Below are 56,240 nucleotides of genomic sequence, written 5' to 3' on the forward strand. Positions count from 1 at the left end.
CCCGCCTGACAAGTATCGTCTGACTGCCTTGAGTTTGAATTGCTCATCGTACTTCGTCATGAAAAACACCCCAAAGATTGGATTGATGTCCAACTTTTGGGGTGCAGTTCACGGGCGGCCTTTTTTTGCATACGTGGCGTCTTGCGTCGTGATGCTGGTCGCTGCGCGCTTGCGGCGAGGCGTGGGCGGTGTTACCTGAAGCGCGCAGCGGATGGCTTGGGCCAGGAGGGCCGCCCGGCCGTCCGAAGGCCGGGCAGCCCCCTTGGGAGGCAGCTAGCTCATGCAGTGAGCGCGGCGTGGGGGCGTTTGTACGCTACACAATCAATTTCTACTTTCGCATCCACCATCAGCGGCGACTGCACGCAGGCGCGGGCGGGGGGATTGTTGCCGAAGTATTCCTTGAAGACCTTGTTGAACGAGGGGAAGTCGCGGGCGTCGTCGAGCCAGACGCCGCAGCGCACGACGTGTTCGGGGCCGTAGCCGGCTTCCTTGAGGATGGCGAGGACCTGCTGGATGGCCTTGTGGGACTGGGCGACGGTGCCGCCTTCGATGACTTCGCCGTTTTCCATCGGGACCTGGCCCGAGACGTAGAGCCAGCCGTCGGCGGCGACGGCGCGGGCGAAGGGCATGTGGGAGCCGCCTTGGCCGGTGCCACCGGCGACGCCGTAGCGGGTGATGCCGTTGTTGTCGGGAGTGGGGGTGGTGCTGCTCATGTCAGGGCTCCTGGAGGGCGGGGGTGGAGGCGGCGAAGCTGGCGCGCAGGTCGCCGTTGCGGGGCAGCCAGCGGCCGGCGCGGTCGCCGGTGGGTTGGCCGTGGCGGTAGGACAGGACGCCGTTGACCCAGACGGCCTCGATGCCGGCGGCGGTCTGGACGGGGGCGGCGAAGGTGGCGCGGTCGATGACGGTGGCGGGGTCGAACAGCACCAGGTCGGCGTGAAAGCCTTCGCGCACCAGGCCGCGTTCGGCCAGGCCGAAGCGGGCGGCGGACAGGCCGGTCATCTTGTGAACGGCTTCGGGCAGCGGGAACAGGCCGACGTCGCGGCTGTAGTGGCCCAGCACGCGCGGGAAGGCGCCCCACAGGCGCGGATGCGGCATGGGGTCGTTGGGCAGGCCGTCGGAGCCGACCATGGTGAGCCGGTTCGACAGCACGCGGCGCACGTCGTCCTCGTGCATGTTGTGGTAGACGGCGCCAGCCGGTTGCAGGCGTTTCGCCGCTTCCAGCAGCGTCACGTTCCAGTCGGCGGCGATGGCGGACAGTTTGCGGCGGGCCTGTTCCGGGTGCGGCACGGACCAGGTGATGTCGATGTCGAATTCGTCGGTGACCTGCTTGAGGTCGAGCGTGGACGAGCTGGCCGAGTACGGATAGCAGTCGCAGCCCACGTGCTGCATGCGGCCGGCGTTCTCCAGTTTGAACAGCACTTCCTTGGTGCGGCCCCAGTTGCCGGCGCCGGCGCATTTCAGGTGCGACACCACCACCGGCACGCGGGCGTGCAGGGCGATGTCGAAGGCTTCCTGCATGGCTTCCAGGATGGCGGCGAATTCCGAGCGCAGGTGGGTGGTGTAGAGCGCGCCGAATTCGTCCAGGACTTCGGCCAGCAGCTTGACCTCGGCGGTGTCGGCCTCGATCGCCGAGCCGTAGGCCAGGCCGGTGCTCAGGCCGATGGCGCCGTGGGCCAGGGCTTCGCGCAACTGCTCGCGCATGGCCATCACTTCGTCGCGCGTGGCGCTGCGGTCGAGGCGGTCCATGTGGTTGTTGCGCAGGGCGGTGTGGCCGACCAGCGCGGCGACGTTCACGGCGGGCTGCGCGGCCTCGATGGCGCGGGTGTAGTCGGCGAAGGTCGGGTAGGCGAAGTCGTCGCGTTGGCCCAGCAGGTTCATCGGGTCGGGCGGCTCGCCACGCAGCGAGACGGGCGAGGCGCTGATGCCGCAGTTGCCCACCACCACGGTGGTCACACCCTGCGACAGCTTGGGCAGCATGCCGGGCGTGCGGATGACGTTGGTGTCGTCGTGGGTGTGGACGTCGATGAAGCCGGGCGCGAGCGCCAGGCCGGCGCCGTTGATGATCTGCCCCGCCGGCTGGCCGGACAGGTCGCCGATGGCCGCGATGCGGCCGCCGGAGATCGCGACGTCGGCGGTGTATTCGGCGCCGCCCGAGCCGTCGAGCACGCGGACATTGCCGATGAGGGTGTCGTACATCTTGGTTTCCAAATTCAATCGCCCAACGGCAGCCGGTTGGGGCCGCCGCGGTGCTCGTCCAGCGCCAGCTTGATGCGGCGCAGGCGTTCGCGGTTTTCTTCCTGGTTCAGCATGGCCAGCTCGGTCGACAGCAGGTCGATCGCCAGCATCATGGCGTAGCGCGAGGCCGAGGGCTTGTAGATGAAGTCGGTTTCGTCGGTGCGGATCGGCAGCACCACGTCGGCCAGCTTGGCCAGTTCCGAGGTGGCGTCGGTGACGGCGACGATGCGGGCGCGGTACTGCTTGACGATGCGCGCCGCACCGACGATTTCGGGCGTCAGGCCGGAGGCCGACAGGATCACCACGGCGTCGCGCTCGTCGAGCGTGGCGGCCACCATGCGCAGCAGCACGGCGTCGCTGTACACCGCGATCGGGTAGCCCAGTCGCACCAGGCGCGACTGCACTTCCTGCGCCAGCACGGCCGAGGCGCCGCCCATGCCGAACACGTAGACCATGCGGGCGCCGTCGACGATGGCGGCGGCGGCCTCGAACAGCGGCTCGGTGAAGGTCGGCAGGTGGGCGCGCAGGGTGCTTTCGATGTCGGCATAGATGCGCGCGTAGAACGTGCTTTCCTCGGCCGGCGTGCTCTGGTCCAGGAAGCGGCTGCCCACGGTGCTGGCCTGGGCCAGCTTCATCTTCAGGTCGCGCGTGTCGTCGCAGCCGACGGTGCGGGCGAAGCGCGAGATGGTGGCGATGCTGACGCCGGCCTTGGCCGCCAGCTGGTCCACGGTGGCGCTGGCGCTCCAGATGATGTTGTCCAGGATGGCGTCGGCGACCTTGCGCTCGGTCACGCTCAGGTCGTCCCGGCGGCTGCGGATCTGGAAGACGATGTCGCGGATGATGTTCATGTGGTGTTCCTGGGTCGGGGCGGGCGAGGCGCTACGCGGCCAGTTCGGCGTCGCCGAGGCGCGAACAGGCCGCGAAGTGGCCCGGTCCGACGTTGACGTCGCGCGCCTCGGTCGTGGCGCAGGCATCGATGGCGTGCGGGCAGCGGGTGCGGAAGACGCAACCCGATGGCGGGTTGACCGGGCTGGGAATGTCGCCCTTGAGCAGGATACGCGAACGCGGCGCGCGCGGATCCGGCACCGGCGCGGCCGACAGCAGCGCGCGGGTATAGGGATGGCGCGGCCGCGCGTAGACCTCGCTGGTCGGGCCGCGTTCCATGACGCGGCCCAGGTACATCACCACCACCTCGTCGCACAGGTAGTCGACCACGGCCAGGTCGTGCGCCACGAACAGCATGGTCAGGCCCAGGTCGCGCTGCAGGTCCTGCAGCAGGTTCAGCACCTGCGCCTGCACCGACACGTCCAGCGCCGAGACCGGTTCGTCGGCCACGATGAAGTCGGGCTCGACCGCCAGGGCGCGGGCGATGCCGATGCGCTGGCGCTGGCCGCCCGAGAACTCGTGCGGATAACGGCGGCTGTGATCGGCGTTCAGGCCGACGCGTTCGAGCAGTTCGCCGATGCGGGCCGCGCGGCGGTGCTGCGCGAGTCGATGGGTGTCGAGCGCTTCGCCCAGGATCTCGGCCACCGTCATGCGCGGGTTGAGGCTGGCGTAGGGGTCCTGGAACACGATCTGCATGCGGCGGCGCCACGGCAGCATTTCATTCTCGGACAGTTTGGTGATGTCCTGGCCGTCGAACAGCAGGCGGCCGGCGGTGGGCGCGAACAGGCGCAGCAGGGCGCGGCCGGTGGTGGTCTTGCCGGAACCGGACTCGCCCACCAGACCGACGATGGTGTTGCGCGGCACGTCGAAGCTGACGCCGTCCACCGCCCGCACCACCGGCGCGTTGCGCGCCTGCGAGGTGGGGAAGTGGACCTTCAGGTCCTCGATGCGCACCAGCGGTTCGGCGGCGCGCGCGGGTTGGGGGCTTGCGGTCATAGCGGGGTCACCTTGATGCAGCGGGCGCGGTGCTGGTCCTGCACCGCCACCAGTTCGGGCACGTCGCGACGGCAGTTGTCGTCGGCCAGCGCGCAGCGCGGCGCGAAGGTGCAGCCGGCCGGCAGCGACAGCACGCTCGGCACGTTGCCCGGGATGGCGCGCAGGCGCTCGCCCGAGGCCAGCAGCGCGGCGGTCGGCAGACAGGACAGCAGGCCTCGCGTGTATGGATGGGTGGGCTTTTCGAACAGGTCGTAGACGCCGGCGTCCTCGACCACGCGGCCGGCGTACATCACCGCCACGCGATGCGCGATCTCGGCCACCACGCCCAGGTTGTGGGTGATGAACAGGATGCTCATGTTCATCTCGGCCTGCAGTCGGCGCAGCAGGTCCAGGATCTGGGCCTGCACCGTCACGTCTAGCGCGGTGGTCGGCTCGTCGGCGATCAGCACGGCCGGGTTGCAGGCCAGCGCCAGGGCGATCATGACGCGCTGGCGCATGCCGCCGGACATCTGGTGCGGGTATTCGTTGACGCGCCGGTCGGCCGCCGGGATCTCGACGCGGTCGAGCATGTCGCGGGCGCGCTTCATGGCCGCCGCGCGCGATCCGCCTTCGTGCTGCAGCACGGCTTCGGCGATCTGGTCGCCCACCGTGTACAGCGGATTCAGGCTCGTCATCGGCTCCTGGAAGATCATGGCGATCTCGGCGCCGCGGATGCGGCGCAGCGTGGCCGGCGAGGCGTGGGCCAGGTCGTGCTCCTGCCCGCGGCGGTCGCGGAAGCGGATCTGGCCCGCCTCGATGCGGCCGGCCGGCTTGGGCAGCAGGCCCATGATGGACAGGCTGGTGACGGATTTGCCGGAGCCGGATTCGCCGACGATGGCCAGCGTTTCGCCGCGGGCCAGGTCGAAGGTGACGCCGTCCACCGATTTGGCGATGCCGTCGCGGCTGTGGAACCAGGTTTTCAGGCCTTCCACCGACAGCACGACGTCGCGGGTGCTTGCGGTCATGATTACAGCTCCTTGCGCAGGCGCGGGTCGAGCACGTCGCGCAGGCCGTCGCCGACCAGTTGCAGCGACAGCACCGACAGGACAATGGCGATGCCGGGGAAGATCATGATCCAGTCGGCCGAGCCCATGTACTGCTGGCCGGCGTTGATCATGGTGCCCCAGGTGGGAATGTCGGGCGAGACGCCCACGCCCAGGAACGACAGGCCGGCTTCGGCCAGGATCGCGTAGGCGAAGATGAAGGTGCCTTGCACCAGAATGGGCGACAGCAGGTTGCGCAGCACGTGCACCGTGACGATGCGCCAGGTCGACACGCCCAGCGCGCGGGCGGCCTCGACGAACGGCAGTTCGCGGATCACTAGCGTCGAGGCGCGCACGATGCGGGCCAGGCGCGGCGTGTAGACGATGCCCAGCGCGATCACCACGTTCACCAGCGACGGCCCCAGCGCGGCCACCAGCGAGATCGCCAGCAGGATGTCGGGAAACGCCATCATGGCGTCGATCAGGCGCGACACGAACTTGTCGGCCGAGCGGAAGAAGCCGGCGATCAGGCCCAGCGCGATGCCCAGCACGCTGGACAGAATCACCACCGAGAAGCCCACCATCAGCGACAGGCGGCCGCCGTAGATGACGCGGCTGAACACGTCGCGGCCAAAGTCGTCGGTGCCGAACCAGTGCGCGGCGCCAGGCGCCTTGAGGCGGTTCATGATGGACAGCTTGAACGGGTCGTAGGGGCTGACCCACGGCGCCAGCAGCGCCGCGGCCACCAGCACGATCAGCACGATCAGGCTGATCAGCACGGTCTTGCGCGCCACCAGCAGGCGCAACACCTGCCAGCGGTCCGTGCCGGCGTTAACGGTAGTCGGATTAGTCATTTCGGTCGTTTCGTTCGCAACACTTCCAAGCGGGGCCACCGCGGAGCCGGCTCTGCCGGGCCGCCCGTGGCGCGCCCTTGATGGGGAGGCGCCGAAGGCGCGTCGGGGATGGGTTCATCATCAGTAGCGGACGCGCGGATCGACCAGCAGGTACAGCAGATCGATGAACAGGTTGATGAGCACGTAGATGGCCGCGATGATCAGCAACGCGCCCTGGATGACGGGATAGTCGCGCCGCAGCACGGCCGACACCACCAGGCTGCCCACGCCGGGCAGGCCGAACACGGTCTCGGTGACCACGGCGCCGCTGATGAGCAGGGCGGTGGTCAGGCCCAGCACCGTCAGGATCGGGATCAGCGCATTGCGCACGGCGTGCTTGAGGATCACGCGGCTTTCCGGCAGGCCCTTGGCGCGCGCGGTGCGGACGTAGTCGTCGCGCAGCACGTCCAGCATGCTGGCGCGGATGAAGCGGGTGATCAGCGCCGAGTTCACCAGCCCCAGCACCACCGCCGGCAGCACCAGGTGCGACAGGCGCGTCGCGAACGAGGCGTCCGGGCCGCCGTAACCCGACACCGGCAGCCAGCCCAGCTTGACCGAGAACACCTGCATCAGCAGCAGGCCGAGCCAGAAGCTCGGCACGCTGGAGGTGAACATCGAAAACGACAGCACCGACTGGTCCAGCGCGGTGCCGCGCTTGACCGCCGACAGGATGCCGACCGGCAATGCGATCAGCGTGGCGATGCACAGCGACATCAGCGTCAGCAGCAGGGTCGGTTCGGCGCGGTCGGCCAAGGCCGCCAGCACCGGCTTGTTCATGAAGATGGATTGGCCCAGGTCGCCCTGGACCAGCTTGCCCAGCCACGACACATACTGCACCGCCAGCGGCTGGTCGAGCCCCAACTGGTGCTCCAGCGCGGCGATGTCGGCCTGGCTGGCCTGGGGGCCGAGCATCACGGCGGCCGGGTTGCCGGGCGTGACGCGGATGATGACGAACACGATGGTCGCGACGATGAACATCACGGCCACCAGCCCGACCAGCCGGTTCAAGAGATAACGCAACACAGTGGCATCCTAAAGATCGGCGCGCCGACGCGGGCGCTGTGGTTCAGGCGGGGCGGGCCCTGCGGCCCGGCCCCGCGGCGCGGCTTACTTCGGCGCCTTCCAGGCGTTCCAGAAGAACGGCCACGGCGCCGGCTTGACGCCTTGCAGCGACGGCGAACGGGCCGCCTGCGCATTGAAGTCGCCGACCTTCACGAACGGCACTTCGTCATACACGGCCTGCTGGACGTCGGCCCAGCGCTTGACGCGTTCTTCCTGGGTGCGGGCCTGGTTGAAGGCATCCATCACCTGCGCGCGGCGCGGCGTGTCCCACCAGCCCGGCGCGTCCTTGGACGGGAAGTCGATCAACGCGGGTTCGGGCAGGAACACGCTATGGGTGATGAAGATGTCCCACACGGCCGGGTCCTGGCGGCGCTGCGTCAGCGTGGCCCAGTCGACCACCTGCATGTCGACGGTGAAACCGGCGGCCTTGAGGTATTCCGCGGCCACCAGCGCCATCTTGTAGTGGAACTCGTACTGCTGGCTGGTCAGGATGCGGATCTTCTTGTCGGCCACGTTGGCGCTGTCCAGCAGCTTCTTGGCCGCGGCGGCGTCGCCCTTGTTGTAGACCTTGCCGCCCAGCGACGTGGCCCACGGGTAGCCTTCCGGATACAGGTCGCCGTTGAGCTTGTAGAAGTCCTTGTTGCCGAACGCGGCGAACAGCATGTCCTCTTCGTTCAGCGCCAATTGCACGGCCTGGCGCACCGCCAGATTGGACATGATGCCCTGCTTGGTGTTGAGCACCAGGCGCGGCCAGCCGAAGGGCTTGAGCATGATCGGGTCGGAGCGGCCGCCCTTGAGCTTGTCCAGCGCTTCCACCGGCAGCGAGTCGACGTAGTCGAACTGGCCCGCGGCGGCGGCTTCGGAACGGGTGTTGGCGTTGGCGACCGGCACGAAGCGGATCTCGTCCAGGTATTGCTTGCGGGCGCCGCCGTAGCCGTCGGGCTCGCCTTCGCGCTGCTTGTAGCCCTCGAAGCGGGTCAGCTGGATGTACTGGTCCGGCACGCGCGCCTTGAGCTGGTAGGGGCCGGTGCCGACGATCTCGGTCAGCACCGGGGCGATCTTGCCCTTGGGCATGATCACGGCGGCGGCGTTGTTCATGGCCAGCAGCGCGGTCAGCGGCGCATACGGCTGCTTGAGCGTGATGCGGATGGTGTTGGCGTCGGGCGCCTCGATGTTGGCGATGACCTTGGCGGCCATCTTGCCGCGCGTGGCGGTCTCGGTCCAGCGCTTGAGCGAGGCCAGCACGTCCGACGAATCCATCTTGGAGCCGTCATGGAAGGTGATGCCCTGGCGCAGCGCGATGGTGTAGACCAGGCCGTCCGGCGTCACCTCGGGCATCTTGTCGGCCAGCAGCGGCGTCAGGTTCCACTTGGCGTCGAAGGTGTACAGCGTTTCGAAGAAGTGCTGCGTCAGGATGCCGACCAGGTCGGCGGTGCTGCTCATCGGGTCGAGCGTGGGCGGCTCGCCGATGGTGGCGACGGAAATCGTGCCTCCCTTGACCGGCGTGGCACAGAGGGCGGGGGACGACAATGCGGTCAAGCCAATTGCGCCGGCCACGAGCAGGCTTTTCAGCCCACCGCCTTGCCGGGAGGTACGGAAGTTCATGATTCTCTCTCCAGAGGGTCAAAAACAGGTTGTCGCGTGATTCAGTGAAAGGCCGGTAAGGCGCCGGATGCCCGAGTTCGTTCTTGCCCCCCGGGCGCGGGGCTTGTCGGTAGCGCAACGGAGCGCGCGGCCGCGCCGCGCGCAAAGGCTCAGAAAAAGGTGTCCGCGACGTCGATGACGCGGTACTGCTCGTCCACCAGCAGCACCTGGCGCCACTTGTCGAACGTCAGGCAGGGGTGGGAGATGTCGAAGGCGATCATGTCGCCAACCCGGATGTCGTCGTTCTCGCCGATCTGCATGAACGCGTGCTGGTCCATCATGGCGGTGAGCTTCCATTGGGACGGCGCGGCGCCAGGCGCGCTTTGCCCGGGGCGGAAATGCAGCGAAGGCGTCGGCAGGCCGGCGTCGAAGGCGGCGTCGCGCTTGCCCATGGCCACGATGGCGCGGCCAGGCTCGGGCAGTGACTGTACGTAGGCCCAGACCTGCAGCGCGGGTTGCAGTCCCGGCTCCATCTTGTGGGCGACGGGATTGTTGGCATTGATGCGCTCGGCGGCCGAGCGGTAGACGCCGACGTCGTGCGACAGGTAGCAGCCGGGACGCAGCACGATCTCCAGCGGCGCGCCGATGTCCAGCTGCGAGAATTCCTCGGCCACCACGTCGAACCAGGCCGAGCCGGCGCCGGAGATCAGGGCGGGGCCGTGCTTGCGCAGGCGGCCAGCGGTCGCCAGGCCGCGCAGCGCGTCGGTGGCGCGGCGCAGGAAGGCGCGGATCGCGCTTTCCTCCTGCAGCACGCCTTCATAGACTTCGATGCCGGCCAGCGCCAGGCCGGGCCAGCGGCCGATTTCCTCGACCACGGCCTGCAATTGCGCGTCATCGCGCACGCCGGTGCGCCCGCCCGTCGGGCCCAGTTCGATCAGGACCGGCAGCACCAGGCTCTGCTCGCCGAAGTAGCGGCCCAGCTGGGCGGCGTTGGCGGCCGAGTCGACGATACAGAAATAGGTGAACGCCGGATCGCGCAGCAGCTTGGCGATCAGCGCCATGTTGGCGCGGCCGACCAACTGGTTGGCCATCAGCACCCGGCGGATGCCGTGGTTGTAGGCCGCCACCACCTGCGGCGCCGTGGCCAGGGTTATGCCCCAGGCGCCGTTGTCGATCTGGCGCTGGAACAGCGCCGGGCTCATGGTGGTCTTGCCGTGCGGCGCCAGCTTGACGCTGTAGGCTTCCATGAAGCGCTGCATCCATTGCAGGTTGTGGCGCACGCGGGCCTCGTACAGCACCGCCACCGGCAGGCTGACGTCCTCGGCCAGCAGGTTCCAGTGCAGCGCCGCCACGTCGGCGTTGGTACAGGAGGCGGGAAACGCGCCCAGGCCCTTGCCGTTGACGTCCAGGGGGGCTGCGGTGATCGAGGATTGGGGCATGGCGGGGCGCTCGTGGCTGGAAAATATTTACGTCAAATCCGTTTTTTTTCATTATCGTGAAAGAAATTTACAAGCGGGAGTTGGGAGTTACCCGTAGTCGGCGCCGGTCGTGGCGGCCGCCAGGCGATTCGGCAGGCGGCTGCCGTCTCGCGGCCATTGGCGCGACAATAGGACACCCGCGGCGCTGCCTGTTTGCCGCCCTCACACAAGGAAGATTCATGCTGAAAGTCGCTTTGGGCCAGTTCGCCGTCAGCCGCGTCTGGGAAGAAAACGCCCAGGTGTGCGTCGATCTCATGGCGCGCGCGCGGGATGGCGGGGCCGGCCTGCTGGTGCTGCCCGAGGGCATCCTGGCGCGTGACATCACCGATCCGCAAATCGTGCTGAAGGCCGCCCAGCCGCTGGACGGCCCCTTCATGACGCGGCTGCTCGAGGCCAGCCGCGGCTCCTCGCTGGCCACCATGATGTGCGTGCACGTGCCGACCGGCGACGGCCGGGTCTGGAACACCCTGGTGACGCTGCAGGACGGCCGCATCGTGTCGCAGTACCGCAAGCTGCATCTGTACGACGCCTTCACCATGAAGGAATCCACCAACGTCACGCCCGGCAACGACATTCCGCCGCTGCTGGAGATCGGTGGGCTGAAGGTCGGCCTCATGACCTGCTACGACGTGCGCTTCCCGGAACTGGCCCGGCGCCTGGCGCTGGACGGCGCCGACCTGCTGGCGCTGCCAGCGGCCTGGGTGCGCGGCCCGTTGAAGGAAAAGCACTGGGAAGTGCTGGTGACGGCGCGCGCGCTGGAAAACACCTGCTACGTCGCCGCCACCGGCGAGTGCGGCGAACGCAATATCGGCTGCAGCATGGTGGTGGATCCGCTGGGCGTGGTCACGGCGCAGGCCGGCGAGGCGCCGGCGCTGGTGTTCGCCGATATCGATCCCGAGCGCCTGGCGCACGCCCGCAAGGTGCTGCCGGTGCTGGCCAACCGCCGTTTCGGGACGCCGGAACTGGCCTGAAGCAGCGGTTTTGCGCGGGTCCGCCGGGCAGGGCGCCGCGCGCCGTTTCCCGGCCGGGCGGCCCGGGGCGCGGGGCGGCCGGACATGTTGTAATACTGGCTTGATTTCCTTGCCGTCTTCCCTCATCTGCTGCCAATGAGCAACGATCTCTTCGCGGCCGATCCCGCCCATCGGCCTTACGTGCCCCTGGCTGAACGCCTGCGCCCGCGCACGCTGGCCGACGTCGTCGGCCAGTCGCACCTGCTGGGGCCGGACAAGCCGCTGCGCGTGGCGTTCGAGTCGGGCCGTCCGCATTCCATGATCTTCTGGGGCCCGCCGGGCGTCGGCAAGACCACGCTGGCGCGGCTCATGGCCGACGGCTTCGACGCCCAGTTCATCGCCATTTCCGCCGTGCTGGGCGGAGTCAAGGACATCCGCGACGCTGTCACCGTGGCGCAGGTGGCGCAGGGCCAGGGCCGCCGCACCATTCTGTTCGTGGACGAGGTGCACCGTTTCAACAAGGCGCAGCAGGACGCGTTCCTGCCCTACGTTGAAAGCGGGTTGTTCACCTTCATCGGCGCGACCACCGAGAACCCCTCGTTCGAGGTCAACTCGGCGCTGCTGTCGCGCGCCCGCGTCTATGTGCTGCAGTCGCTCACGCCTGAAGAGTTGCAGCAACTGGTCGACCGCGCCATCACCGCGTTCAACGACGGCCACGACGAGGGCGCGCGCATCCACATCGATGCCGATGCGCGCGAACAGCTGGCGGCCTGGGCCGACGGCGACGCGCGCCGGCTGATCAGCGCGGTCGAGGTGGTGGCCGAATCGGCCCAGGCCGCCGGCCGCGACACGGTCGACGCGGCCTGGCTGGAGATCTCGCTGTCGCAGAACCTGCGGCGCTTCGACAAGGGCGGCGACGCCTTCTATGACCAGATCAGCGCGCTGCACAAATCGGTGCGCGGCTCCAACCCCGACGCCGCGCTGTACTGGTTCTGCCGCATGATCGACGGCGGCGCCGATCCCAAATACCTGTCGCGCCGGCTGGTGCGCATGGCGGTCGAGGACATCGGCCTGGCCGACCCGCGCGCCACCGACCTGGCGGTCAACGGCGCCGACATCTATGAACGGCTGGGTTCGCCCGAGGGCGAGCTGGCGCTGGCCCAGGCGGTGGTCTACATGGCCTGCGCGGCCAAGTCCAACGCCGTCTACAACGCCTACAACCAGGCGCGCAAGTTCGCCGCCGAGCACGGCAGCGCGCCGGTCCCGATCCACCTGCGCAACGCGCCCACCAAGCTGATGAAGCAGCTGGGGCACGGCAAGGCCTACCGCTACGCCCACGACGAGCCGCATGGCTACGCCGCGGACGAGCAATATTTCCCCGATGGGCTCAAGCCTTCCTTCTACCGGCCGACCGATCGCGGCCTGGAGGCTAAAATCCAGCAGAAGTTGGCATTCCTGCGCGAGCTGGACGCGCAGGAACGCGCCAAGAAACGGTAACGGGCGCCGCCCGTTGCTTCCCGCAATCTCACCGACATCACCATGCTAGACCCGATACTGCTGCGCAAAGACCTGCAAACCGTCGTAGACCGCCTCAAGAGCCGTGGCGTGTCCTTCGACACGGAACGGTTCAACGAGCTGGAGTCTCGCCGCAAGGCGGTCCAGACCGAAACCGAATCCCTGCAAGCCCGCCGCAACGCGCTGGCCAAGCAGATCGGTCAGCTCAAGGCCAAGGGCGAGGACGCCAGCGCTGTCATGGCCGAATCGCAGGCCGTGCCCGAGCGCCTGAAGCAGCTGGAAGAAGAGCTGGCCGCCCTGCAGCAGCCGCTCAACGAGTTGCTCATGTCGGTGCCGAACCTGCCCCACGCCAGCGTGCCGCTGGGCGAATCCGCCGACGACAACGTCGAAGTGCGCCGCTGGCTGCCGGCCGCCGCGGGCGCCGATGGCAACCCGCCCGCGCTGCCGTTCGAACCCCGCGACCACGTCGCGCTGGGCGAACCCCTGGGCCTGGATTTCGACACCGCCGCCAAGCTGTCGGGCGCGCGCTTCTCGTTCATGCGCGGCCCCATTGCCCGCCTGCACCGCGCGCTGGCGCAGTTCATGCTCGACCTGCAGACCGGCACGCACGGCTACACCGAGTGCTACACCCCGTACATCGTCAATGCCTCGACGCTGTACGGCACCGGCCAGCTGCCCAAGTTCAAGGACGACATGTTTGCCGTGTCCAAGGGCGGCGGCGACGACGATCCCAAGGTCGACGAGCACGGCAAGCCGTTCGTGCGCGAAGACCAGTACCTGATCTCCACCTCGGAAATCACCCTGACCAGCGTGGTGCGCGACACCATCCAGGCGGCCGCCGACCTGCCGCTCAAGCTCACCGCCCACACGCCGTGCTTCCGTTCCGAAGCCGGCAGCGGCGGCCGCGACACGCGCGGCATGATCCGCCAGCACCAGTTCGACAAGGTTGAAATGGTGCAGGTCACGCAGCCCGACCAGTCCTACGAAGCGCTGGAGGACATGGTCGGCCACGCCGAGCGCGTGCTCCAGCTGCTGGGGCTGCCGTACCGCGTGATGCTGCTGTGTACCGGCGACATGGGCTTTGGCTCGGCCAAGACCTACGATCTGGAAGTCTGGCTGCCGGCGCAGAACACCTGGCGCGAGATTTCGTCGGTGTCCAACTGCGAAACGTTCCAGGCCCGCCGCATGCAGGCGCGTTTCCGCAACGCGCAGGGCAAGCCGGAATACGTGCATACCCTGAATGGCTCCGGCCTGGCCGTGGGCCGTGCCCTGGTGGCGGTGCTGGAAAACCACCAGCAGGCCGACGGCAGCATCCTGGTTCCGCAGGCGCTGCAACCTTACATGGGCGGCCTGACAGTATTGCAGCCCTGACGCCCGGCTGAGCGACCCTGCATAAAAAACGGAGCCCGCGGGCTCCGTTTTTTATTGCCGCTCGGCGTGGGCACGCCACTTGCTGAGTGATGCAAGTCGGCCACATGGTGGATGGGGCGGAAAACGCGGCCTATTTATGATCGAGACATATTCTTGTCGTCTCGATGGATTATGTTGACGACGCCAGTACTTGATTTTGATGTGAGCAATTGTGTATTTTCAATAAAAGGGCCGGATAGTTCGGCACAATACACCTGCGTTCTACACGCTTCATTCACATAAATAACAAGGAGTTGTCCATGACTTCAAGAATGATTGGAGATTTTCGTGTGAGATGCTCTGTGGCTCAAGATGACGAGCAGGGCTACCGTGTGCAGATATGGACCCGCCGGGTAGGCGGAACCGCGCCGGAAAAATGCTGGACGGTGCCCGGACAGGCGCCGTTCAACAGCTTGCACGAAGCGGAACAGGAAAGCCGGCAATTGTTTGAAGAAATAAACGGCGTTCGTTTCAACGGTGAACCGGAGTTTGCACATGCGTCCGCATAATGGTTGGTGGCGGGCGTCGAGTGCTCCGCGTCGTTGGATCGATCTTGTTCAGGAAGCGCCGCGTTGGGCCGCAGGCAAGCCCGTCACGGTGCCGCAGCAGCCGCCCGCCGTCACGGCGGGCAAACCCGTCCAGGCCCCTGTCGCCTGACGTGCCTTCCCTGGGGTACCGGAAATTACCCTGTGGAAAAAAGGCCACTCGCAAGAGTGGCCTTTGTATTTATTGCGGTGGGCTGGGAGCCCGGCGGCATCAACGGTGCCAGCCGCCGCGGCCGTGATAGTAGCCGCGATCGGGGCCGCGCCAGTGGCCATGCGGACCCCAGTAGCCGCCGCCGCGGATGTAGACCGGGGCCGGATAGACCACCGGGGGCGCCACGTAGACGGGCGCCGGACGGTAGTAGACGGGGGGCGGGGGGGCGTAGACCGGGGCCGGCGCCACATAGACGGGCGCGGGCGCGGCGTAGACCGGCGCCGGGTATACCACCCCGGGCACGCCGATCGAGATGCCGACATCCACCCGGGCCAGGGCGACGCTGGAGATCAGCAGACCCGCGGCACCTGCCCCTGCGATGAGCCATTTTTTCATTTTGCACCTGCCTGCTGCGTGACGCAGCAAAGTTGAGTATTCGTTGAGCCTATTTTCGGTCTTTTCGGATCGCCAGGGGTAAGCGGGTGGCGCTCAATAGCGACAATCCGCAACGGCGGCGGGGCGGGGCACGTGTCCCATGCTGCGTCGCGGCAAGGCGGCTTCACTCTGGTAAACCCGCGCCTGAAATCGACTGAAATAAGGTGGAATGAGGTGAAGCGGGGGCGGCGAGTTACAGGCAGTCACGATCCTGGGGCCGGATTTCCCCTGACAGCAACACCGGTGCGCCAGCGCCAGTCGGTTGGCGGCCTGGCGCGGACCGGCAGGGCCGGCGGGCGCCTAGGCCTGTTCCGGCTGCTGGCAGCGGAATTCGACCACCCACACCCAGGGGTTGGCGGCCCAGGCGTGCGCGCCATAGCGTTCGCACCAGGTCAGGGCAAAGGCCGTCTGCAGGGGAACGCCGGGCAACAGCGCCGACGATTGGTAAAGCGCCTGGGTCCCTTCGGCGCGCGCGTCGGCGTCCGACAGTTTCTGCAGGCGCTGGATGCGCACGCCCACGATTACGGCGGTGGCGAAGGGCTTGCCGGACTCGTCTTCGAGGGTGATGCTTTCGCCCGATCTGCCATAGGGGCAGGTGACCCAGGGCGAGGTTTTCCGAAATTCGGTCGCGCCTTCGCGGGCCGGGCCCATGGCCACCCATTTACCGGAATCCGCCGCATCGGCATACCAGGCGGTCGTCAGCTTGGTGGGCTGCGGTTTGACGATGCGCCGGGTTTGCACCTTATAACCATCCAGGATGGCTTGCTTGAGCGGCTCGCTGAATTGGAGTGCTTGCCTTTTCATACTGTGTTGTTCCCCTCGCGCTCGCCGTGTTGGGCACCCGAAGTGCCACGGCCGAGTCGACGCGTGCCAACATATGGCGGGTTGTCCAAACCTCGCATGAAACAGTATGACGCGTCGCCATCGTCATGTCAGGCAAAGGGTTACTAGTGTGTCTTTTTGAATACGCCCCGGGGTTGTTTGTATACTCGGTACATGAATACTGACCTGCACGATCTCAAGCCCGGTTACTACTGGTACACCATGGCCAACGACCCGCTGGCCGTCATCCATATCCATGACGACGGCGGCGCCACGTTGATGGGCACCGACTATCGCCTCGGCGCCGAAGGCGTGGCGGACATGATCCGCCAGGGCCAGCGCTTCTTCTGGATCGAACCGCCGCAACAGGCCTGATCCGGCACTGCCGCCCGGCGCGGGCGGGCGAGGCCGAGGACCTACCCATGACCGATATGTTGTTAAACGACGTTCGACTGCCCGATGGCGCGGCGGTCGACGTCGCGATATCCCGCGGCCATATCGAACGCGTCGGGCCGAATCTGCAGGCGCCGGCCAATGTGGCGCGGGAGGCGGGCGCCGGCTTGTTGCTGCTGCCCGGTCTGGTCGAAGGGCACACGCACCTGGACAAGTCCACCTGGGGATCCCCCTGGTATGTGAATCAGGTGGGGCCAGCGTTGACCGACCGCATCGACAACGAGCGGGCCTGGCGCGCCGCCAGCGGCCATGACGCCGCCAGCGGCCATGACGCCGCCAGCCACTCGCGCGCGTTGGCGTTGGCCTTCCTGCGCGAAGGCACGACGCGCATCCGCAGCCACGTCGACGTCGATACCGATGCCGGGCTGCGTCATCTGGAGGGCGTGCACGCCACGCGCGAGGCGCTGGCCGGCCTGATCGAGATCCAGACCGTGGCGTTTCCGCAGTCTGGGTTGCTGGGGCGGCCAGGCACGGCCGGGCTGTTGGACGAAGCCCTGGCGCAGGGCGCGGATGTGCTGGGCGGGCTGGATCCCTGCGCCATCGATCGCGATCCGGCGCAATCGCTCGACGTGCTGTTCGGCCTGGCCGACAAGCACGGCAAACCCCTCGACATTCACCTGCATGAGCCGGGCGACCTGGGCGCGTTTTCGCTCGACCTGATCCTGGACCGGGTGCAGGCGCTGGACATGCGCGGCCGCGTCGTCATCAGCCACGCCTTCTGCCTGGGCGGCGTGGATGCCAAGCGGCTGGACGGCCTGCTCAAGCGCCTGGCCGCGCTGGACGTGGCGCTGCTGACCACCGCGCCGCCGTCGCGGCCGGTGCCTGCGCTGCGCGCCTGTCGCGAGGCCGGCGTGACGCTGTTCGGCGGCAATGACGGCATTCGCGATACCTGGACCCCCTACGGCAGCCCGGACATGCTGGCGCGCGCCATGATGATCGGCTTGCGCAACGACCTGCGCCGCGACGACGAGATCGGCTGGGCTTTCGACTGTGTCAGCGAGGCCGCGGCGCGAGCCTGTGGCTTCGCGGACTACGGGCTGGCACCCGGCGCCCGCGCCGACCTGGTGCTGGTGGCGGCCAGCGGCGTGGCCGAAGCCGTGGCGCAGCGCGCGCCGCGTCGCCTGGTGATCTCGGGCGGCAAGGTGGTGGCGCGCAACGGCCAGCTGCGGGCCGACCTGGCGGCATAAGGCGCGGCGGCCGGTGGCCGCATGCATGCCGCGCGGGCCGGTCAGCGCTCCGCCGCCGCCTGGCGTTCCGCCATCTCCACGAACACCCGCATCAATTCCGAGCGCACGCCCGAGCGCGGCCAGATCGCGCCGACGCTGCGCGCCGGACAGGGGCCCGGCAGCGGCCAGCGCTTGACTGGGGCGGATGCGCCCGTGGTGGCCCAGTCCGGCAATAGCGCCACCCCCAATCCTTCCGACACCAGCTTGGCGATCGAGTCGATGCCGTCCAGCTCGAAGCGCACGTGTGGCCGCAGGTCGCGGGCGCGCAGGTAGTCGTCGGCCATGCGGCCGCCCACCACGCTGCGGTCGTAGCGGATATAGGGCTCGCGCGCGATCACCGCCAGCGGGTCGCGCACCGCCATGTCGACCGGCGTCACCAGCACCAGCGGTTCGCGCCGCAGGTCGCGCCAGACGCAGGACTTGGGCAGCGCGAACAGCGGATGCACCAGCAGCGCGCCATCCAGTTCGCCGGCCAGCACCTTGCTGTAGAGCAGGGTGGTGGGCGCCGGTTCGATGTAGATCTCGATGTGGGGATAACGCGCCGCCCAGGTGCGCAGCACCGGCGGCATGATGCCGGTGAGCGCGGTGGGCGTGGCGCCCAGGCGCAAGGGGCCGGCCGGCAGGTCGGACTCGGTGGCGGCCGAACGCAGGTCGCGCAGGTCGCGCAGCACGTTGCGGGCGCGCTCCAGGATGCGGGTGCCGGCGGCGGTGGGCTTGACGGTGCGGCCCGAGCGGGCGATCAGCGCGCTGCCCATGTCCGCTTCCAGCGCGCGCAGGCGCTGCTGCACGGTGGCCGGCGTCAGCCCCTGGTGGCGCGCGGCCTGCGCGATGGAGCCCAGTTCCACCACGTGCACATAGGTCTGCAGGAATCTCGAATCCATCGGCGGGCGCTCATAGAAGATGTTTTTTTCATATTCTAAAGATGGATGAAGATAATTGTTTGTTTCTTTGATGGCGGCAAGAATTCGCTTGAGCGTTGCGCCGGCGCAAGGCGCGCCGGCAGCGCAACCCGCACTATTCCCGTTATCAGGAGCCAGCCGTGCCCATCATTGAATCCATCGACGTTTGCGCCGCCGCGGTGCCCTTGGACAAGGTCACCTCGTTTTCGAACCGCACCGTCTCCACCCGCCATTACGGACTGGTCAAGGTCCGCAGCGCCGATGGCGTCGAAGGCATCGGTTTCTGCTATGTCGGCAGCGCTGGCGGCGCGATCTTCGAGGCCGCCGTGCAGAGCCTGCTGGCGCCGGTGCTGCTGGGCAAGGACTCGCACGCGGTCGAAGGGCTGTGGCAGGCGATGTACCAGGAAGCGTTGCTGCAGGGGCGCCAGGGCACGGTGATGCGCGCGCTCAGCGCGCTCGACATCGCGCTGTGGGACCTGAACGCCAAGACGGCGGGGCTGCCGCTGCACAAGTTCCTGGGCGCGGTCGAGCTGGAGTCGGTGCCGGCCTACGCCAGCGGCGGTTACTACCTGGACGGCAAGACGCCGCGGCACCTGGGCGAGGAAATGGCCAGCTACGTGGCCAAGGGCTTTGGCGCCGTCAAGATGAAGACCGGGCGCCTGTCGCCGCGCGAGGAAGAGGCGCGGCTGAAGGCGGCGCGCGAGGCCGTCGGGCCGGACGTCGAGCTGATGATGGACTGCAATAACGCCTGGCAGGACGTGACCCAGGCCATGCAGTACATCCGCCGCTTCGAGCAGTACGAGCCGTACTTCATCGAGGAGCCGTTCGGCCCCGATGACATCGACAGCCACGCCAAGCTGGCGCGCCTGACGCACCTGCCCATCGCCACCGCCGAGATCGGCTATGGCCGCTGGTATCACAAGGAGCTGCTGGACAAGGGCGCGGCCGGCATCCTGCAGACCGACGCCGCGGTGTGCGGCGGCATCACCGAATGGAAGCGCATTGCCGCCACCGCCGCCAGCTACGGCGTGGTGGTGTGCCCGCACTGGTTCCACGACGTGCACGCGCCGCTGGTGGCCGCCACGCCCAATGCGCGCTATGTTGAATTTTTCTGGGACGACCAGGTCCTGAATTTCCGCAAGCTGGTGGACCGCCAACTGACCCACAAGCAGGGCCGCGTGGTGCTGCACCAGGAGCCGGGGCTGGGATTCGGTTTCGATGAACGCATGGTCGAGCGCTACGGCAAGTGGACCCGCGTCGGCCGCTGACAGGAGAGTTTTCATGAGCACACGCGCCGCTGACCGGCCGCAAGGCGTCTATTCCCCGGTCCTCACGCCCTTCAACGCGGACCTGTCGCCCAGCGCGCCGCGCTTCGTCGGGCATTGCCGCGCCCTGCTGGAACAGGGCGCCGGGCTGGCGATCTTCGGCACCAACTCCGAGGCCAATTCGCTCAGCGTGGCGGAAAAGCGCCATCTGCTGGATGCGTTGCTGGACGCCGGCCTGCCGGCCGCGCGCATGATGCCGGGCACCGGCGCCTGCGCGCTGCCCGATGCGGTCGAGCTGACCCGTCACGCGGTCGAGGCCGGCTGCGGCGGGGTGCTCATGCTGCCGCCGTTCTACTACAAGGGCGTCAGCGACGAGGGCCTGTTCCGCGCCTTCGCGCACGTGATCGAGCGGGTCGCCGACGAGCGCCTGCGCATCTACCTGTATCACATCCCGCCGGTGTCGGGCGTGCCGATCAGCCTGGGCCTGATCGACCGGCTGCTGGGCGAATTTCCCGGCATCGTCGCCGGCATCAAGGACAGTTCCGGCGACTGGAACAACACCGCGGCCATGCTGCGCGACTTCCAGCCGCGCGGCTTCGACGTGTTCGCCGGCACCGAAACGGTGTTGCTGGAAACCATGCGGGCCGGCGGCGCGGGCTGCATCACCGCCACCGGCAACGTCAATGCCGGTCCGATCGTCGCGCTGTACCGGTCGTGGCGCGAGGCCGGCGCCGAGGACCGGCAGCGCGCCTTGAACGAGACCCGCGCCATCTTCCAGTCGTACCCGATGATCCCGGCCATGAAAGCCGCGATCGCGCAGCGGCGCAACGATCCGGTGTGGGCCACGGTCCGGCCCCCGCTGGTGGAGCTGGACGCCGCGCAGTCGGCGGAACTGGCCCAGCGGCTGGCGGCCCCCGCGGCCTGACCGCGTCAGCAGGACCCGCAGGACGCCGCGGCCCAGCCGGCCGCGGCGGGCAAGGCTTACCAACAGTCGCCGGGCATGGATCCGGCGCGCGAGGAGACAACCATGCAACGTAGGGAATTTATTACCGGCGCCGCGGCGCTGGGGGCGGCGCTCGTCCTGCCGTCGGCCAGGGCGCAGCAACCGCTGCCGCCGGGCCCGGTCAAGATCGTGGTGGGATTTCCGGCGGGCGGCGGCACCGATGTGCTGGCGCGCCTGCTGGGCCAGAAGCTGGGCGTGATGTGGGGCATTCCGGTGATCGTCGAGAACCGCGCCGGCGCGGCCGGCATCATCGCCGCCGAGCAGGTGGCGCGCCAGCCGCCCGATGGCAACACGTTGCTGATGGCGCACGTCAACAGCCACGGCATCGCGCCCGGCCTGCAGCCCAGGCTGGCCTATTCGGCCGAGCGCGATTTCTCGCCCATCGCGCTGGTGGGCAAGACGCCGACGTTGCTGATCGGCGGCGCGGCGCAGCCGGCCAAGACCCTGCCCGAGCTGGTGGCGCTGTGCCGCGCGCAGCCCGGCAAGATCATCTTCGGCTCGGCCGGCAGCGGGTCGGCGCAGCACCTGGCGCTGGAGATCTTCAAGGCCCGCGCCGGCATCGACGTGCTGCACGTGCCCTACAAGGGCTCGGCGCCGCTGATGAACGACCTGCTGGGCGGCCACGTGCAGTATTGCTTCGAGGGCATGACCACGGCCACGCCGCTGATCCAGTCCGGCAAGGTGCTGGCGCTGGCGCAGACGCTGCGGCAGCGTTCCAGGAGCCAGCCCGATGTGCCGACCGTGGCCGAGCAAGGCTACCCGGGGTTCGAGGCCAGCATCTGGTTCGGCATGGTGGGGCCGGCGAAAATGCCCGCCGACATGGTCGCGCGCATGAACCAGGACATCGACCGCGTCCTGGCCATGGCCGACGTGCAGGAAAAGCTGGCGCAGGTCGGCGCGGAAGACGGCGGCGGCAGTGTGCAGCGCTTCGCCGACTTCATGCGCGACGAGCAGCGCAAGTACGCCAAGACCATCCAGGACGCGAAGATCGTGGCCGAGGGGTAGGGACAGGACTTGCGGCAAGAAGGCAAAGAAAAAGGCCAATCCCGGGGGATTGGCCTTTTTTGAATACTGGCGGAGAGGGTGGGATTCGAACCCACGGTACGGGGATACCGTACGCCTGATTTCGAGTCAGGTACATTCGACCACTCTGCCACCTCTCCGTGGCTGGATTCCGCAACGGTGAAATTCCAGTGGCCGGTATCAGGGCGAACCCATCAGCGGTTCCTGGTTTCCCACGATCAGATTCCTGGTCGGAAGAATCTGCGTTGTCGGAGCAGCGAAGCCCGCAATTCTACAGCAAAAAAAACTTTTGTGTAAAGCCTTTCGCTGTTGGGCGCTTCAGACGGTTTCCCCGGCTTCCCCCATGGGTAATCTTTGCGCAGAATCGGACTGTCTCGAACCGCACGCTTCGCGCCGATGAATCTGATCCTCATCCTGTTGCTGGCCGCCGTCCTGTGCGTGCCGCTGACCCAGCGGCTGGGGCTGGGCGCGATCCCGGGCTACCTGCTGGCCGGCGTGCTGGTGGGGCCGTCGTGCCTGAAGCTGGTGACCGACGTGGGCGACATGGTCAATGTGTCGCAGTGGGGCGTGGTGATGATGCTGTTCATCATCGGCCTGGAACTGGCGCCCCGGCGCCTGTGGGCCATGCGTCATGAGGTGTTCACCTTGGGGGCGTCGCAGATGCTGGCCTGCGGGCTGCTGCTGGGGCTGGTGTTCGGCGCCGCGCTGCGCCACCTGGCCGGCATGGGCTGGCAGGCGGCGGTGTTGTGCGGGCTGTCGCTGGCCCTGTCGTCCACCGCGGTGGCCATGCGGCTATTGGAGGAGCGCGGCCTGACGCGCACGCCGATGGGGCGCTCGGCGCTGGGGGTGCTGCTGTTCCAGGACATGGCGGCGATCCCGATGCTGGTGGCGGCAGGGCTGCTGGGCAGTGGCGCCGCATCCGAGCCGTCCTTCAAGGAGGCCTTGATCGCGGTGGCGGTGGTGGCGGTGGCCTACCGGTTGCGGCTGCTGGGCTGGGCCGCCAAGGCGCAGTTGAAGGAGTTGTTCACGGCGGCGGCGCTGCTGATGGTGATCGGCACCGCCCAGCTGTTCAACTACGCCGGCCTGTCAGCCGGCCTGGGCGGTTTCCTGGTGGGGGTGCTGATGGCCGAGTCGCGCTATCGCGACGAACTGGAAAACGCCATCGAGCCGTTCAAGGGCCTGCTGCTGGGCCTGTTCTTCGTCGCGATCGGCATGTCCGTGAACCTGCACGTGGTGGCGGATCACTGGGCTTTCATCCTGGCGGGCGTGACGGCGCTGCTGCTGGTCAAGGCGCTGGTGCTGTATGGCTTCGCGCGGTTCCTGGGCCTGCCGCGCTATCACCGCCTGCTGTTCGCCATGGTGCTGGCGCAGGGCGGCGAATTCAGCTTCGCCATTTTCAACGAAGCCTGGAGCAACCGCCTGATGGACCTGGATCAGCGCGACGTGCTGGCGGTGGTGGTGGCGGTGTCGATGGGCGTGGTGCCGATTCTGATCAAGCTGCTCGAGCGCGTGCCGGAGCGCCTGGGGGGCATGGCGGACCTGCCGGCGCCGGCGCCCGCCGAGACGGCGCAGGACCGGCCGGATTCCGCGCTGCCGCCAGGCCAGGCGGAGCCATCGGATTCCCCATCGCCGCGTCCTTGACCCCGCGCCGCGTGGGGGCATGGCATGATGGGCGCCTTGCCGGGCAGCTACACTTGACGCTGTTTTTCAGCCCGTGTTTCGCCCACGGCGCCGGCCGGTGTGTTCCGGCCGCCGTCCGCCTTCCGCGCCCCGCCACAGGAGAACATCTATGCTCAAAGGAAAAGTCGCAGTCGTCACCGGTTCCACCAGCGGGATCGGCCTGGGTATCGCCACCGCGCTGGCCGCGCAGGGCGCCGATATCGTCCTGAACGGCTTCGGCGACGCCGCCGAGATCGAAAAGGTGCGCGCCGGCCTGGCGGCCCAGCATGGCGTCAAGGTGCTGTATGACGGCGCCGACCTGTCCAAGGGCGAGGCCGTGCGCGGCCTGGTCGACAACGCAGTGCGCCAGATGGGCCGCATCGACATCCTGGTCAACAACGCCGGCATCCAGCACACCGCGCTGATCGAGGACTTTCCCACCGAAAAGTGGGATGCCATCCTGGCGCTGAACCTGTCGGCCGTGTTCCATGGCACCGCCGCCGCGCTGCCGCACATGAAGAAGCAGGGCTTCGGCCGCATCATCAACATCGCCTCGGCCCACGGCCTGGTGGCCTCGGCCAACAAGTCGGCCTACGTCGCCGCCAAGCACGGCGTGGTGGGCTTCACCAAGGTGACCGCGCTGGAAACCGCCGGCCAGGGCATCACCGCCAACGCCATCTGCCCGGGCTGGGTGCGCACCCCGCTGGTCGAAAAACAGATCTCGGCGCTGGCCGAAAAGAACGGCGTCGATCAGGAAACCGCCGCGCGCGAACTGCTCAGCGAAAAGCAGCCGTCGCTGCAGTTCGTCACGCCTGAACAACTGGGCGGCACGGCCGTCTTCCTGGCCTCCGATGCCGCCGCGCAAATCACCGGCACCACCGTCTCCGTCGATGGCGGCTGGACGGCGCGCTGATCAAAGGAATCTTCGAATGCTGTTTCTGCTTTCCCCCGCCAAGAAGCTGGACTACGACTCGCCGGTGCACGTCGAGACGCACACCCAGCCTTTGTTCGTGGACCAGGCCGCCGGCCTGATCAAGGTCCTGAAGACCAAGACCGCGGACGACATCGCCGAACTGATGAGCCTGAGCCCGGCACTGTCCGAGCTCAATGTGCAGCGCTATGCGCATTGGAAGCGCACCTTCACGCAGGCCAATTCGCGCCAGGCCGTGCTGGCCTTCAACGGCGACGTCTACGAGGGCCTGGAGGCTTCGACCCTGTCGGCCAAGCAACTGGACTGGGCCCAGGAACACGTGGCCATCCTCAGCGGCCTGTACGGCGTGCTGCGGCCGCTCGACCTGATGCAGCCGTACCGCCTGGAAATGGGCACGCGCCTGGAAACGCCCAAGGGCAAGAACCTGTACGAGTATTGGGGCAGCGGCATCGCCGAGTACCTGAACGAGCGCCAGGCCGGGCAGAAGGCGCCGGTCATCGTCAACCTGGCTTCCGAAGAGTATTTCAAGTCGGTCGACCTGAAGGCGCTCAAGGCGCGCGTGGTGCAGTGCGTGTTCCAGGACTGGAAGAACGGCGCCTGGAAGATCATCAGCTTTCACGCCAAGCGCGCGCGCGGCCTGATGGCGCGCTACGCCATCCTGCACAAGGTGTCCAAGCCCGAGGGCCTGCACGGCTTCGACCTGGAAGGCTACCAGTACGACGCCTCGGCCTCGACCGAGGACAAGCTGGTGTTCCGCCGCAAGCTCTGAACGGGACGCGGGTGCCACGCCAGGCCGGCCTCGAAAGGGCCGGCTTTTTTGCGCCCCGGCGAAGCGCGGCGGCTCGATTCAGGCCGGCGCCGCGACCGGCGGCGCGTGCTGCGGATCGGCCAGCGCCAGCAGTTCCTGGCGGATCATGTGCGCGGCCTTGATCATTTGCTTGACGGGATAGACCAGCGCCGCCTGCTCGCCTTCGGTGTCGAACTGCGTTGGCAGGTCGGCGGGCGCCTGCGCGCGGTTCTCGTCCAGCAGGTCGACCATGCCGGCCAGCGCCCGCTGCACCGCCTCGGGCGTGGCGGGCAGGGCCGCCAGGATGGGAATGGCGGCGGTGATCTGCGAGGCCAGCACGTGGTTCTGGATCAGCAGGTTGTTCAGTTCGGGCACGCTGACCTGGTGCGACTTGGGCTCGCTCATCATGCGGTAGAAGGCCTCGGCGAAATTGCTGAAGGCGATGTGCACGTTCTTGCGCGCCAGGCGCCAGGCCAGATCGGCGTCAGTGACCGCCGGGGTGGCGTCGGCGGCCGCGCCCACCGGGGCGCCATGCGCCTGCATCGCTTCCACGTAGCGCATGCCGGCCATCAGGTATTCGCGGTTGGCGCGGGTGGCCGCCGCCGCCAGCGGCTTGAGGTAGCGCGCCTCCCACCAGGGCAGGATGTAGCTGCACACCAGCGCCAGCGCGCAGCCGATCAGCGTGTCGATGGCGCGTTCGCCGATCACCGCCATCGACACCGTGCCGGGCGAGACGAAGTGAAACACCAGCACCACGAACAGGGTATTGAAGATGGCGCTGGCCATGTAGTTCAGCTGCACCATGCTGTTGCCCATGATGCAGGCGCCCAGCAGCACCGCGAACAGGATGGCGGGCTTGTCGGTGACGTTGAACAGCAGCAGCGCGCAGAGGCAGCCGATCAGCGTGCCCATCAGGCGCCAGCCATTGCGCTGGCGGGTCAGCGCGAAGCCCGGCTTCATGATGATGACGATGGTCAGCATGATCCAGTAGTTGTGCGCCGAGAACGCCGGCGACAGCCAGCGGCTGGCCAGCGTCATGGCGATGGCGGCCGCCGCCGTCACGCGCAGGGCGTAGCGAAAGTGCGGCGAGTCCAGGCGCAGGTTGCTGGTCAGCAGGCCGACCCGGAATTCCTGGCGCGAGATGAAGCGCGTCAGCGATTTGTTGATGCGCAGCACGTCGGTGGGCTTGGCGTGCGGCGAGGCGGCGGTGTGGTCGGCCAGCCGGTCGACGATGCGGGCCGAGTTGCGCAGCCGCCGCAGCACCTGCACGATCAGCGCCAGCATCTCGGGCTCGCGTTCGCCCAGGCCCTGCTGCTTGAGCTGCTCGATCTCGTATTCGATGGCGCGCAGTTCGGCCTTGGCGCTGCTGCGGTATTGCACCTTGCGGCCGCGCGACACGTCCAGCGCGATGCGGTTCAGCTCCAGCGACATCTTCACCAGCGCGTCGCGCATGAACATCAGGCAATCGTTGCCGGCCAGCGCGCGCCGCAGCGCGGCGTAGTCGGTGTGGGTGGCCACCAGCGTATCGAGCAGCTGCAGCATGTCGACGAACATGTTCCAGATCATCACGCGCTGGCGGTCGCCCAGGCCCTTGCCACGGGGCAGGGCGCGCAGCACCATGTCGCGCGCGGCCTGGTGCTTTTCGGTCATGACCGACTGCCGCTGGATCAGGTTGCGGTAGGCCTCGTCCAGGTCGGCGGTCTCATCGTAGAAGGCGGCGCGCGCGGCGACGTAGTCGGCCGTGGCGAACAGCGCCACCGACATCGCCTGTTGTTCCTCGCGCAGCCAGAACAAGCGTGAAAATCCCAGACTGAATGCCACGTAGAACAACGCGCCGCCCAGCGTCGCGGCGGCGTGCGCCAGCACCTCGTGCGGTTCCAGCGGCGAATGCATGGTCAACGTCATCAGCAGCAGGCCGGCAAAGCCGATCAGGCCGCCGCGCTTGCCGAACACCGTGAACATCGAATAGACGAAGCACTGCGCGATGACCACCAGCCAGATCAGCACCGGGTTGGTCGAGGCCAGGCCGGTGATGATGACGGTCAGCGTGCCCAGCGCGGCGCCGCCCAGCATCTCGTTGGTGCGGTGCCGTTGCGGCCCGCCGGGCTGGTCGATGATGGCCAGGCATTGCGCCCCGAAGGTGGCCACCAGGCCGGTGGTGTAGTGACCGAACAAGCCGCCCAGCACCAGGACCGGCAGCAGCATGCCGACGCCCTGCCGCACCCCGCCGAAGAAGTAGTGGCTGTAGAGAAAACGGCGAATGCTGGCAATGCGCAGATCCATGGGCGGCGGGACTCGAATCCGGGTGACGCGTCAAGTATAGAGAGGCCGGTCGTGTTTTAGGGGCCGGATGGTTACCAGACTTTCCCGCATGGCGCGGCGCGACTTCCGTGCAACGTCCGCGAAACCTCGATTTGCTACGTTTGACGCAACGCGGTAAATTGCTCCACTTGCGCCGGTCTGCCTATCCGAAACCGGCGCGATGAGGCGGATGGCCAGGGTCACCTCCCAGCCATCTTGCAGCAGACCTATTTGCCGTTGGCCGCGCCACAAGCGTGTGTTGCCAAGGCTTCCATTTCGACCTCCAGCGTCCCCCAGGGGCGTTTGCACTGCGTTCTGTCGAACGTATGTCGGGTCGGCAGGGTGTCCGGGTGGCGTGGCTCCGTGAGCCGCTAAGCGCCGGATCATGTTGCCGTAGCCGGCATGGGTTCCGTTGCCGCCGTATCCGGGCGCGCAGCAGTCAGGGTTGCAGGGCCGGTTTTGAAAGGAATGACAACATGGAAATGAATGGCGCCGATATCGTCGTGCGCTGCCTGGCCGATGAAGGCGTGGAACACGTTTTCGGCTACCCTGGCGGCGCGGTGCTCTACATCTACGACGCGATTTTCAAGCAGGACAAATTCCAGCATATCCTGGTTCGTCACGAGCAAGCCGCCGTGCACGCGGCCGATGCCTATTCGCGCTCGTCGCAGAAGGTCGGCGTCTGCATCGTGACCAGCGGTCCGGGCGTGACCAATGCCGTCACCGGCATCGCCACCGCCTACATGGACTCCATTCCCATGGTCATCATCAGCGGGCAGGTGCCCACTGCGGCCATTGGCGAGGACGCCTTCCAGGAATGCGACACCGTCGGCATCACCCGTCCCTGCGTCAAGCACAACTTCCTGGTGCGCGACGTCAAGGACCTGGCCGAAACCATGCGCCGCGCGTTCTACATCGCGCGCACCGGCCGTCCCGGTCCGGTGCTGGTGGACATCCCCAAGGACATCACCGTCGCGCAGTGCAAGTACACCCCGCCCAAGGGCGAGATCTCGATGCGTTCCTACGCGCCCGTCAACAAGGGCCACCAGGGGCAGATCAAGAAAGCCGTGCAGATGCTGCTGGCCGCCGAGCGGCCGATGATCTACACCGGCGGCGGGGTCATCCTGTCGAACGCCGCGCCCGAGCTGAACAAGCTCGTGTCGCAACTGGGCGCGCCCTGCACCAGCACCCTGATGGGCCTGGGCGGCTTCCCGGCCAGCAGCGGCCAGTTCGTGGGCATGCCCGGCATGCACGGCACTTACGAGGCCAACATGGCGATGCAGCACTGCGACGTGCTGCTGGCCATCGGCGCCCGTTTCGATGACCGCGTGATCGGCAATCCCAAGCACTTCGCCCAGAACGCCCGCAAGATTATCCATATCGATATCGACCCGTCGTCGATCTCCAAGCGCGTGCGCGTGGACGTCCCGATCGTCGGCAACGTCAAGGATGTGCTGGCTGACCTGAGCGCCCAGTACGAGGCCGCCTCGGCCGAGCACAAGCCGGCTTCCATCGCCAAGTGGTGGGAACAGGTCGAAGTCTGGCGCGGCAAGGAATGCCTCAAGTTTGCCAATTCGGACGAGGTCATCAAGCCGCAGTTCGTGGTGGAAAAGCTCTGGGAAGTGACCGGCGGCGACGCCTTCGTCACCTCCGACGTGGGCCAGCACCAGATGTGGGCCGCGCAGTACTACAAGTTCGACAAGCCGCGCCGCTGGATCAACTCCGGCGGCCTGGGCACCATGGGGGTGGGCCTGCCGTACGCCATGGGCGTGCAGATGGCCAATCCGGGTCATGACATCGCCGTGATCACCGGCGAGGCCTCGATCCAGATGAACATCCAGGAACTGTCGACCTGCGCCCAGTACCGCCTGACGCCCAAGATCGTCTGCCTGAACAACCGCTTCCTGGGCATGGTGCGGCAGTGGCAGCAGATCGACTACGGCTCGCGCTATTCCGAGTCGTACATGGATTCGCTGCCCGACTTCGTCAAGGTGGCCGAGGCCTACGGTCACGTGGGCCTGCGCATCGAGCGCCCGGCCGACGTCGAGCCGGCGCTGCGCGAAGCGTTCAAGAAACACAAGGAGCGCCTGGTCTTCCTGGACTTCATCACCGACCGCACCGAAAACGTGTGGCCGATGGTCAAGGCCGGCCGCGGGCTGACCGAAATGCTGCTCGGCTCTGAAGACCTGTAAGGAGGCCACCATGAAGCACGTGATTTCCGTCCTCCTCGAGAACGAGCCCGGCGCGCTGTCGCGCGTGGTCGGCCTGTTCTCGGCGCGGGGCTACAACATCGAGACCCTGACCGTGGCGCCCACCGAGGACGCCACGCTGTCGCGCATGACCATCGTCACGACCGGCTCGGACGAGGTCATCGAGCAGATCACCAAGCACCTGAACCGCCTGGTGGACGTGGTCAAGGTCGTGGACCTGACCGAAGGCGCGCACATCGAGCGCGAGCTGATGCTCGTGAAGGTGCGCGCGGTCGGCAAGGAACGCGAGGAAATGAAGCGCATGGCGGATATCTTCCGCGGGCGCATCATCGATGTGACCGACAAGTCCTACACCATCGAATTGACCGGGGTGCAGGAAAAAGTACAGGCCTTCCTGGAAGCCCTGGACCGCAGTGCCATCCTGGAAACCGTGCGCACCGGCGTGTCCGGCATCGGCCGCGGTGAACGGATTCTGAAGCTTTGACCGGCCTTCCAGGCCAAGCCGCACCCTACATACGAACCAACGAATATCCAAGATATCTGGAGCACCCCATGAAAGTTTTCTACGACAAAGACTGCGATCTCTCCCTCATCAAAGGCAAGACCGTTGCCATCATCGGCTACGGCTCGCAAGGCCACGCCCACGCCCAGAACCTGAATGACTCGGGCGTGAAGGTCATCGTCGGCCTGCGCAAGGGCGGCGCTTCGTGGGACAAGGCCGCCAACGCCGGCCTGCAGGTCAAGGAAGTGGCGGAAGCCGTCAAGTCGGCCGACATCGTCATGATGCTGCTGCCCGACGAGAACATCGCCTCGGTCTACAACAAGGAAGTGCACGCCAACATCAAGGCGGGCGCCGCCCTGGCCTTCGCCCACGGCTTCAACGTCCACTACGGCCAGGTCGTGCCGCGTGAAGACATCGACGTCATCATGATCGCCCCGAAGGCCCCCGGCCACACGGTGCGCAACACCTACAAACAGGGTGGCGGCGTGCCCCACCTGGTGGCCGTGTACCAGGACAAGTCGGGCGCCGCGCGCGACGTGGCCCTGTCGTACGCCAGCGCCAACGGCGGCGGCCGTGCCGGCATCATCGAAACCAACTTCCGTGAAGAAACCGAAACCGACCTGTTCGGCGAACAGGCCGTGCTGTGCGGCGGCACCGTCGAACTGATCAAGGCCGGTTTCGACACGCTGGTGGAAGCCGGCTACGCGCCCGAAATGGCGTACTTCGAGTGCCTGCACGAACTGAAGCTGATCGTCGACCTGATCTACGAAGGCGGCATCGCCAACATGAACTACTCGATTTCGAACAACGCTGAATTCGGCGAGTACGAGACCGGCCCGAAGATCGTCACCGACGAAACCCGCAAGGCCATGCGCCAGTGCCTGACGGACATCCAGACCGGCGAATACGCCAAGAAGTTCATCCTGGAAAACGCCGCCGGCGCCCCGACGCTGACCTCGCGCCGCCGCATCAACGCGGAATCGCAGATCGAAGTGGTGGGCGGCAAGCTGCGCGCCATGATGCCCTGGATCGCCGCCAACAAGCTGGTGGACAAGTCCAAGAACTGATTCCGGTTTCCGCGCGGGGTTTGCGCCCCGCGCGCGCCGGCCGAAAGCGGCATGCCTGGCGAGGGCATGCCGTTTTTATTTTCGCGGAAAGTGCGCGAAGGCGGGCGCGCCGCCGGGGCGCGGGCGGGCTTTGCGCGCCGGCGGGGCCGGATCGCGGCGGGCATGGCCCTTGCTGCGGCCCGTTGTGGGGCCAGATGAGTTAACCTTTCAATGTCTGTCGTAAGTAATTGAGACCATGCCCAATTTTTCCATGCGCGATTCCGAGAACCGCCACCGAAGCATCTACCTGCTGCCCAACGCATTCACCACCGCGGCGTTGTTCGCGGGGTTCTATGCCGTGGTGCAGGCCATGAACAACCGCTTCGAGGTCGCCGCCATCGCCATTTTCGTGGCCATGGTGCTGGACGGCATGGACGGTCGGGTGGCCCGCCTGACCAACACCCAATCGGCCTTCGGCGAGCAATACGATTCGCTGTCCGACATGACCTCGTTCGGCGTGGCGCCAGCGCTGGTGATGTACGAATGGATCCTGAACGACCTGGGCCGCTGGGGCTGGCTGGCGGCGTTCGTCTACGTGGCCGGGGCCGCGCTGCGCCTGGCGCGCTTCAATACCAATATCGCGGTGGTCGACAAGCGCTATTTCCAGGGCCTGCCGAGCCCGGCGGCCGCCGCATTGGTGGCCGGTTTCGTGTGGCTGGCCGTCGACAACAAGCTGCCGATCCACGACAGCGTGATGGCCTGGGTCGCGTTCACGCTGACCATGTACGCGGGCATCACCATGGTGTCCAACGCCCCGTTCTTCAGCGGCAAGAGCTTCGCCCTGGGCCGCAGCGTGCCGTTCTGGGGCATCCTGCTGGTGGTGGCGGTGTTCGTGTTCGTTTCCAGCGATCCCCCGGTGGTGCTGTTCGGCCTGTTCGTGCTGTACGGCTTTTCGGGCTGGGTCATCTGGGCCTGGCGCTGGAACCGCGCCCGCCGGCTGCAGCAGGAGCGCCGCGGCCAGTCGTCCTGAGCGCGACGCCCGCCAAACGAAAAACCCGCCTGATGAAGGCGGGTTTTTTCGTGGTGGATTCAGCGCCACATGAAGCGGTCATCGTCGTACATCGGGTCCGGACCGGGGTGGAAGTGGGTCAGCGAATTGCCGTCGCGGCCCATGTAGACGTACATCAGCGAATTCCAGACGCCGTTTTCCTTGTAGCGATATGACCACACGACTTCGCGCTTTTCGCCCAGGCCGGCTTCCTCGATGCGGGCGGGCGGCCCGAATTCGCAGCGCACCCGGTCGGGGCCCCATTGGCCCTGTTCCAGCACCTTGAAGTGGGCGTCGGTCAGCAGCGGCATGACGCGGTCGACGCGGCCGTCGGCGCCGACGTTGGCGCCCCAGGCATACTGGCCCATGGGTTGCTGCGTCCAGATCACGCGGCGGCCGCCGTTGGCTTGCGGGCATTCGAAGTTGGGGCGGCCGAACTGGGCCTGGACGTCGGCCAGCGGGGTGCCGGGGGCGACCTGGGCAAGATTGGCACAGGCGGCCAGGCCGGCCAGGGCCGCGGCGGCCAGGGTGGTGCGGGCAATTCTGTAATAATTTGACATATTATGGCTCCTGTTGCTTCCCGCGAGGGCGGCGGCGCGATGCCCGGCGGCGGGCCGGTGGCGTCACTGGGGTAATTCTAGCGAATCGGCTATAATCATCGGGCTTTATCAAGTGTATTGATTTTGCAAGATGCTTTGCGCCGGCAACGGGGCTGGGCTGGACATGCGGCAAACGGGGCGCCAAGCCTTGTCTTGCGGCACTTCCAGGGCAGCGCCTGAGCAGCAGTGAGAACGCAATAACGCTTATCGCCGGCCGCGATTTTTTTCCAAACCACGTCAGGGCGCCTCGGCCCTGTCGCATGTCCGAAGAGGTCATCAATGTCTGTAGCTGACATCAAGAAATCCGATATCGTTGCGCAGTTCCAACGCGCTCAAGGCGATACCGGCTCCCCCGAAGTCCAGGTGGCTCTGCTCACCGCCCGTATCAACGAACTGACCGGTCACTTCAAAGAACACATGAAGGACCATCACTCGCGCCGCGGTCTGCTGCGTATGGTCAGCCGTCGCCGCAAGCTGCTCGACTATCTCAAGGGCCGCAATCCCGATTCGTACCGCGCACTGATCGAAAAACTCGGTCTGCGCAAGTGATCGACGGGGCTGGCTCCCCATGACGCAACCGTGGTCGGTGCGACGCATGTCGCGACGGCCACGGTTTTTCATTTGTAAGGAATAATCGTCATGTTCAATAAAGTGACTAAATCGTTCCAGTACGGCCAGCATACGGTCGTCCTGGAAACCGGCGAAATTGCTCGCCAGGCCTCCGGCGCCGTGGTGGTGTCGATCGAGGACACCGTCGTCCTGGCCACTGTCGTGGCCTCCAAGAAGGCCAAGCCGGGCCAGACGTTCTTCCCGCTGACCGTCGACTACATCGAAAAGACCTACGCCGCCGGCCGCATCCCCGGTGGTTTCTTCAAGCGCGAAGGCAAGCCGTCCGAGAAGGAAACGCTGACCTCGCGCCTGATCGACCGTCCCCTGCGTCCGCTGTTCCCCGAAGACTTCTACAACGAAGTCCAGGTGGTCATCCACACGCTGTCGGTCAATCCTGAAATCGACCCCGACATCCCCGCGATGATCGGCGCCTCGGCCGCGCTGGCCATCTCCGGCATCCCCTTCAATGGCCCGATCGGCGCCGCCCGCGTGGGCTACATCGATGGCCAGTACGCCATCAACCCGACCGCATCGCAGCTGAAGTCCTCGAAGCTCGACCTGGTGGTCGCCGGCACCGAAAACGCCGTGCTGATGGTGGAATCGGAAGCTGACCAGCTGTCCGAGGAAATCATGCTGGGCGGCGTGGTCTACGGCCACGAGCAGATGCAGGCCGTCATCAACGCCATCCACGAACTGGTCAAGGACGCCGGCAAGCCCGATTGGGACTGGCAGCCGCCCGCCAAGGACGAGGCCCTGATCGCCGCCGTCACGTCGGCCGCCCAGGAAGGCCTGAACGCCGCCTACCAGATCCGCGAAAAGCAGGCCCGCACCACCAAGCTGCGTGAAGTCTACGCCGACGTGTCGGCCAAGCTGAACGCCGCCGCCGCCGAGAAGGGCGAGCCGGCGCCGGACGCCGTCACCGTCGACAACATCCTGTTCTCGCTGGAATCGGCCATCGTCCGTGGCCAGATCCTGAACGGCGAACCGCGTATCGACGGTCGCGACACCCGCACCGTGCGTCCCATCAGCGTGCGCCTGGGCGTGCTGCCGCGCGCGCACGGCAGCGCCCTGTTCACCCGTGGTGAAACCCAGGCGCTGGTCGTGGCCACGCTGGGCACCAAGCAGGACGAGCAGATCATCGACGCGCTCATGGGCGAGTACCGCGATCGCTTCATGCTGCACTACAACATGCCTCCGTTCGCCACCGGCGAAACTGGTCGCATCGGTGTGCCCAAGCGCCGCGAAATCGGCCACGGCCGCCTGGCCAAGCGCGCGCTGATCCCGCTGCTGCCGGCCCCGGAAGACTTCCAGTACACCATCCGCATCGTGTCGGAAATCACCGAGTCCAACGGCTCGTCGTCGATGGCTTCGGTCTGCGGCGGCTCGCTGGCCATGATGGACGCCGGCGTGCCGGTCAAGGATCACGTGGCCGGCGTGGCCATGGGCCTGATCCTGGACGGCGGCAAGTTCGCCGTGCTGACCGACATCCTGGGTGACGAAGATCACCTGGGCGACATGGACTTCAAGGTCGCGGGCACCGAAAACGGCGTCACCGCGCTGCAGATGGACATCAAGATCCAGGGCATCACCAAGGAAATCATGCAAGTGGCGCTGGCGCAAGCCCGCGAAGGCCGCCTGCACATCCTGGGCAAGATGAAGGAAGCGCTGGACGGTTCGCGTGGCGAGCTGTCGGCTTTCGCCCCGCGCATGCTGACCATCAAGATCAACCCCGAGAAGATCCGCGACGTGATCGGCAAGGGCGGCGCCACCATCCGCGCGCTGACCGAGGAAACCGGCACCCAGATCGACATCTCCGACGACGGCACGATCGTGATCGCCAGCGTCGACGAAGCGCAGGCCAAGGAAGCCCAGCGCCGCATCGTCGAGCTGACCGCCGACGTCGAAGTGGGCCAGGTCTACGAGGGCTCGGTGCTGCGCCTGCTGGACTTCGGCGCCATCGTGCAAGTGCTGCCGGGCCGCGACGGCCTGCTGCACATCTCGGAAATCGCCAACTACCGCATCGCCAACATCAACGATGTGCTGAAGGTCGGCCAGCAAGTCCGCGTCAAGGTCATCGAGGCCGACGACAAGGGCCGCCTGCGCCTGTCCATCAAGGCCATCGGTGGCATCGAGCAGCAGCAGCCCGCCGCTGAAGCCGCCCCGCAAGCGGAACCGCAAGCCGAGTAAGGCCTGCCTTTCCTGCTGGAGCAAACGGCGCCGCGAGGCGCCGTTTTTTTTGCCCGGGCGCGGCGCTGATTCATCTCCTTTCGTCTTTGAATCCCCGGTATCTCCCATCTTCGCGCGGCTTACGGTAAAGTCTTGCGCGTGACACGAGCGCCGGCGCGGCGCAAGCCGGCAAGGCGCCAACAGGGGGGATTCGGATGGATCGAGCATGACGCGAGGGCGAGGATTCGCCGCGGCGGCGGCCGTGCTGGCGGGGACGCTGCTGGCGGGATGCATGTCCGCTCCGGGACCGGGCCAGGGCTCGCCCAAGGGCGAGGGCATGTCGGCCGACCAACTGGTGCAGACCGATTTCAACCGTACCGTCACCTTGGAAGTGCGCGACAACCTCGCCAGCCTCTACAGCCTGCTGGACAAGCTCTACCGGCGCAATCCGCGTGAATGGCGCAAGACCGGCGCGCCGGATCACGCCACCGCGGTGGCGCGGGTCAAGCATGCGATCGAGGTGCGCATCCCGCCCGCCGACCTGGCCGGCCTGCACGACATCCAGATCCTGGCGGTGTCGCTCGATCCCAACTACAGCGGCGACCGGGTCGGGGCCTTCATCTACGGCCTGGCCGACACCATCATTGCCGCCCACAATGGCAAGACCCGCCTGTACGCCACCGACGCGCTGGACGGGCAGCGGGTCTACAATGCCGCACGGAACGTCGAGGCGGCGGCCTGGCTGCTGGCGTCGCGCCGCAACAACCAGGGCGAACCGCTGCTGCTGGCCAACGAGATGTCGCCGCAGGCCACCAACCTCAGTTTCGAGCGCGAGTTCGGCGCCATCATCGGCCGGCTCGACCTGATCGCCAACCTGCTTGGCGAGAACTCGCGGCGCATCGGCATCAACTATGCGCAAGGGCTATTGCTGTTCAATTTCCTGCCGGTGCGCTAACAGGATTTTTCCACCGTGATCGATATCGCTTCCATCCAGACCGCCCGCGAGAACCTGCGCGGCCAGGTGCTCAAGACCCCGTTCACCCTGTCGCGCACGCTGTCCGACATCTTCGGCGCCGAGATCTGGCTGAAATTCGAGAACCTGCAGTTCACCGCCAGCTTCAAGGAGCGTGGCGCGCTCAACCGCATGCTGACGCTGTCGGACGAGGAACGCCGCGCGGGCGTGATCGCCGTGTCGGCCGGCAACCACGCGCAGGGCGTGGCCTACCATGCGCAGCGCATGGGCGTGCCCGCCGTGATCGTGATGCCGCGCTTCACGCCCACGGTGAAGGTCGCCAACACGCGCCGCTTCGGCGCCGAGGTGGTGCTGGCCGGCGATACCTTCGACGACGCCAAGGCGCATGGCTACGAGCTGGCCAAGCAGCGCGGGCTGATCATGATCCATCCCTACGACGACGAGGCCGTGATCTCGGGCCAGGGCACCGTGGCGCTGGAGATGCTGGAAGACCAGCCGCAACTGGACACGCTGGTGATCGCCATCGGCGGCGGCGGGCTGATTTCGGGCATCGCCACCGCGGCCAAGGCGCTCAAGCCGGGCATCGAGATCATCGGGGTGCAGACCGAACGGTTTCCCGCCATGTACGCCGCGGTCAAGGGGGTGTCGATGCCCAACGGCCAATACACCATCGCCGAAGGCATCGCGGTCAAGTCGCCGGGTGGCTTGACGCAGCCGATCGTCAGCCAACTGGTCGATCACATCGAGCTGGTCAGCGAGGCCGACATCGAGCACGCCATTGTGGTGCTGCTGGAAATCGAGAAGACCGTGGTGGAAGGCGCGGGCGCGGCCGGCCTGGCGGCGCTGCTGCGCGCGCAGGAGGCCGGCAGCGAGCAATTCAAGGGCAAGCGCATCGGCCTGGTGCTGACCGGCGGCAACATCGACCCCTTGATGCTGGGCGAGCTGATCGAGCGCGGCATGGTGCGCGCCGGCCGCCTGGCCCGCATCCGCGTCGACCTGCGCGACCTGCCGGGCGCGCTGGCCCACGCCACCAAGCTGATCGCCGACGCCCAGGCCAATATCACCGAGGTGCATCACCAGCGCGCGTTCACCTCATTGCCGGTGCGCAACGTGGAAGTGGATTTCGTGTTGCAGACGCGCGGCCCGGAGCATATCCAGGAAGTGATCGACATCCTGAACGCGGCGGGTTTCGCGGCCAGCAACCACGATCATTGACTCAGGCGCGGCCCAGTTCCGGGTCGCGGCCCACCTGATTCTTCAGCCGGTACAGCCGCTCGCGATGCAAGGTCGCGGCCAGCGGTTCGGGCTCGCGCCCCAGCGCCACGTAGTCCGCCGGAATCTGCGCGATGGCCTCGCGCATGCGGTCGGCGCCGTCCTGCCACCATTGCGCCAGCATGCGGTCCGGGTTGTACACGTCCAGACCCTGCCGGCGCAGCTCCGAGCGATTGAAATCCTTCAGGTTCCAGGTCAGCACCTGCACCACGGGCGTTTGCGCCAGGCCGCAGCGGGCGCGGCGCGCCAGGCCGGCGGCGATGACGTGGAAGTCCTTGGGGTCGCTGTAACGCAGCGCGGCTTCGTAGACCTGGGTGTTGTGCTCGGCGGCCTGCGGAAAGCGGGCGTTCATCTCGGCCCAGAACTCGGCCATCACCTCGGGCGGGATGTCCCAGATGCGGCAGGCGTTGCGGCGCCATTCCTCGCCGATGCGTTCGGTCCAGACGGGCTGGAACACGCCGGCCTCGGCCAGGCGCAGCAGCAGGCGGCGCAGGATGCCGGACATGAGGACGCAGGCGTCCAGGACGATGAAGGGCGGGGGGGCGGTCGGAGTGGTCAAGGCTGGCAGTGTGTTCGCAGCGGCCGGGACGCGGCCGCGACCGTGCAGTGTAAGCGCATCCGCCGGAACTCCAGGCTTCACGGCTGCATCGCGACCTCCAGCGCGCGTTCCAGCGATGCCCGGATCATCTCGCCATGGCCGAACTGCGGGAAGGCTTCATAGCTGGCGTCGGCGCCCGCGAACCTCAGGCCCTGGGCCATTTCGCGCACGGCGGCGCGCGGATCCTCGCCCGCCGTGGGCATCGCACCGCCGGGCAGGGGACGGTTGGGATCGCGCGGCTTGGTGCCGACCAGGATGGCCACCCGCTTGCCAGCAGCCTTGCGGGCGTCAAACCGCCTCCATTCCCCGACCAACGCGCCGTCGTGCCACCAGGCCGAGGGGTCGCCGACGATGTAGCGGGCGAAGGCCTGCGGCTGCGTGAAGAGCACGTGCAGCGTGAAGAGCCCGCCGTACGAATGGCCCCACAGGTATTCGCGTTGCGGGTCGATGGCGGCGCGTTCGCGCACCAGCGGTTTCACTTTGGCGCGGATGAACTCCAGGAAAACGTCCGCGCCGCCGCCGACGCGGCCGCGCACCACGGGGTCGGGCACGGGTTTGCCATTCACGAATACCGGCGGCGTGTAGTCATAGGCCCGCGACACGACGTCGTTGCGGGTGTCGACGTCGTAGCCCAGCGCCACCAGCACCGGCGTGCGGCCCCGTCCCAGCGTGTCCAGGTCGGCTGGTGTCAACGTGGCCAGGGCGGCGTTGCCGTCCAGCATGTAGAGCACCGGGCTGCCCCCGCTGTCGGGCGCCTTTCTGGGGATGGCGATCTGGATGCGGTAGTGGCGCTTGCCGTCGTCCGAATCCAGATTGTGCGTTTCGTACCGGTACACCGCCGAGGGATGGTCGGCCACGGTTTCTCCCAGCAACTGCATGCCGGGGCGCGGCGGGGCGTCGGGCGTCGCCGCGGGCGCTTGCGCTTGCGCCGCCGTGGCCAGGATGCACGCCAGCACGGCGGCGGAAATCGGACGCGGGATCTTGTTTTTCATGGAAGGCCTACCAGGTGTAGTTCAGGTTCGCCGAGATATTGCGCCGCGCACCGTAGTAGCAACTGGCGCTGCCCGAGCAGCTTGCCAGATATTCCTTGTCGGTCAGGTTGCTGGCGTTGAGGGAGAATTTCAGGCCCTTCAGGCTGGGAGAGCGCGCGCCCAGATCGTAGCGGATGGCGGCGTCGATCAGATTCACCGAGGGGCTGCGGTACGCGTTGGCGGTGTCGCCGTAGCTGCTGCCGATATGGCGCAGGCCCGCGCCCAGGCTCAGGCCCGGGGCGATCTCCTGGGGCAGGCGATAGTCCGCCCACAGGTTGTAGCTGTGGCGCGGCACGCGCGGCAGTTCGTTGCCCTGCTCCGTGCCATTGCTCTTGGTGACTTCGCTGCGCATCAGCGTCGCCGAGGCGACGACCGTGATGTGGTCGCTCAGCGCGAAGTTTCCTTCCAGCTCCAGGCCGCGGACGCGGCCTTCGCCGGTCTGGACCTGGCACTGGCTGCCGTTGCACAAATGTGTGGGGTCCGGGTCTGGCGTGGTGATGTTCTGCTGCTTGATCTCATACGCGGAGAACGTGATCATGCTGCGCGAACCCGGCGGCTGGTACTTGATGCCGATCTCGGCCTGTTTGCCTTCGGTGGGTTTGAAGGGCCGATCCTCGTAGCCGACCCCGTTTACCGGTTCGAACGAGGTGGCATAGCTGGCGTAGGGCGCCAGGCCGTTATCGAACAGGTAGACCGCGCCGGCGCGCCATGTGGTGGCTTCGTCTTCGTAATGCGTCTTGGCGCCGGTGGCGCGCACCAGCGAGTTGTCCCGCGACCAGTCGTGCCGCACGCCCAGCGTGGCGGCCCACTGGCCCCAGCGGATCTGGTCCTGCGCGTAGATGCCGGTCTGCTCGCTGTCGCTGCGCCGGGTGGGCGTCATGGCGCCCATGACGACGGGGCTGCCGTAGACCGGGTCGAAGACGTCGAGCGATGAAGCCCTGCCTGACGCCTGCGCCACGCGGATGGTCTGGGCGCGATAGTCCAGGCCCGTGAGCAGAGTGTGTTCGGTGCGGCCCAGGCCGAAATCGAATTGGGCGTTGTTGTCGACCGTGAAGCCTTCCGAACGGATCTGGTTGCTGGACGCCGTGCGCCGCAGCGTGCGGCCGTCGGCCTGCAGGTCGCCCTGGCGCGAGACGCCTGCGTTGTCGGTATCGACTCGCATGTAGCGAAGTTTCTGGCCAAGCTTCACCTGGTCGGTCAGGGCGTGGCTGAATTCATAGCCGATCGCGTATTGGGTGCGATCGTAGCGGTTGAAGCCGGGTTCGCCCAGGAAGCGGCCAGAGCCGAAGCGGCCATGGTCCGTCGCATAATAGGTGCCATGGGAAGGCAGGAACTGGTAGGTGCTGCCGCCGCGGTCCTGCTGATAGTTGGCCAGCAGGGTCACCGAGGTGCGGGCTGACGGCCGCCAAGTCAGGCTGGGTGCCAGCATCACGCGGTTCAGCTTGACGTAGTCGACCTGGGTGTCGGAGTGGTAGGCGGTGCCCACCACGCGGTACAGCCATTCGCCGGATTCGTCCATCGGCCCGCTGACGTCGGCGTTCAGGCGCGCCAGACCGTAGTTGTCGATGCCGACCCCGATCTCGCCGCGCGCGTAATCGGTGGGCCGCTTGCTCACCGCGTTGACGAGCCCCCCGGGCGCGATCTGGCCGTACAGCACCGACGAGGGGCCGCGCAGTATTTCGACCCGCTCCAGGCCGAAGCCGTCGAACTGGGTGGCCGAGGCGGTGGCGCCGCTGCTGCTGCCCGGCGGACGCAGGCCGTCCAGGTAGAGGTTGTTGGCGAAGCTGCCCGTGCGGAAGCCGCGCACGGAAATCTCGTCGACGCGGCTGTCCACGCCATACGAGCCGACCGACACGCCGGCGCTGTAGCGCAGGGCTTCGGCAGTGTTCTTTGCTCCTATCATGTCCATCAGTTCGCGGTTGACCACGGACACGGATTGCGCGGTCTCGATGAGTGGCGTGCCGGTCTTGGTGCCCACACTGCTGTCGAGCGCCAGCGGGCCGATGTCGCCCATGCCCTGGCCGGTCACCGTCACGCTGGGCAGCAGGGCCGGGCCTGCGCCCACGGGTTCGGGCGCGCGTTCGATGCGGTATCCCTCGCCATTGGCGTTGGGCACCGCGCGCAGATCGCTGCCTCGCAGCAACTGCCGCAGCGCGTCCGTCACCGATCCCTGCAGGTGCATGGCAGGCGCCTGTTTGCCTGCCGTGAGCGGCGGGGCGCTGATGATGGTGATGCGAGCGGCTTGGCCCAGCCGCAGGAGCGCGTCCTGCAAGGAAGATGCCGGCAGCGTGATATCCACGGCGGCGTTTTCCGCTGCCCGCGCGGGCGCCGTCGCGGCGAGCGCGACGGCGCACAGAAGCAGGCAGAGCGTGGCTGGCTTGAAGCGGCGGATTCGGCCGCCCTCGGGAGGGAATCGTTGGGACATCGGTATGGGTTCTTCGGTTGGGACCCGCGCAGCGGGTTTCAACTTGTCCTAACGAGCGGGCGCCGGGAATCTGCCGAAAACTTACATTTTGTTTCTCATCATGCCGGTTCCACGCGAACCCAGTAGCGCGTGCGGTATCGCACCCGCAGGCCCAGCGTGATGGCCAGCGCCTCCAGGACCTGGTCCGTGTCCTGGAGGCGAAAACTGCCGTTCACGCGCAGGGCGGCCACGCGCTCGTCGCACTGGATCAGGCCCGGCCGATAGCGCGCCAATTCTTCGGCAAACGCCTCCAGCGGCATATCCTCAGCGATCAACATGCCGTGCACCCAGGCGAACTCGCGCCCGGCCCAGCCTGTTTCGTGCTCGATGCGGTGCGCCGAGAAGCGGCGCACGTCGCCAGCGCGCAGGGTCAGGCCGAGATCGCCTCGGGTGGTGAGAACGGCCTGCCCCGCATCGAGCGCCACGCGGGTCAATGGGCCTTGCGTGCGCACCACCAGGTGAGCGCGCGCCGGCACGATACAGCCGCCGCGCGTCAGCACGCGCAGCGCCGAGTCCGCGGCGCGGGTATCCAGCATGATCTCGCCGTCGTGCAGTTCGATGTCCAGGCGGCCTCCGTCCTGCCTCAGGTCCAGCGCAGTGCCGGTATTCATCATCAGCGTCACCGAGTCGTTCAGCGTCAGGCTGCGCTGTTCGCCGGTGGCGCTGCGGTAGGCCGCGAGCCAGCCCGCCTCCCGGGCCTGGCGATAGAGCTGCGGGCCGCCCACTGCAATGCCCGCGCCGGCCGCCAGCAACTTGAGCGTGCGCCGGCGCGTGTGGCGAAAGTCGATGGCACCGAGCGCGGCGGCAGCGGCATCGCCGCTTGCGGGCACGGCATCCTGCAATAGTTCGAAGCGCCGCCAGACCTCGGCGTGCGCGGGCGAAGCTTCGTACCAGCGCTGCCAGGCCTGACGCGTGGCGGCGCTGCCGTCCTGTTCCAGGCGCACCAGCCAGCCCGCGGCCTGCGCGACTACGTCAGATGGGCGTCTAGACATCGAGCGCGTGATAAAGGCGTTGCCAACCCTGGACCATGTCTTTCTGCACCATGTTGACCGTGATTTGCAGGCGGTCCGCGATCGCTTCGTAGGGCAGGCCCTGGAGGCGCGCCAGCAGGAACACCTCGCGCATGCGCCACGGCATGCGGTCCAGCGCCGCGCACACGGCCAGCAGTTGCTGCGACACCTGGGCCAGCATTTCGGGCGACGGCGAGAGTGGCTCGGGCTGTTGCGCCAACGCGGCCAGGTAAGCGGCCTCCAGCTCACGGCGCCGGTGGCGGTCGATCAGCAGGCGGCGGGCGATGGCGGCCAGATAGCCGCGGTTCCAGCCGCGTGGTTCCAGGTAGGTCTGGCGCAGCAGGCGTTCGAAGGTGTCCTGCACCAGATCCCAGGCGTCGGCCGGGTGTCCGCCCGTCTGGCGCCGCATGAAGGCGAACAGCCAAGCGTGGTGCTCGCGGTACATCGACGCGACCACGTTGCGGTCGACCGCCCCGGGAGTTGAAGGCGCTTCCACGTTGAAGAAGAATATATGCGAATAAGAATCAGACTCAATTCTAACTGTTGCATGCATGCCTGGGAAGCAGGCACGGGCCGGACGTTCGCTGGGATGATGAGTGCGGTGGCGGCAAAGGGCGCGCAAGCGCTGGCCGGTGGTGGCTCAGGGGTGGTGCCCGAGACCGGAATCGAACCGGTACGGCCTCGCGGCCGAGGGATTTTCGTACCACTTCGGCTTTCGCCGCCGGCGCGCGGAGCGCCGTTCGTGGTCTGGAGCACGCCTTCACCATAGCCTTGCGGCCTTAGGTGCCCGCCGTCTGCTCTCTACACCTTCCCGGTTCTTTCGATCCGGGCTTGGCTCGGCGTTGGCTCGGAACAAGTCCAGGGCATTCGCCGAGTTTGACGGGCTACACCTCTGGAGTTTCCTCCGGAGGGCTCAAATGGATTCAAGTCCCTTGTGTCTACCAATTTCACCACTCGGGCATTGGGGTTCCGACAGGAAACCGCAATGGGATACCTGGGTGTGCGGCGCGAGCGCGCAGCGGTATCCGGCGGGCGTGACTATACCACTCGCGGGCGGGCGGCCCGTCATGCAAGGCCGCCGCTGTGGAACACTCAGCCGATGAAACGCACCGTCTGGCGGGCGCGTTCGTCCACCTCCAGGGTGAAGACGTCGGGCCGCGCGTAGTGGCCGACCACGTCGAAGTCGTAGCGCGCGCGCACCAGTTCGTCGACATCGATGGTCGCCGTCAGCAGGCCGGTCTGGCCGTGCAGCGGGCCTGCCAGGACGTCGCCCAGCGGCCCGACGATGAGCGAGCCGCCGTTGATGAGCGGGCGCTGCGGATCCCAGCCGGGCACGTCCAGGCCCAGTTCGGCGGGCGAAGGCTGCACCTGGCAGGCGCTGATGACGAAGCAGCGGCCTTCGTGGGCGATGTGGCGCATCGAGCATTGCCAGATGTCGCGTTCGTCAACGGTGGGCGCGCACCAGATCTGCACGCCCTTGGCGTACATGGCGGTGCGCAGCAGCGGCATGTGATTTTCCCAGCAGATGGCGCCGCCGACGCGGCCCGCGGCCGTTTCCAGCACGGGCAGGGTCGAGCCGTCGCCCTGGCCCCAGATCAGGCGTTCGGTGCCGGTGGGCATCAGCTTGCGGTGCCTGGTGGCCAGGCCGGTGGCGGGATCGAAGTACAGCGCGGTGCAGTACAGCGTGCTGCCGGCGCGTTCGATCACGCCGATCACCAGGCTGGCGCCGGTGCGTTGCGACAGCGCGGCCAGCGCGTCGGTCTCGGGGCCGGGCACGTCGATGGCGTTCTGGTAGTAGCGGGCGTAGGCCTCGCGGCCTTCGGGCAGGCGGTAGCCCAGGCGGGTGCCGAAGATCTCGCCCTTGGGGTAGCCGCCCAGCAGGGCTTCGGGCATGACCACCAGAGCGGCGCCCGAGGCGCTGATCCCGGCCTCGAAGGCCAGGATCCGTTCCAGGGTGGCGTCCTTGCCTTCGGGCGAGGCGCCGATCTGCAGCGCGGCGACGGTGGTGGCGGTCATGGGGGTTCCTTTTTCACTGGGGAGTCGATGCGTCCTAGTGTCGGGGGCGGCCTAAAATCAATCAATCCTGCCTGGCGATAAATGATATGAACCAGATCGATATCGAGTCGACCGACCTGAACCTGCTCAAGGTGTTCGAGGCGATCTACGACGAGGGCGGCGCGGGCCGCGCCGCGCTGCGCCTGGGGGTGACCCAGTCGGCGGTCAGCGCGGCGCTGGCGCGGCTGCGCGTGCTCTATGCCGACCCGCTGTTCGTGCGCACCGGGCGTGGCCTGTCGCCCAGCCTGCGGGCGCGCGAGCTGCGGCCGATCATTGGCGAGGCGCTGGACAAGTGCCGGCAGAGCCTGTCGCTGGCCCGGCCGGGCGCGGCGGGGTTCGGCGGCCGCTCGGTCACGCTGGGCCTGTCCGACGATTTCGAGATCGCGCTTGGACGCGAGGCGATCGCGGCGCTGGCCGTGGCGGCGCCGGGACTGAGATTGATCTTCCGCCAGACCCACAGCCGCGTGGCCGCCGACATGCTGATGGCGCGCGAGGTCGACCTGGTGATCGCATCCGGCGGCCTGACCGCGCCGGCGTTGCAGCGCGTCACCGTGGGACAGGGGGGCTATGCTTGCCTGGTGGATCCGGCCAGCCTGGTGCCGGGCCAGGATGCGTTGTCGGTGGAGGATTTCACCCGGCGTCCGCACGTGCTGGTGTCGTCGGGCGGCTTCATCGGCGTGGTCGATGAAGTGCTGCATGGCCTGGGCCTGAGCCGCCGGGTGCTGGCGTCCACCACGCACTTCTCGGCGTTGGCGTTCCTGTTGCGCGGCGGTGATGCGCTGGCCACCTTGCCGGCGCATGCGGCGCGCGGGCTGGCGGCGGTCGCCGGACTGCGGCGGCTGCCGTGCCCGATTGCCATGCCGGACTACGCCATCGAAATGGGCTGGCGCGCCGATGCGCTGCGCGACGAGGCGGTGGCGGTGGCGCGCCGCTGCCTGTTGGGCTTGCTGCAGGGCTACGGTTGGGTGACCGCGCCGGCGCTGCCCGAGTGATCGCCGGCATCGTCCCGGCCAAGCCATTGCGGCCGTCGACTCATCCGGCGCGGCACGCCATCCTCGATGTCTACTTGCGGCCGAACAATCGCCCCAGCAGGCCGCGCGGCGCGTTGGCCTGTCGTTCCGCCGCGAGGGCTCTTTCCAATGACAGCGCCTGGTATTGCGGCTTGCCGTTCTGCTGGTAGGCCGCGGCGGCCTGGCGGAATGCCGAAGCGGATTCCGCATGGCGTGCCATGGCGCCGTAGATCTCGCCGCGCGAGAACAGGGTCCAGCTGCGGAACTCCGGGTCCATCGCGATCAGGCGGTCACAGGCCGCCAGGGCTTCGTCGTGGCGGCCCGCGGCGATCAGCGCGTTGACGGCGTCGGCCTGCAGCCTGCTGTCGTCGGGCCAGCGTTGCAGCGCGCGTTCGGCATCGGCCACCGCCTCCGGGCCGCGGCCCAGGTGGGTCAAGGCGTCGATGCGCACGCGGCGCCATTTGAGCCAATCGGGGTCCAGCGCGATCGCCACTTCGGACAGGGGCAGGGCTTCGTCGTAGCGTTCCAGGCGGGCGAGCATGTCGGCGGCGTTGCCGGGCAGGAAATCGTCGTCCGGCGCCAGTTCGTAGCCGCGCAGGTAGTACGCCAGGGCCTGCTCCCACTCGCCCTGGTCGCGTTGCGCGTTGCCGGCCACGAACAGCAATTGGGTATCGTCGCTGGTCAGCGGATCGAGCTCGCGCAGGGCTTCTTGCGCCAGCTCGGGGTGGCCGCTGCGCACATACTCGCGGGCCTGCTCCTTGCGGCCTTCCCAGCCGTTGTCCGACAGGGCGTCCAGCTTTTGCCACAGGGGAGCGGCCTCGCTGGCCCGGCCCAGGCGGTGCAGCGAGCGGGCCTTGCCCTCCAGCGGCCAGTCCCAGTCGGGCTCGCGGCGCAGCAGGCTGGTCCATTCTTCCACCGCGTCGGCATCGCGGCCCAGCGCCTGCAGGCATGAGGCCCGGTTGTGCTGGATGGCGTTTTCCTCGCCCAGGATCGCCCGCGCCCGGTCGAACAGGGCGATGGCCCGGTGCAGGTCGCCCAGGCGGCGATAGGTGTTGCCGGCGTCGTACATGAAGCGGCCGTTGTCCGGGGCGAGCGCGATCGCGCGTTCGAAGTAGGGCACGGCTTCTTTGTGGCGCCCGGCATTGGCCAGGTTGGACGCGATGTAGCAATGCGGCGCGCCGGCCTGCGGGCGCCGCTGGATCGCGCGGGTCCAGCAGTCGATGGCATCCTGCAGGCGGCCGTCGTTGATCAACAGGTAGGCTTCGGCCAGCAGCAGCCCGAAATGTCCGGAAGTACGCTGGCAGGCGTCGCGCAGCAGGCGCCAGGCCGCTTGCGGGTTGCCCTCGTCATAGCGCGCGGTGACCTGCACGGCGATGGCGTCCGGGCAGTGGGGATCGAGCGTCAGCGCCCGCGCCAGATCGGCGTCGCGCGCGGCCGCGACGCCGCGCCTGGCATGGCAGCGGGCGCGCGATGCCCACATCTCGGCGGCGTTGGGCTGCTCGCGCAGCCCTTGGTCGCACAGCGCGAGCATGCGCGTCGTGTCGCCGGCGTCTTCGGCGCGCAGGATGGATTCGATCAGATTGGACATGCGGATTCCTTGGGCGGCAAGCTGGCATCAGGGGGCGGCGGCGCCGGCGGCGTGGCGGCAGCCGTAATGGCGGTCGCTCACGGCGATGTCGTCGCTGCCGCATTGCCAGCGGCGGATGCCGCCGCCTTTGCGTTCGGCGCGCAGCTCGGGCAGGTAGACCAGGTGCTTGCCCGCCAGGGGCGAGGCGTCATTGGCATCGGCGGGGCCGGCAATGGTGAAGCGCAGCACGCCATTGGCCGGGTTCAGCTCCAGGTTGGAAAAGCCGCTGGAGGCCAGCGATTCGCGCGTCACGCCCAGGTCCTGCAAGGTCGCGGCGAACTTGCCGGTGCCGCGGTAGTGGTTTTCCGCCAGCATCCGGACCGGCTGCGATACCCGATCCAGGTGCCGCACGTCGGCCACCACGGGGTTGTCGGCATCGCGCGGACCGAGCGTCAGCGCGGCCAGCACGAAACCGGCCAGCACCAGCACTACCGCGCCCGCGGCGAACAGCAGGAACTTGCCGGCGCCGGTGATCGAGCGCGTCTGGCTCACGGCCGCCAGGATCGCGCGCGGATCGGCCCGGCTCGAAACGACGTAAGTGCCCGCGGCCCAGTTGTGCATGGCGCGTTCGCCGAACATGGCCTGCTGGATATGGTGGAACACGCCGGGCAGGGCCAGGTTCAGGGGGAACTTCATCAGGTGCCGCCACAGGGACCGCAACAGGCCGGGGCTCTGCCCGTCCCGCTTGACCACGCGCTGCTTGAACAACAGCTTGCCGGGCGAACCGGCGCCCCACGCGTCCATCAAGGCGGGCAGCAGCAGGCCCAGCAGACCGGCCGACAGGGTGAGTGCCTGGGGGCAGGGCTGTTCCAGCAATGCCTGGTAGCTCAGGGACGTGGCCCAGGAGAAGGCGAACATGGCCGCGATCATGGCGGCTGCGTCGGCCCCGCTCGCCGCCAGCCGCGACCAGATGCCGGGGATCACAGGCACGTTGGCGTGCGCCGCGCGCGGGGCCGCTGGCGCGGGCAAGGGCGCGTGGCAGCTGAAGCATTGGGTATGAGAGGCCGGATTCTGCCAATTGCACTGGGGGCACTGCATGATGCGCGTCTTATTCTGGTTGCCGTTCAAACGGAGAGCGTCCTGCGTCGCGCGGGTGGCCGCGCGATGGCCAGGCGCAGTGTATCGGACCCGTGTCGGTCTTGCTGGGGAAAACCCCGATCCCTGCCGCCCCGCGCAACGCGGGACACTTGCCGCCATGAAGCGTCCGTTGCCCGCCGCGTCCCATTCGCGCGATATCGATCCGGTTTCCCTGCGCCTGTTCCTGGCGGCGCTGGAAGAAGGCAGCCTGGCGCGCGCCGCGGCGCGCGAGAACATCGTGCCCTCGGCGGTCAGCAAGCGCATGATCGAGATGGAAGAGGTCCTGGGCGTGCCGCTGCTGGCGCGCGACGTCAAGGGCGTGCAGGCCACGCCCGCCGGCCAGGCGCTGGCCGAGCATGCGCGGCGGGTATTGCAGCAGATGGAGCGCATGCACCGCGAGATGGCGGCCTTTGCCACCGGGGTGCGGGGGCGCATCCGGCTGGCGGCCAGCGTGGCGGCGCTGTCGGGCGACCTGCCGGCGCAGATCCAGTCGTTTCGCCGCGCCTACCCACAGATCGAGATCGCGCTGGAGGAAAGCACCACGCAGCAGGTCTTCCAGGAGGTGCTGCAGGGCCGCGCCGATGTGGCCGTGGGCTCGGACTTCGGCCACGATGGCCTGCGGGTGTTTCCTTGCGGCTATTGCGAACTGGCGGCGGTGGTGCCGGGACAGCACCTGCTGGCCGACAGCGAGATCCTGGACTATGCGCAGTTGCTGCCCTATGAGCAGATCGAGCTGAACCGCGATAACGGCATCAGCGCGGTGTTCGAGCAGGCGGCGCGCGAGGCCGGCGTGACGCGCCGCATCAGCGCTCGTGTCAGTTCGCACGAGACCATCTGCAATCTGGTGGCGCGCGGCATGGGCGTGGCGGTGGTGCCCATGTATCTGAAGCCGCGCCACGCCAGCCCGGATATCCGCTTCATCGCCCTGTCCGGGCCCTGGGCGGGCACGCCGTTGTGCATCGCGGTGCGCGAACTGGACGCGCTGCCACCCGCCGCGCGCGCCCTGTTGGCGCACCTGGGCGCGGCGCCGTGGCCCTAGCCTCGCGTTCCTAGGGCTAACCCGGACGTTCCGAAACGAGAATGCCCCGGTGCTGAAAGAGCGCTTTTCCCGCGCCGCCGCGCCCGCGATGATGGCTGCGTACCGCTCGGGCCCCTGGCGCCCGGGCCTTCGATCCACGGCGCAGGCCAGAGGAAAATGTCGATGACCGCAGCACCGGCTTCCCCCTTCATGAACCAGGACGAGCTGCCCTTGCGCGGCATCAAGGTGCTGGAACTGTCCCACATGATCATGGGACCGGCCGCCGGCCTGGCGCTGGCCGACCTGGGCGCCGAGGTGATCAAGCTGGAGCCGATCGACGGCGACCACACCCGTCGCCTGAAGGGTTCGGGCAGCGGCTACTTTCCCGTTTTCAACCGCAACAAGCAGAGCCTGTCGATCGACCTGAAATCGGCCGAGGGCCAGGCGCTGGCGCGGCAGCTGGCCTTGCAGGCCGACATGGTGGTCGAGAATTTCCGCGACGGCGGCCTGGCGCAGTACGGGCTGGACTACGCCTCGTTGTCGGCCGAGAACCCGCGGCTGATCTATGTGTCGCTCAAGGGCTTCCTGTCCGGCCCCTACAAGCACCGCACCGCGCTGGATGAGGTGGTGCAGATGATGGGCGGACTGGCCTACATCAATGGCGGCGCGGACACGCCGCAGCGCGTGGCGGCGTCGGTCAATGACATCCTGGGCGGCACCTTCGGCGTGGTGGGCGCGCTGGCCGCGCTGCACGATCGGCATGTCACCGGGCGCGGCCGCCATGTGCGCTCGGGCCTGTTCGAGAACAACCTGCTGCTGGTGGCACAGTTCATCGCGCAGTACCAGCTGACCGGCGCCGCGCCCAAACCCTTCGGCGCGGAGCGCAAGCCGCCATGGGGCGTGTACGACGTGTTCGAGACCGCCGATGGGCGGGTGTTCGTGGCCGTGGTGGGCGATGCCCAATGGCGAAATTTCGCGCAGAAATTCCTGCCGCCCGAATGGGCCGCCGATCCGCGCCTGGCCACCGCCGTGGACCGCGAGGCGGCGCGTTCCTGGCTGGTGCCTGGCGTGGGCGCGATCCTCAAGACCTGGAAGACCGACGAATTGTGCGCGGCGCTGGAGGCCGCCAATCTGTCGTACGGGCCGATCCGCCAGCCGCACGACCTGTTGCACGATGAGCACCTGAATGCCGGCGGCGCGCTGCTGGCCACGGCCCTGCCGGACGGCGGCGAAATCGCCGCGGCGGCGCTGCCGATCGAATTCGATGGCCTGAAGGCCGGCAAGCGCTTCGATCCGCCGGCCCAGGGGCGCGATACCAAAGCCATCCTGCGGGGCCTGGGGCTGGATGCCGCGCGCATCGAGGCCCTGCGCGCCGCGGGCGTGGTGCATTGCGAGGACAAGGCATGAACCGGCCGTAGAGCCGGTCCCCGTCGAGGCGGCGCCAGACCGCCAAGACATACACCAAAGAGGAGACTTTCCGATGATCCGCAGACTCTTGGCGGTGGCCGCGATGGCCGTCGCATGCGTGGCGCACGCGCAGGACTATCCCAGCAAGCCCATCCGCATCATCATCCCGTCCACGCCGGGCGGCGGCACCGATTACATCGGGCGCCTGATGGGCAACAAGCTGCACGAACTGAACGGCTGGTCGGTGGTGCCCGAGAACAAGCCGGGCGCGGGTACGGCGCTGGGACTGGCCGAGGCGGCGCGCGCGCCGGCGCAGGGCTATGACCTGGTGATCGGGCAGTCTGACAACGTCACGCTGATTCCGCTGTTGATGAAGGTGGCCTACGATCCGGTCAAGGATCTGGTGCCGGTGGCGCTGGTGGCCACCACGCCGATGGTGCTGCTGGTGTCCGACAGCTCGCCGTACAAGACCCTGCCGGAAGTGATCGAGGCCGCGCGCAAGGCGCCCAACACGCTGTCCTACGGCACCTCGGGCACGGGCGGCGGCGTGCATATCGCCATGGAAATGCTGCAGCACGAGGCCGGCTTCAAGATGCAGCACGTGCCGTACAAGGGCTCGGCGCCGGCGCTGGCCGACCTGATGGGCGGGCACCTGCAGTTCGCCGGCTCGTCGATCTCGTCGGCGGCCTCGTTGATCAAGGCGGGCAAGGTGCGCGCGCTGGCGGTGACTTCGCCCAAGCGCAATCCCGCGCTGCCCGACGTGCCGACCGTGGCCGAGCTGGGCTACAAGGATTTCAGCGTGGTGACCTATTACGGCGTGCTGGCGCCGGCCAAGACGCCGGCCGCGGTGGTGGCGCGCCTGAATGCCGATTTCAACAAGCTGCTGGCGCGCCCGGATGTGCGCGATGCGCTGGCCGCGCAGGGGCTGGAGGCCGATCCGGTGTCGTCGGAGCAGTTCGCCGCGCTGATCCGCTCGGACATCGGCAAGGCGCGCCAGACCATCGCCACCGCGGGCATCGTGGTGCAGCAATAGCGGGCGGCGCATTCGACCAGGGAAACGACATGGACCAGGCAGTGAGATTGTGCGAGGTGGGCCCGCGCGACGGGTTGCAGATGGCGCGCGGCATGATGGCCGCCGCCGACAAGCTGCGCTGGATACGGCAGCTGGCGGCCGCGGGCCTGCGCGAGATCGAGGTGGGCAGTTTCGTGTCGCCGCGCCTGGTGCCGCAGATGGCCGATACGGCGCGGGTGCTGCCGCAGGCTTTGGGCATCGATGGCCTGACCGTGTGCGCGCTGGCCTGCAACCTGAAGGGCGCCATCGCGGCGTATGAGGCGGGCGCGCACGTGGTCGCGATTCCCGTTTCGGTCAGCGACACGCACAGTCATGCCAATGTCGGCAAGGGCACGGACGCGCAGGTCGAGGCCGTGGCCGCGATTGCCGACTGGCTGCGGGCGCAGGCGCGGCCGGTGCGGCTGGACGTGGCGGTGGCCACGGCCTTCGGCTGCTCGATGGAAGGGGCGGTGCCGGTGCGCCGCGTGGCGCAGGTGGCCGCGGCGGTGATGCGCGCCGGCGCCGACGAGATCGCGCTGGCCGACACCGTCGGCTATGCCCATCCGGCGGGCGTGCGCGAGGCCGTGCGCGCCGCCCAGGATGCCGTCGGCGCCCGGCTGGTGAAGCTGCACCTGCACGACACCATGGGGCTGGGCCTGGCCAATGCGCTGGCCGGCCTGGATGAAGGCATCCGCGCGTTCGACGCCTGCCTGGGCGGGCTGGGCGGTTGCCCGTTCGCGCCGGGGGCGTCGGGCAATATCGTCACCGAGGATCTGGTGTTCATGCTGGAAAGCATGGGCTACCGCACTGGCGTCGACCTGCCGAGGCTGCTGGCCGCGCGCGCCTTGCTGGCGGCGTCGTTGCCGCAGGAGACTTTGCGCAGCGGCGTGGCGGCGGCGGGCATTCCCAAGACCTACGCCGCGTCCCCGGCCGCCTGAGCCACGGCCCGCGCCGGCGGTATTATGTGCCGTCCCCGTTCTGGCGGCTGGCCGCCGCGCGCCCATGGCTCTCGCTTCCACTGCGCTTCTCGATCGTCTGCTTGCCGATGGCGTCATCCGCCCGGATCATTACGAGGCCGCGCGCCAGCGGCTGGGCGATGCCACGGTGCAATCCTGGGCCTCGCTGGGCGAGGCGCTGTTCTGGCTGGTGGATGAGGGCATTGTGTCCGACGCGGATCTCGGGGCCATCGGCGAGCTGTCGGTGACCGAGGGCGCCTTTGCCGGCAATGCCACGCGCCGCCAGGCGCTGGCCGAGATGGATGCGCTGATGCAGCGCAAACTTGAAGAATACGAACGGCAGATCCGGCAGGCGACCCTGAAGGCGGCCTTTCCCGGCCCACGTTGGGCCTGGCGCGGCGGCGCTCTCATCGCGGTGGCGGCGGTTGCATGGTACCTGTTCGCGCCGGCCTCGCCGCCGCGGTGCGATGACGCCGACGTGCAGAAGACGCTGCGCGCCAGCCTGTTCACTTCGCGCATCCAGCAGATGTCCCGCAATCCGCTGGCCGGCGGCGCCACGCCCGCCGATCTGTACCTGGCGACGTTTTCGGACGTGCAGGAGGTCGGTTACCTCAAGCCGGAGCGCTCGCGCGGATGCATCGCCACGCTCAAGGCCGGCGAGGCCAGCTCCGTCCTGGCCTACACCATCGGCCCGAACGACAAGGGCGAGATGATGATCGCCGGCGCGGATCCGCGCGTGGTGCGGGCCCGTTACGGCCAGCTCGGTGCCGATGGCAAGCCGCGCGCCGTCGGCCAGCCGGCGGGCGCGGCGCGACTGGCCGCCGCCTTCGAGCAGGGCGCGGCGGCTTTCGACGAGCTGACCCGGGGCGCGGCGCGCAAGGCCGCGTACGACCGGCAGCGCGAGCGCATGGGCCTGCCGCCGGAAACCGATACGCGCACCGTGCGCAATGTGCAGCCGCTGGGCGACTGCAAGGACCTTGGCGGCGGCCGGTGGTCATGCCGCCTGCAGGGCGAGTACCGCGACCGGCTGATGTCCGCCATCGGCCGCGCCGACTGGCAGGTGTTCGAAGGTGATTTCGAGTTCTTGCGGGAGGGCGACGCTTGGCGCGTGGGCGAACCCTTCACGCGCCAATACATGGATGCGGTCGTGCGCGGCCGGGTCGCCGAATTGAAAGGTGACGAGGCGGCCGCGCGGCTCGAGCAGATCCAGCGTCAGCGGTCGGATGCGGTGGCGCCATCGACGGACGCGGCGCCGGCCGCGGCAGGTGGCCGCGAGCATCGCGGTGATGGCGCCGTGATCAACCAATGACGCGGGTCCGGGCCCTGGGGCGTGGCGCGATTGAGGCCGCCGCCCGCCGATTGGGGGCCATGGCGCAAAAAAGGGGGCGGACGGATTCCTGGCGGAAGCGGTGAGATTCGAACTCACGAACGGTTGCCCGTTGCCGGTTTTCAAGACCGGTGCAATCGACCACTCTGCCACGCTTCCTGGTCCCGCACTGTACTGCGGAGGCGGCAATCCGGCCGCCAGGCAAACACTCTACCCGGCGACAACGCGACTTGCCGTAAAGGGCGCAATAATAATCCATTTGCTGCGAAGGAGGCACGCGATGCACTGTGTAGAAATCTCCCGCCCCGGCGGCCCCGAGGTCCTGGTTCCCGCCGAACGCCCCACGCCCGAGGCCGGCAAGGGCGAAGTGCTGATTAAGGTCAGCGCCGCGGGCGTCAACCGTCCCGACGTGTTCCAGCGCAAGGGCAACTATGCGCCGCCCCCCGGGGCGTCCGACCTGCCGGGCCTGGAAGTGGCCGGTGAAATCGTCGGCGGCGACCTGGCCGGCAGCGGCCTGGCGCTGGGCGACAAGGTGTGCGCGCTGGTCGCGGGCGGCGGCTACGCCGAATACTGCGTCGCGCCGGCCGCCCAGTGCCTGCCGATTCCCAAGGGCCTGTCCGATATCGAAGCCGCCGGCCTGCCGGAAACCTACTTTACGGTCTGGAGCAACGTGTTCGACCGCGGCCGCCTGGCCGATGGCGAGATCCTGCTGGTGCACGGCGGCGCCAGCGGCATCGGCACCACGGCCATCCAGCTGGCCCGCGCCCTGGGCAACACGGTCTACGCCACCGTGGGCAGCGATGACCGCGCCCGCGCGGTCGAGGCCCTGGGCGCCGCGCGCGGCATCAATTACAAGACGCAGGACTTCGTCAAGGAAGTGAAGGACGCCACCGGCGGCCGCGGCGTCGACGTGATCCTGGACATGGTGGCCGGCGATTACATCGCCCGCGACATGCAGTGCCTGGCCGACGACGGCCGCATCGTCATCATCGCCCAGTTGGGCGGCGCGCAGGCCAATGTCGATACCAGCCAGGTCATGCGCCGCCGCCTGACCATCACCGGCTCCACCCTGCGGCCGCGCCCGGTAGCCTTCAAGGGCGCCATCGCCCGGGCGCTGCGCGAGCGCGCCTGGCCTCTGCTGGAGCAGGGCGCGATCAAGCCGATCGTGCACGCCACCTTCCCGCTGGCCCAGGCCGCCCAGGCCCACGCCATGATGGAAGGCGGCGAGAACATCGGCAAAATCATCCTGACCGTGTAAGAATCGCGCGGCGTTCGGCGCGGCGCCGCGCAACAGGATACAATCACGGGTTTCGCCTGGAATTATTTCCAGGCCAGCCCGTGGGCGGGTGCTTTTCCCCCGGGTTCACCCACTCTGACATTTGCGCCATGACTTCAGTCGAACACCGCGCCCGCCTCGTGCTGGGCAACTGGAAGATGCACGGCAACCTGGCCGAGAATGCCGCGTTGCTGACCGAACTGCGCGCCGCGGATGCCGCCAGCCATTGCGAAATCGGCGTCTGCGTTCCGTTTCCGTACCTGGCGCAGGCCGCCTCGGCCCTGACCGGCAGCGCCGTGTCGTGGGGCGCGCAGGACGTCAGCGCCCACGACAAGGGCGCCTACACGGGCGAAGTCGCCGGCGCCATGCTCAAGGAAT

General features: G+C 67.8%; 51 protein-coding genes and 2 tRNA genes (1 of these 53 running past the window's edge). 29 read left to right on the top strand and 24 right to left on the bottom strand.

The window, feature by feature from the left end; translation table 11 throughout:
* On the top strand, window positions 1-199 hold a 199-nt coding region (locus HV742_RS32045; protein WP_217482361.1), incomplete at its 5' end, for a hypothetical protein.
* 79 nt (window positions 200-278) lie between these two features.
* Here HV742_RS32045 and HV742_RS00005 read toward each other — a convergent pair.
* The 9 genes from HV742_RS00005 to HV742_RS00045 all read right to left on the bottom strand — a co-directional run bounded on the left by HV742_RS00005 (window position 279) and on the right by HV742_RS00045 (window position 10,116).
* On the bottom strand, window positions 279-713 hold the full coding sequence (locus tag HV742_RS00005; protein ID WP_006389083.1) for a RidA family protein: 435 nt from the start codon (window positions 711-713) through the stop codon (window positions 279-281).
* Between the two features lies 1 nt (window position 714).
* The gene (locus tag HV742_RS00010) at window positions 715-2,196 is read right to left on the bottom strand and encodes an N-acyl-D-amino-acid deacylase family protein (protein ID WP_175144244.1); all 1,482 of its coding nucleotides are present in this window, start codon (window positions 2,194-2,196) and stop codon (window positions 715-717) included.
* A 14-nt stretch (window positions 2,197-2,210) separates the two neighbouring features.
* Window positions 2,211-3,083 carry a MurR/RpiR family transcriptional regulator gene (locus HV742_RS00015; protein ID WP_049071791.1) on the bottom strand — a complete coding sequence of 291 codons (873 nt, stop codon included), beginning with the start codon at window positions 3,081-3,083 and terminating at the stop codon, window positions 2,211-2,213.
* A gap of 31 nt (window positions 3,084-3,114) precedes the next feature.
* Window positions 3,115-4,116, bottom strand: coding sequence for an ABC transporter ATP-binding protein (locus tag HV742_RS00020; protein WP_175144245.1), 1,002 nt, complete (start codon window positions 4,114-4,116; stop codon window positions 3,115-3,117).
* Complete coding sequence (locus tag HV742_RS00025) at window positions 4,113-5,120, bottom strand: ABC transporter ATP-binding protein (RefSeq protein ID WP_049071794.1); 1,008 nt, start codon at window positions 5,118-5,120, stop codon at window positions 4,113-4,115. The genes HV742_RS00020 and HV742_RS00025 overlap by 4 nt, the downstream gene beginning before the upstream one ends.
* Window positions 5,121-5,122: 2 nt before the next feature.
* Window positions 5,123-5,992: an ABC transporter permease gene (locus tag HV742_RS00030; protein ID WP_068951623.1), complete on the bottom strand. Its 870-nt coding sequence runs from the start codon at window positions 5,990-5,992 to the stop codon at window positions 5,123-5,125.
* A gap of 120 nt (window positions 5,993-6,112) precedes the next feature.
* Window positions 6,113-7,054, bottom strand: coding sequence for an ABC transporter permease (locus tag HV742_RS00035; protein ID WP_049071797.1), 942 nt, complete (start codon window positions 7,052-7,054; stop codon window positions 6,113-6,115).
* Window positions 7,055-7,138: 84 nt separating this feature from the next.
* Window positions 7,139-8,698 (bottom strand): ABC transporter substrate-binding protein, encoded by a 1,560-nt coding sequence (locus HV742_RS00040; protein ID WP_063581524.1) that lies wholly within the window; start codon window positions 8,696-8,698, stop codon window positions 7,139-7,141.
* Window positions 8,699-8,847: 149 nt separating this feature from the next.
* Window positions 8,848-10,116: an amino acid deaminase gene (locus HV742_RS00045; RefSeq protein WP_175144246.1), complete on the bottom strand. Its 1,269-nt coding sequence runs from the start codon at window positions 10,114-10,116 to the stop codon at window positions 8,848-8,850.
* Between the two features lie 218 nt (window positions 10,117-10,334).
* Between HV742_RS00045 and HV742_RS00050 the strand changes: the two genes are divergently transcribed.
* From HV742_RS00050 to HV742_RS00065, 4 genes are all read left to right on the top strand, one after another.
* The gene (locus tag HV742_RS00050) at window positions 10,335-11,126 is read left to right on the top strand and encodes a deaminated glutathione amidase (protein WP_081273456.1); all 792 of its coding nucleotides are present in this window, start codon (window positions 10,335-10,337) and stop codon (window positions 11,124-11,126) included.
* 135 nt (window positions 11,127-11,261) lie between these two features.
* Window positions 11,262-12,602, top strand: a complete 1,341-nt coding sequence (locus HV742_RS00055; RefSeq protein ID WP_054417538.1) for a replication-associated recombination protein A — start codon at window positions 11,262-11,264, stop codon at window positions 12,600-12,602.
* A 42-nt stretch (window positions 12,603-12,644) separates the two neighbouring features.
* Window positions 12,645-13,991, top strand: coding sequence for a serine--tRNA ligase (serS, locus tag HV742_RS00060; RefSeq protein WP_049071801.1), 1,347 nt, complete (start codon window positions 12,645-12,647; stop codon window positions 13,989-13,991).
* 299 nt (window positions 13,992-14,290) lie between these two features.
* Window positions 14,291-14,539 carry a hypothetical protein gene (locus tag HV742_RS00065; RefSeq protein WP_080977324.1) on the top strand — a complete coding sequence of 83 codons (249 nt, stop codon included), beginning with the start codon at window positions 14,291-14,293 and terminating at the stop codon, window positions 14,537-14,539.
* 247 nt (window positions 14,540-14,786) lie between these two features.
* Here the strand turns inward: HV742_RS00065 and HV742_RS00070 are convergent, their stop codons facing one another.
* Both HV742_RS00070 and HV742_RS00075 read right to left on the bottom strand, forming a co-directional pair.
* A complete protein-coding gene (locus HV742_RS00070) occupies window positions 14,787-15,122 on the bottom strand; it encodes a virulence factor (RefSeq protein ID WP_049071802.1) in 336 nt (111 codons plus the stop codon).
* A 339-nt stretch (window positions 15,123-15,461) separates the two neighbouring features.
* Window positions 15,462-15,965, bottom strand: coding sequence for an ASCH domain-containing protein (locus HV742_RS00075; RefSeq protein WP_175144247.1), 504 nt, complete (start codon window positions 15,963-15,965; stop codon window positions 15,462-15,464).
* A 192-nt stretch (window positions 15,966-16,157) separates the two neighbouring features.
* On the opposite strand from HV742_RS00075, the gene HV742_RS00080 reads away from it, so the two are divergent.
* On the top strand, window positions 16,158-16,358 hold the full coding sequence (locus HV742_RS00080; protein ID WP_049071804.1) for a hypothetical protein: 201 nt from the start codon (window positions 16,158-16,160) through the stop codon (window positions 16,356-16,358).
* A 47-nt stretch (window positions 16,359-16,405) separates the two neighbouring features.
* Window positions 16,406-17,623, top strand: a complete 1,218-nt coding sequence (locus HV742_RS00085) for an amidohydrolase family protein (RefSeq protein WP_175144248.1) — start codon at window positions 16,406-16,408, stop codon at window positions 17,621-17,623.
* A 41-nt stretch (window positions 17,624-17,664) separates the two neighbouring features.
* Here HV742_RS00085 and HV742_RS00090 read toward each other — a convergent pair whose 3' ends face one another.
* Window positions 17,665-18,543: a LysR family transcriptional regulator gene (locus tag HV742_RS00090; RefSeq protein ID WP_068951634.1), complete on the bottom strand. Its 879-nt coding sequence runs from the start codon at window positions 18,541-18,543 to the stop codon at window positions 17,665-17,667.
* A gap of 158 nt (window positions 18,544-18,701) precedes the next feature.
* On the opposite strand from HV742_RS00090, the gene HV742_RS00095 reads away from it, so the two are divergent.
* The 3 genes from HV742_RS00095 (at window position 18,702) to HV742_RS00105 (ending at window position 21,834) form a co-directional block, all read left to right on the top strand.
* Entirely contained in the window at window positions 18,702-19,829 is a 1,128-nt protein-coding gene (locus tag HV742_RS00095) for a mandelate racemase/muconate lactonizing enzyme family protein (protein ID WP_063581537.1), read from the top strand.
* Between the two features lie 13 nt (window positions 19,830-19,842).
* Entirely contained in the window at window positions 19,843-20,751 is a 909-nt protein-coding gene (locus HV742_RS00100) for a dihydrodipicolinate synthase family protein (protein WP_175144249.1), read from the top strand.
* A gap of 102 nt (window positions 20,752-20,853) precedes the next feature.
* Complete coding sequence (locus HV742_RS00105; RefSeq protein ID WP_054501699.1) at window positions 20,854-21,834, top strand: Bug family tripartite tricarboxylate transporter substrate binding protein; 981 nt, start codon at window positions 20,854-20,856, stop codon at window positions 21,832-21,834.
* 67 nt (window positions 21,835-21,901) lie between these two features.
* Here the strand turns inward: HV742_RS00105 and HV742_RS00110 are convergent.
* A tRNA-Ser gene (locus tag HV742_RS00110) sits at window positions 21,902-21,992 on the bottom strand.
* 256 nt (window positions 21,993-22,248) lie between these two features.
* On the opposite strand from HV742_RS00110, the gene HV742_RS00115 reads away from it, so the two are divergent.
* The 3 genes from HV742_RS00115 to yaaA all read left to right on the top strand — a co-directional run bounded on the left by HV742_RS00115 (window position 22,249) and on the right by yaaA (window position 25,211).
* A complete protein-coding gene (locus HV742_RS00115) occupies window positions 22,249-23,493 on the top strand; it encodes a cation:proton antiporter domain-containing protein (RefSeq protein WP_238908029.1) in 1,245 nt (414 codons plus the stop codon).
* Between the two features lie 148 nt (window positions 23,494-23,641).
* The gene (locus HV742_RS00120; protein WP_049071820.1) at window positions 23,642-24,424 is read left to right on the top strand and encodes a 3-hydroxybutyrate dehydrogenase; all 783 of its coding nucleotides are present in this window, start codon (window positions 23,642-23,644) and stop codon (window positions 24,422-24,424) included.
* 16 nt (window positions 24,425-24,440) lie between these two features.
* Complete coding sequence (yaaA, locus tag HV742_RS00125; RefSeq protein ID WP_059269446.1) at window positions 24,441-25,211, top strand: peroxide stress protein YaaA; 771 nt, start codon at window positions 24,441-24,443, stop codon at window positions 25,209-25,211.
* Window positions 25,212-25,289: 78 nt separating this feature from the next.
* Here yaaA and HV742_RS00130 read toward each other — a convergent pair whose 3' ends face one another.
* On the bottom strand, window positions 25,290-27,512 hold the full coding sequence (locus tag HV742_RS00130) for an FUSC family protein (protein ID WP_175144250.1): 2,223 nt from the start codon (window positions 27,510-27,512) through the stop codon (window positions 25,290-25,292).
* A 440-nt stretch (window positions 27,513-27,952) separates the two neighbouring features.
* On the opposite strand from HV742_RS00130, the gene HV742_RS00135 reads away from it, so the two are divergent.
* The 4 genes from HV742_RS00135 (at window position 27,953) to pssA (ending at window position 32,318) form a co-directional block, all read left to right on the top strand.
* Window positions 27,953-29,722, top strand: coding sequence for an acetolactate synthase 3 catalytic subunit (locus tag HV742_RS00135; protein ID WP_278990212.1), 1,770 nt, complete (start codon window positions 27,953-27,955; stop codon window positions 29,720-29,722).
* Window positions 29,723-29,732: 10 nt separating this feature from the next.
* Window positions 29,733-30,224 (top strand): acetolactate synthase small subunit, encoded by a 492-nt coding sequence (gene ilvN, locus HV742_RS00140; RefSeq protein WP_006389117.1) that lies wholly within the window; start codon window positions 29,733-29,735, stop codon window positions 30,222-30,224.
* Window positions 30,225-30,292: 68 nt separating this feature from the next.
* Window positions 30,293-31,309 carry a ketol-acid reductoisomerase gene (gene ilvC / locus HV742_RS00145; protein ID WP_049071830.1) on the top strand — a complete coding sequence of 339 codons (1,017 nt, stop codon included), beginning with the start codon at window positions 30,293-30,295 and terminating at the stop codon, window positions 31,307-31,309.
* Between the two features lie 235 nt (window positions 31,310-31,544).
* Entirely contained in the window at window positions 31,545-32,318 is a 774-nt protein-coding gene (gene pssA / locus HV742_RS00150; RefSeq protein ID WP_006389119.1) for a CDP-diacylglycerol--serine O-phosphatidyltransferase, read from the top strand.
* A gap of 59 nt (window positions 32,319-32,377) precedes the next feature.
* Here the strand turns inward: pssA and HV742_RS00155 are convergent, their stop codons facing one another.
* Window positions 32,378-32,896 (bottom strand): hypothetical protein, encoded by a 519-nt coding sequence (locus HV742_RS00155; protein ID WP_049071833.1) that lies wholly within the window; start codon window positions 32,894-32,896, stop codon window positions 32,378-32,380.
* Window positions 32,897-33,214: 318 nt separating this feature from the next.
* On the opposite strand from HV742_RS00155, the gene rpsO reads away from it, so the two are divergent.
* From rpsO to HV742_RS00175, 4 genes are all read left to right on the top strand, one after another.
* Window positions 33,215-33,484, top strand: a complete 270-nt coding sequence (gene rpsO / locus HV742_RS00160) for a 30S ribosomal protein S15 (protein ID WP_006223612.1) — start codon at window positions 33,215-33,217, stop codon at window positions 33,482-33,484.
* 90 nt (window positions 33,485-33,574) lie between these two features.
* Window positions 33,575-35,731: a polyribonucleotide nucleotidyltransferase gene (gene pnp, locus HV742_RS00165; protein WP_049071836.1), complete on the top strand. Its 2,157-nt coding sequence runs from the start codon at window positions 33,575-33,577 to the stop codon at window positions 35,729-35,731.
* 205 nt (window positions 35,732-35,936) lie between these two features.
* The gene (locus tag HV742_RS00170) at window positions 35,937-36,665 is read left to right on the top strand and encodes a hypothetical protein (protein WP_049071840.1); all 729 of its coding nucleotides are present in this window, start codon (window positions 35,937-35,939) and stop codon (window positions 36,663-36,665) included.
* Window positions 36,666-36,680: 15 nt separating this feature from the next.
* Window positions 36,681-37,898: a threonine ammonia-lyase gene (locus HV742_RS00175; protein WP_049071842.1), complete on the top strand. Its 1,218-nt coding sequence runs from the start codon at window positions 36,681-36,683 to the stop codon at window positions 37,896-37,898.
* Between the two features lies 1 nt (window position 37,899).
* Here HV742_RS00175 and HV742_RS00180 read toward each other — a convergent pair whose 3' ends face one another.
* The 6 genes from HV742_RS00180 to HV742_RS00205 form a co-directional block, all read right to left on the bottom strand.
* Window positions 37,900-38,523, bottom strand: coding sequence for a PIN domain-containing protein (locus tag HV742_RS00180; RefSeq protein WP_437340577.1), 624 nt, complete (start codon window positions 38,521-38,523; stop codon window positions 37,900-37,902).
* A gap of 68 nt (window positions 38,524-38,591) precedes the next feature.
* Entirely contained in the window at window positions 38,592-39,545 is a 954-nt protein-coding gene (locus tag HV742_RS00185; protein WP_175144253.1) for an alpha/beta hydrolase, read from the bottom strand.
* A gap of 7 nt (window positions 39,546-39,552) precedes the next feature.
* Entirely contained in the window at window positions 39,553-42,009 is a 2,457-nt protein-coding gene (locus HV742_RS00190; RefSeq protein ID WP_175144254.1) for a TonB-dependent siderophore receptor, read from the bottom strand.
* Between the two features lie 98 nt (window positions 42,010-42,107).
* Entirely contained in the window at window positions 42,108-43,040 is a 933-nt protein-coding gene (locus HV742_RS00195) for a DUF4880 domain-containing protein (protein ID WP_175144255.1), read from the bottom strand.
* Complete coding sequence (locus tag HV742_RS00200; protein WP_254600893.1) at window positions 43,033-43,554, bottom strand: RNA polymerase sigma factor; 522 nt, start codon at window positions 43,552-43,554, stop codon at window positions 43,033-43,035. The genes HV742_RS00195 and HV742_RS00200 overlap by 8 nt, the downstream gene beginning before the upstream one ends.
* A 596-nt stretch (window positions 43,555-44,150) precedes the next feature.
* Entirely contained in the window at window positions 44,151-45,074 is a 924-nt protein-coding gene (locus tag HV742_RS00205; protein ID WP_175144256.1) for a carbon-nitrogen hydrolase family protein, read from the bottom strand.
* Window positions 45,075-45,160: 86 nt separating this feature from the next.
* Between HV742_RS00205 and HV742_RS00210 the strand changes: the two genes are divergently transcribed.
* Window positions 45,161-46,105 carry a LysR substrate-binding domain-containing protein gene (locus HV742_RS00210; protein WP_175144257.1) on the top strand — a complete coding sequence of 315 codons (945 nt, stop codon included), beginning with the start codon at window positions 45,161-45,163 and terminating at the stop codon, window positions 46,103-46,105.
* A 70-nt stretch (window positions 46,106-46,175) separates the two neighbouring features.
* Here HV742_RS00210 and HV742_RS00215 read toward each other — a convergent pair whose 3' ends face one another.
* Together HV742_RS00215 and HV742_RS00220 are read right to left on the bottom strand one after the other, a co-directional pair.
* On the bottom strand, window positions 46,176-47,711 hold the full coding sequence (locus tag HV742_RS00215; protein ID WP_175144258.1) for a tetratricopeptide repeat protein: 1,536 nt from the start codon (window positions 47,709-47,711) through the stop codon (window positions 46,176-46,178).
* A gap of 27 nt (window positions 47,712-47,738) precedes the next feature.
* A complete protein-coding gene (locus HV742_RS00220; RefSeq protein WP_420921281.1) occupies window positions 47,739-48,788 on the bottom strand; it encodes an RDD family protein in 1,050 nt (349 codons plus the stop codon).
* A gap of 157 nt (window positions 48,789-48,945) precedes the next feature.
* Here HV742_RS00220 and HV742_RS00225 point away from each other — a divergent pair, with 157 nt between their 5' ends.
* The 5 genes from HV742_RS00225 to HV742_RS00245 all read left to right on the top strand — a co-directional run bounded on the left by HV742_RS00225 (window position 48,946) and on the right by HV742_RS00245 (window position 54,568).
* The gene (locus HV742_RS00225; protein WP_175144259.1) at window positions 48,946-49,866 is read left to right on the top strand and encodes a LysR family transcriptional regulator; all 921 of its coding nucleotides are present in this window, start codon (window positions 48,946-48,948) and stop codon (window positions 49,864-49,866) included.
* Window positions 49,867-50,028: 162 nt separating this feature from the next.
* Window positions 50,029-51,252 carry a CaiB/BaiF CoA transferase family protein gene (locus HV742_RS00230; RefSeq protein WP_175144260.1) on the top strand — a complete coding sequence of 408 codons (1,224 nt, stop codon included), beginning with the start codon at window positions 50,029-50,031 and terminating at the stop codon, window positions 51,250-51,252.
* 73 nt (window positions 51,253-51,325) lie between these two features.
* On the top strand, window positions 51,326-52,285 hold the full coding sequence (locus tag HV742_RS00235) for a Bug family tripartite tricarboxylate transporter substrate binding protein (protein WP_059269460.1): 960 nt from the start codon (window positions 51,326-51,328) through the stop codon (window positions 52,283-52,285).
* Window positions 52,286-52,314: 29 nt separating this feature from the next.
* Window positions 52,315-53,241: a hydroxymethylglutaryl-CoA lyase gene (locus tag HV742_RS00240; RefSeq protein ID WP_054417557.1), complete on the top strand. Its 927-nt coding sequence runs from the start codon at window positions 52,315-52,317 to the stop codon at window positions 53,239-53,241.
* Between the two features lie 64 nt (window positions 53,242-53,305).
* On the top strand, window positions 53,306-54,568 hold the full coding sequence (locus HV742_RS00245) for a hypothetical protein (RefSeq protein WP_175144261.1): 1,263 nt from the start codon (window positions 53,306-53,308) through the stop codon (window positions 54,566-54,568).
* 89 nt (window positions 54,569-54,657) lie between these two features.
* On the opposite strand, the gene HV742_RS00250 is transcribed toward HV742_RS00245, so the two are convergent.
* A tRNA-Ser gene (locus HV742_RS00250) sits at window positions 54,658-54,745 on the bottom strand.
* A gap of 121 nt (window positions 54,746-54,866) precedes the next feature.
* Between HV742_RS00250 and HV742_RS00255 the strand changes: the two genes are divergently transcribed.
* Window positions 54,867-55,844, top strand: coding sequence for an NAD(P)H-quinone oxidoreductase (locus HV742_RS00255; RefSeq protein WP_049071874.1), 978 nt, complete (start codon window positions 54,867-54,869; stop codon window positions 55,842-55,844).
* A 128-nt stretch (window positions 55,845-55,972) separates the two neighbouring features.
* Window positions 55,973-56,240: the start of a triose-phosphate isomerase gene (gene tpiA / locus HV742_RS00260; protein WP_026382285.1), read on the top strand. The gene runs 479 nt beyond the window's last position; only the first 268 of its 747 coding nucleotides appear in the window; the start codon lies at window positions 55,973-55,975; its stop codon lies beyond the right edge, outside the window.

The organism is Achromobacter ruhlandii, from assembly GCF_902859695.1.
Lineage (GTDB): Bacteria > Pseudomonadota > Gammaproteobacteria > Burkholderiales > Burkholderiaceae_B > Achromobacter > Achromobacter ruhlandii.

Bases quoted from the DNA above. Each gene is read 5' to 3' on its own strand.
- HV742_RS00005 (WP_006389083.1), bottom strand. From the start codon at position 713: ATGAGCAGCACCACCCCCACTCCCGACAACAACGGCATCACCCGCTAC.
- HV742_RS00010 (WP_175144244.1), bottom strand. From the start codon at position 2,196: ATGTACGACACCCTCATCGGCAATGTCCGCGTGCTCGACGGCTCGGGC.
- HV742_RS00015 (WP_049071791.1), bottom strand. From the start codon at position 3,083: ATGAACATCATCCGCGACATCGTCTTCCAGATCCGCAGCCGCCGGGAC.
- HV742_RS00020 (WP_175144245.1), bottom strand. From the start codon at position 4,116: ATGACCGCAAGCCCCCAACCCGCGCGCGCCGCCGAACCGCTGGTGCGC.
- HV742_RS00025 (WP_049071794.1), bottom strand. From the start codon at position 5,120: ATGACCGCAAGCACCCGCGACGTCGTGCTGTCGGTGGAAGGCCTGAAA.
- HV742_RS00030 (WP_068951623.1), bottom strand. From the start codon at position 5,992: ATGACTAATCCGACTACCGTTAACGCCGGCACGGACCGCTGGCAGGTG.
- HV742_RS00040 (WP_063581524.1), bottom strand. From the start codon at position 8,698: ATGAACTTCCGTACCTCCCGGCAAGGCGGTGGGCTGAAAAGCCTGCTC.
- HV742_RS00045 (WP_175144246.1), bottom strand. From the start codon at position 10,116: ATGCCCCAATCCTCGATCACCGCAGCCCCCCTGGACGTCAACGGCAAG.
- HV742_RS00050 (WP_081273456.1), top strand. From the start codon at position 10,335: ATGCTGAAAGTCGCTTTGGGCCAGTTCGCCGTCAGCCGCGTCTGGGAA.
- HV742_RS00055 (WP_054417538.1), top strand. From the start codon at position 11,262: ATGAGCAACGATCTCTTCGCGGCCGATCCCGCCCATCGGCCTTACGTG.
- serS (WP_049071801.1), top strand. From the start codon at position 12,645: ATGCTAGACCCGATACTGCTGCGCAAAGACCTGCAAACCGTCGTAGAC.
- HV742_RS00065 (WP_080977324.1), top strand. From the start codon at position 14,291: ATGACTTCAAGAATGATTGGAGATTTTCGTGTGAGATGCTCTGTGGCT.
- HV742_RS00070 (WP_049071802.1), bottom strand. From the start codon at position 15,122: ATGAAAAAATGGCTCATCGCAGGGGCAGGTGCCGCGGGTCTGCTGATC.
- HV742_RS00075 (WP_175144247.1), bottom strand. From the start codon at position 15,965: ATGAAAAGGCAAGCACTCCAATTCAGCGAGCCGCTCAAGCAAGCCATC.
- HV742_RS00080 (WP_049071804.1), top strand. From the start codon at position 16,158: ATGAATACTGACCTGCACGATCTCAAGCCCGGTTACTACTGGTACACC.
- HV742_RS00085 (WP_175144248.1), top strand. From the start codon at position 16,406: ATGACCGATATGTTGTTAAACGACGTTCGACTGCCCGATGGCGCGGCG.
- HV742_RS00090 (WP_068951634.1), bottom strand. From the start codon at position 18,543: ATGGATTCGAGATTCCTGCAGACCTATGTGCACGTGGTGGAACTGGGC.
- HV742_RS00100 (WP_175144249.1), top strand. From the start codon at position 19,843: ATGAGCACACGCGCCGCTGACCGGCCGCAAGGCGTCTATTCCCCGGTC.
- HV742_RS00105 (WP_054501699.1), top strand. From the start codon at position 20,854: ATGCAACGTAGGGAATTTATTACCGGCGCCGCGGCGCTGGGGGCGGCG.
- HV742_RS00115 (WP_238908029.1), top strand. From the start codon at position 22,249: ATGAATCTGATCCTCATCCTGTTGCTGGCCGCCGTCCTGTGCGTGCCG.
- HV742_RS00120 (WP_049071820.1), top strand. From the start codon at position 23,642: ATGCTCAAAGGAAAAGTCGCAGTCGTCACCGGTTCCACCAGCGGGATC.
- yaaA (WP_059269446.1), top strand. From the start codon at position 24,441: ATGCTGTTTCTGCTTTCCCCCGCCAAGAAGCTGGACTACGACTCGCCG.
- HV742_RS00130 (WP_175144250.1), bottom strand. From the start codon at position 27,512: ATGGATCTGCGCATTGCCAGCATTCGCCGTTTTCTCTACAGCCACTAC.
- ilvN (WP_006389117.1), top strand. From the start codon at position 29,733: ATGAAGCACGTGATTTCCGTCCTCCTCGAGAACGAGCCCGGCGCGCTG.
- ilvC (WP_049071830.1), top strand. From the start codon at position 30,293: ATGAAAGTTTTCTACGACAAAGACTGCGATCTCTCCCTCATCAAAGGC.
- pssA (WP_006389119.1), top strand. From the start codon at position 31,545: ATGCCCAATTTTTCCATGCGCGATTCCGAGAACCGCCACCGAAGCATC.
- HV742_RS00155 (WP_049071833.1), bottom strand. From the start codon at position 32,896: ATGTCAAATTATTACAGAATTGCCCGCACCACCCTGGCCGCCGCGGCC.
- rpsO (WP_006223612.1), top strand. From the start codon at position 33,215: ATGTCTGTAGCTGACATCAAGAAATCCGATATCGTTGCGCAGTTCCAA.
- pnp (WP_049071836.1), top strand. From the start codon at position 33,575: ATGTTCAATAAAGTGACTAAATCGTTCCAGTACGGCCAGCATACGGTC.
- HV742_RS00170 (WP_049071840.1), top strand. From the start codon at position 35,937: ATGACGCGAGGGCGAGGATTCGCCGCGGCGGCGGCCGTGCTGGCGGGG.
- HV742_RS00185 (WP_175144253.1), bottom strand. From the start codon at position 39,545: ATGAAAAACAAGATCCCGCGTCCGATTTCCGCCGCCGTGCTGGCGTGC.
- HV742_RS00190 (WP_175144254.1), bottom strand. From the start codon at position 42,009: ATGTCCCAACGATTCCCTCCCGAGGGCGGCCGAATCCGCCGCTTCAAG.
- HV742_RS00195 (WP_175144255.1), bottom strand. From the start codon at position 43,040: ATGTCTAGACGCCCATCTGACGTAGTCGCGCAGGCCGCGGGCTGGCTG.
- HV742_RS00205 (WP_175144256.1), bottom strand. From the start codon at position 45,074: ATGACCGCCACCACCGTCGCCGCGCTGCAGATCGGCGCCTCGCCCGAA.
- HV742_RS00210 (WP_175144257.1), top strand. From the start codon at position 45,161: ATGAACCAGATCGATATCGAGTCGACCGACCTGAACCTGCTCAAGGTG.
- HV742_RS00215 (WP_175144258.1), bottom strand. From the start codon at position 47,711: ATGTCCAATCTGATCGAATCCATCCTGCGCGCCGAAGACGCCGGCGAC.
- HV742_RS00220 (WP_420921281.1), bottom strand. From the start codon at position 48,788: ATGCAGTGCCCCCAGTGCAATTGGCAGAATCCGGCCTCTCATACCCAA.
- HV742_RS00225 (WP_175144259.1), top strand. From the start codon at position 48,946: ATGAAGCGTCCGTTGCCCGCCGCGTCCCATTCGCGCGATATCGATCCG.
- HV742_RS00230 (WP_175144260.1), top strand. From the start codon at position 50,029: ATGACCGCAGCACCGGCTTCCCCCTTCATGAACCAGGACGAGCTGCCC.
- HV742_RS00235 (WP_059269460.1), top strand. From the start codon at position 51,326: ATGATCCGCAGACTCTTGGCGGTGGCCGCGATGGCCGTCGCATGCGTG.
- HV742_RS00240 (WP_054417557.1), top strand. From the start codon at position 52,315: ATGGACCAGGCAGTGAGATTGTGCGAGGTGGGCCCGCGCGACGGGTTG.
- HV742_RS00245 (WP_175144261.1), top strand. From the start codon at position 53,306: ATGGCTCTCGCTTCCACTGCGCTTCTCGATCGTCTGCTTGCCGATGGC.
- HV742_RS00255 (WP_049071874.1), top strand. From the start codon at position 54,867: ATGCACTGTGTAGAAATCTCCCGCCCCGGCGGCCCCGAGGTCCTGGTT.